We start from the raw sequence: 57,054 nt of genomic DNA, 5'->3' as shown, positions 1-57,054 counted from the left end.
ATGTCGTAATAGTCGAACGACAGGCTCAGCCCCGGCAACCACGACGGCTGCGCGAGCACCGCACCAAGCTCGGTGCTGCGCGCGATTTCGGGACGCAGCGCGGTGTTGCCGATCGTGTTCTGGATAATCAGCACCTGCGTGTTGTTGAACGGATCGGTGAAGTTCGGGACGGTGGTGGTCGTCGGCGCGGCGAACAGCTCCGACAGGTTCGGCGCACGCACATCGCGCGAGGTCACGGCGCGCAGGCGGAACCCGCTGAGCGGCGTCTCCCACGTACCGCCGACCTTCCATGCATAGACGACGCCCGAGGTCGAATAGCGTGTCGCGCGCCCCGCACCGTTCAGGTTGGCGCGACCGACGGCAGGCGAGTCGATCAGCGGCAGGTTGAGTTCGAGGAAGCTCTCGACGACGTTATACTTGCCCGAGCCGTTCTTGTAATTGCCCGCATACCAGTTGTTGCCGGTGGCGAGCAGCGACGGATCGGCGGGGTAGGCGGCATTGTTGGGGCTCAGCGCGGACACCCCTGCGCCATAGGCGTCGGCGTTGACGCGATACGCTTCCTCGCGCCACTCGATGCCCGCCGCGACCGCGAGCGGACCCGCCCACAGGTCGATCGGCGTGCCCGAGATGCTTGCCGCCGCCGCGTCCTGCGTCTGGCGCGTGTGCTGGAACGGCCCGTTCTCGGGGACGATATACGCCAGCGCCGCCGCTGAAGGCTGGTTGTTGCCGAAAATGTTGATCGGCTGGCACCCGCTGGCGCGCGCCGCGGCATCGGCGCAGACGATCTCGCCGTTCAGCCGCACCGCATTGGCCGCCTGCGTGTAGCGGCCGTTCAGGCTGATATTGTCGACGTTGATGTCGGTGACGTTGATGCCGTGCTCGTAATAGAGATCGTAGGTCCAGCTGTCGCCGAAGATCTCCGCCTTGCCCTTCAACCCGCCGACGAAGCGATATTGCCGGCGGTCGGTATTGACCTTGATGTTGGGCAGGATCGCGTTGCTCAGGCCGTAGCGGAATTGCGTGATTCCGGCGGTTGCGCACTGCGCCTGGATCGAGGCGGGCAGATACGGGTTGGCGCACTGGACGATGACGTTGTCCTTGGCCGCGCCGGGGTTCGGCTGGTTGCTGGTCTTCACCTGCGCGATGTTCGCGGTCAGATAGAGTTCGGTGTCCGGCGCGACGTCATAGCCGATCCGCGTATAGCCGTTGATCCGCTCCAGCGCCGATTGCAGCGACGTGCCCGAGCCGACATGCCCCGACTGGTCGCCGCCGACGCAGAAGCCGATGTAGCAACCGGTCACGTCGCCATTGGCGTTCTTGGCGGGCACCCCGTTCGAGCCGTAATTGAACGCGAACGGCCGACCCTGCCCGTCGAACGCGATCCCCTGCAGCGGGCCGTTATTGATGAGCCCCCACTTGGTATATTTGAACGCCTGCCCGTGATCGCGGACCAGGAATTGCGGATTGGTGCTTTTGCGGATGTTGGTGTCGACGAAGGTCGTCGCGCGATACCAGTCGCGTCCGCTCGCCAGATCCTCGCCGAAATTGCCCGGCCCGACGCCCTGATCCTTGGCATATTCGCCGCTGAGCACGACGTGCAGCCGGTCGCCCGCGAAGCTCTTGCCCAGCGCCGCCTGCACCAGCGACTGCCCGCCGTCGCCATAGGTGCTGACGCCGGTCTGCGCGTTGAATTTCGCACCCTGGAAACGCGTGTCGGTGATGAAGTTGATGACGCCGCCGACCGCGTCCGAGCCGTACGACGCCGAAGCACCGCCGGTCACGACGTCGACGCGCTTGATCAGCAATTGTGGGAACTGGCTGATGTCGGGGACGCCGGTCACGTTCGCGCCGACCACGCGCTGCCCGTCGAGCAGCGTCAGCGTGCGGATCGTCCCCAGCCCGCGCAGCGAGAAGGAGCTGAGCCCCTGCTGCCCGCTCGACGTGCTGAACGTGCCCGTCGCCGCGCCGGTCGACCCTTGCAGTGACGGCAATTGCGCGATGGTGTTGAAGATGTTGGGTTGCGCATTCGCCTGGATCTGCGCCTCGCCGATCACCGTCGTCGGGGTGGGAGCATTGAACCCGCTCGCGGTAATGCGCGTACCGGTGACGACGATATCGGAGGCGGCGGCGGGCGCTTCGCCTTGCGCCGCCGGTGCTGGCGTCTGATCGGGGGTGGCGGGGGCGGCGCTCCGGGTCGAGTCCGGCAGATCGTCGGTCTGCTGCTGCGCCACCGCCGGGCTCGCCAGCAACATCAACGCCAGCACGGCAACGCTGGTAGCGGTATCATACTTAAACGAACGCCGACGTGCCTCGACCATGCTCCATCCCCTAAATGGTGGCGTGCCACCGCTGCTGCGGGCACGCGTTTATGTGATGCAGGTCATACAAGAGGCGGTGCGGACCGGCATCTAAGACCAAAGTCGCGCGGTGCGCCGACAAAGGTCGTAATGGTCAGAATGCGCCCGCGCGGCCGATAGCGCAGACGGTGTGGCGGGAGGAACGATGGTGGCAGGCGGAATGAACGGCGAGCCGCTGGCAATGGTGGTGATGGGCGTCAGTGGCACGGGCAAGTCGACGCTCGGCCGTTTGCTCGCCGATCACTGGCACGCGCCGTTCCTCGAAGGCGACACGTTCCATTCGGCGGCGAACGTCGCGAAGATGGAGGCAGGCGCGCCGCTTACCGACGCGGATCGCTGGCCGTGGCTCGATCGGCTCGGCGCGGCCCTGGGCGAGGCGGCGCGGGCAGGGGGCGTCGCGGTGGCGGCCTGCTCCGCGCTCCGCCACGCCTATCGCGCGCGGCTGGAGGCGGCGGCGGGGCTGCCGCTGCATTTCGCCTTTCTCGACACCGATCGCGGCGAGATCGCCCGCCGCATGGGCGCGCGCACCGGTCATTACATGCCGCCCAGCCTGCTCGACAGCCAGCTCGCGACGCTCGAGCCGCCCGAGGCCGACGAACGCGCGCTCCGCCTCGACGCCGGCCACGCGCCGGAGGCGCTGTGCCGCGCGGTGCAGGCGTGGGTTGAAAAGCGGTTGACGTAACCCCTCGCCGTCGTCCCGGGCTCGGCCTTGAACCCCGCTTCTTCTTCTGGCCTTGATCCTTCTTCGTCATCCCCGCGAAGGCGGGGATCCAGACGCGCGGGTTTCTCGATGGAGCCGCAGCGTCAGAGTTTCTGGATTCCCGCCTGCGCGGGAATGACGGAACTGGACGACTGCAACCTCACGGCATCAACCGCTTGCGCCCCTGTGACAGATGCCAGCGCATCGCCAGTGCCGCGCCATCGGCGTCGCGGGTGCGGATCGCATCGACGATCGCGTCATGCTCCTCCATCATCGCCCCGATCACCTGCGGCGGGCGCGAGCGCGAGATATCGACCCCCGCGCGCAGGATATGCATCACGCTGTCGCGCAGATGGTCGAACACCGGCGCGAACGCCGCATTGCCGGTCGCCGCGACGATCGCCAGGTGCAGCGCCCAGTCTTCGTCATGTGCCGGGGCGTTCGAGAACAACGCCGCGCGCAACGCCTCTAGCGCCACCTCGATTGCGTCGAGCTGCGCCTGCGACCGCCGCAACGCCGCCAGCCGCGCCGCCTCCGCCTCCAGCACGAATCGCACCTCATAGGTGCCAAGCGTCGCCGCCAGCGCGTCCATCGGCAGATGCGTCCCCAGCCGCTCCGACGGTCGCCGCTTGACGTAGCTCCCGGCGCCGCGCCGCGCCTCGGTGATCCCGTCCGAGGCGAGCCGCGCCAACGCCTCGCGAACGATGGTGCGCGACATGCCGAACGTCGCGGCCAGCCGCGCCTCGGCGGGCAGGCGGTCGCCGGTCGTCAGCCCCTGGTCGTTGATGATCCGCACGATCGCGGCATAGGCGCGGTCGGCCAGTCGTCCCTCGCTCACCGGCGGTCCCCTCCCGTGCGATGTTTCCCGAGCCTAGCGGACGGCCGCCAACGTGGCGAGAGGTTGGACTGCCTGTCCGACAACTTTGCCGCGCAAGCTATCGCATGTTACTTGAAAAGCGCTAACATCGTGGCGCATAACGCACAAAGCTGTCCAACCGAATCCGCTCGAAAGCGTGACGGGACGGCGGTTTTACGGGAGGAAGGAATGGAAGCGACCGTTCAGGAGATGCCCGCGCCGATCAGCGGCGCGATGCTGGCGCAACTGACCCCGACGCAGCTCAAGGTGATGCGCGGCGTCCATTCCGGGCTGCTCAACAAGCAGATCGCCTACGACCTCGGCATCGCCGAGGCGACCGTGAAGGCGCACATGACCGCGCTGATGCGCAAGCTGAACGTCCGCAATCGCACGCAGGTCGCGATCGCCGCGCAGGCGCTCAGCGGCGACACCCGCCACGCCTGACCCCGGCAAAGCCCCTCCTTATTGGGGAGGGGCAGAGATGCCCACCTACGACCATCGTCGCGCATGAAGCATCCCTCTGGTACCGCTAGCAAAAGCGCGAAAACAGACGGGAGACGGGCGATGCGGGCAGGATGGCGGATCGGAGCGGCTTTGGCGGTGGTGCTCGCCACCCCGGCATTGGCGGCCACGGCGATCAAGCCCGGCGCGTCGGTCTATCAGACCATGCCCGACGACCCCCGTGCGATCGTCCTCAAGGCAGTCGGCGACGGCCGCGCCGACGACAGCGCGGCGCTGCAACAGGCGATCGACGCCGCCGCGGCGGGCGGGCACGGCGGCGTGGTCTTCGTCCCCTCTGGCACCTATCGGATCACGCGCACGATCTTCGTCCGCTCGGCGGTGCGCTTGTTCGGCATCGGCAAGACCCGCCCGCAGATATGGCTCGGCGACAATACCGCCGGCTTCGGCAGCGGCGTCGCGGCGATGCTCGCCTTCACCGGCGAGGACCAATATCGCGTCGGCAAGGCGCCGGTCCCGCCGCGCACCAGCGTGCCGTTCGATCCGTCGATCTTCGACGCGACCTCCAGCACCTTCTATTCCGCGCTGTCGAACATCGACTTCCGGATCGGCGACGGCAATGCCGGCGCGGTCGCGGTGCGCTTCCGCGTCGCGCAGCACGGCTATCTGCGCCATGTCGATTTCCATATCGGCGCGGGGCTGGCCGGGGTCTATCAGGCCGGCAACGAGTTCGAGGACTTGCGCTTCTTCGGCGGTCGTTACGGCATCATGTCCGAGAAGACCTCGCCCGCGTGGCAGTTCACGCTGATCGACAGCGAATTTTCCGGGCAGCGGGACGCCGCGATCCGCGAGCATGAGGTCGACCTGACGCTGGTCAACGTCGCGATCCGCGATACGCCGGTCGGTATCGAGATCGACCGCGGCTATTCGGACTCGTTGTGGGGCAAGCAGGTCCGCTTCGAGCGCGTGTCGCAGGCCGCGGTGGTGATCTCCGAGGAGAACAGCGTCTTCACGCAGATCGGCTTCGACGATGTGATCGCAATCGACACCCCGACCTTCGCGCGCTTTCGCGACTCCGGCAGGACGATCGCGGGGAAGGGCGCGCGCTACCGTGTCGCCGATTTCTCGCACGGGCTGAAGCTCGCCGGGCTCGGCACGATCGGCGAAACCGCCACCGACGTGACAATGACCCCTCTGTCACGCGCGCCGAAACGACCCGCCAACGCGATCCGTGCGCTTCCGCCGGTCCGCGACTGGGCGAACGCGCACGATCTCGGCGTCAAGGGCGACGACGCCACCGACGACACCGCCGCCCTGCAACGTGCGATCGACACGCACCGCGTCGTCTACCTTCCCCTTGGCCGCTACCGCGTCACCGACACGATCAAACTGCGTCCCGACAGCATCCTGATCTCGCTCCACCCCAGCCTGACGCACGTCTATCTGCCCGACGAGACTCCTGCCTTCACCGGTGTCGGCGGCGCCAAGGCGATGATCGAGAGCGCAAGGGGCGGCAATGCGATCGTCCACGGCCTTGGCTTATGGACCGGCGCAATCAACCGCCGCGCCACCGCCTTGCTGTGGAAGGCCGGCGCGGCGTCCGAGGTCAATGACGTCAAGATCCAGGGCGGCGGCGGCACCGTGCTGACCAAAGGCAGCCCGATCAACCAGAATGACCCGCGCGCGCGCCCGGATGGTCAATATCCCAGCATCATGGTCACCGACGGCGGCGGGGGGACGTTCTCGGCGATCTGGTCGCCGAACACGCTCGCGTCGGCGGGTTTCCACGTTTCCGACACCAATACGCCCGGACACGTTTATCAGCTGTCGGCAGAGCATCATTATCGCGCCGAAATCGTAATGGACCGGGTTAAAAACTGGGAGTTTCTGGCACCGCAGACCGAACAGGAGGTCCGCGACGGCGTCAACGCGGTCTCGACCGAGTTCCACAATTCCAGCGACATCCTGTTCGCCAATTACCATGGCTATCGCGTAACGCGGACGATCAAGCCGATGGATGCGGCGGTTAAATTGTTCAATTCGGGCGGTATTCGCTTCCGCAACGTCCATGTGAACGCCGAAAGCGGCTTCGCGAGCTGCGATGCCAAAGGCTGCGGCACGTATCTGCGTGCCAGCAAATTCCCCTTTGAAAACAGCATCAAGGACATGACCCGCCGCCAGGAGGTTCGCGAGCGCGAGTTCGCCAGCCTCGACATCCCCCCAGCCACCGCCACTGCCACCCCCGACCTAGCGATTCCAGTGACTTCCGGCGTGACCAGGCTCGCGGACGGCTTCTATTCTATCTCCGGCGGCACGGTCGATGCCAGGGGGAAGCTGTATTTCGTCGATCGCTTCTTTCAGCGAATTCATGGCTTTACGCCCGCCGAAGGTCTGACGACCGTCTCAGACGCGCCGCTCGACCCGGTCAACCTCGCGGTCGACCGTTCCGGACGCCTGCTCGTGCAATCCTCCGCCGGCCGTGATGGCAGCGTCTATAGCATCGACCCCGCTAACCCCTTGGATGTTCGTCCGATTGAACCGACCCCGGCGCGCGCGGGTGGCGAGGCGGTGACGCTTCTTCCGGTCAACGTATGGGCAAATGGCGAGTTCGCAGACCGGATCGATCCCGCGACCTACCAGTATCCGCCGATCGCATCCTTCTTCATCACCAAGCTCGGCGAGGCCAAGGCGCAGGAATATCGCTCGCCCGACGGATCGCTGGCGCTGCCGGCGTTCCGCGTCTGGAACCAGGGACCCGACGATCATCTCGGCTGGCGATGGTCCGACACGCTTGATTCCTATGGGTTTGTCGGCGCGGTGCCGGGCAGCCGCGTGACGCTGACCAATTCCTCCGAGAACCTCACCTACAGCGGCCTGGTCGGCGCGGGCGGACAAGTGACCGACCTCAAGGTCGTCGCGCCACGCGGCGGCGAGAGCGTCGCGCGCGACGAGGCCGGCAACCTGTACGTCGCGAACGGCCAGGTGTTCGTCTACGCCCCTGACGGCGCGCTCGCCCGCCGCATCGACGTGCCCGAGCGGCCATTGCAATTGCTGCTCGGCGGCCCGGATCGCCGTACCCTCTACATCCTCGCGCACCACGCGCTGTACGCCATAGGCCTTTGAAATCCCGTCATCCCGTCCGGGCGCCGGGATGACGAGCCGCTCAGCTCGGGTGCGCCTCTACTTCGGCTTCCGCCTTCACGTCACGGCGCGTGTCGGCAAAGCGCTCGCCCGCGTCGATCGCCCAGCCGGCGACGCGCTCGGCGAGCCAGCCGATCACCGCCCCCGCCACCACGTCGCTGCCATAATGCGCCCCGCGCGCGACCTGCGCGACACCTGCGGTGCCCGCCGCCAGCTTCGCGACTCCTCCGATCGCAGGCACTTCATGCGCGACTGATTGGGCTACCGCTACCGCCCCGGCAGTGTGGCCCGAGGGGAAAGCGTTGAGATTGGTGTCGTCGGTACCATGCCCCTTGCGCGGCACCGCGTCGGTGCCCGGGACATTCGGCCGGGCGCGGTCGACCCCGGCCTTCAGCACGGTTTTCAGGCCTGTCGCCAGCAGGTGGCTCGCCACCATCCGCGCACCGCTGCGCGCCAATGTCGGCCGACGCAGCACCGCGCCGATCGCCAGCGTCCCCAGCCCGAGCGCCAGCAATGGCGGCTCGTCCGTAGCTTTGGCGATCGGCGTGAGCGCACGCATCGCCCCTGCCGCTGCCAACGCGCGTAGCGGCGCGGTGGCGTCATGCTCACGTTCGGCGGCTGCCCGCAGCGCCTTCTTCTTCTTCTTGCCCATATCGGCTCCGCTTGGGTGTCCGGCTGCCAACGAGCCGCGCGCGCTTTCGGTCCCGCTCAGGAAGCGGCGGTGTAGGCGGCGAACGGTTCGGCGAGCAGCAACCGCCCGTCGCGCCATACCTGCACCCCGCCGCCGCCCTTTGCCGGATCGACCGAGGCGAGTACGCGATAAACATAGCCGCCGTTCGTGAACTGGTAGATGCGCCGCCCGCCGCGTTCTTCGGTCAATCGCCCGCCGGTGATCGTCAGCGACGCGCGGGTATCGCGTCCGCCCCATGGCTGGTCGATCGCGGGCAGGTCGGTGTCGTAATTGTAGCTGTGATAGACGAATCCGTCGCGCTCGCTGCGCGTCACTTGGATGGAGCGCTTCTCCGTCACCCCCAGCACGCGCGTTTGCGGTGCAAAGCGACAACTGGTGGTATCGCGGCCGTAGGTGATCGCAGTAACGGTCGGCGTCGTCGCGCCGGGCTCGACCATGCCGGGATTGACCGCATGAATGTTGCCGAGAACCCGTCCGGCAGCATTGGTCAGCGGATAATAGATTTGCCCCATGCCCGGATCGCCCGCGCCGACTCGCACCTGCACCTGGTAGCGTGCCAGCCCCGGCTTCGACAGGCTGGTCAGCGTCGCGCCGCGCCGGGCATCGGGCGCAGACAGGATCAGCACGCGGTCGCGATCGGTCGAATCGCAGACGAGGACCGCCTGCGTCCAGCCGCTGTCGCCGTTCAGCATCGAGATCGATTTTTGACTTGCCAGTTGCGACCACGCCGGCACCGCCGCCGCCATGGCGACCATTGCCACTCCGCTCCACCACGCACGCATCGCTTCCTCCGTTCCGTTTCGCGCGCCCGTGCGGTAGGCGCGCCTGCATGAACGATCCCACAACGATCCGCCGCCTGTATGGTCGGCGTCAGGGCCATGCGTTGCGCGCCGGACAGGCGGCACTGGTCGAGGAACTGCTGCCGCGCATCGCGGTGCCCGAGCAAGGCCCACTCGACGCCGCGCGGCTGTTCGGCGACGATCGCCCGTTGCAGGTCGAGATCGGCTTCGGCGCGGGCGAGCATCTCGCGGGGCAGGCGACCGCGGCACCCGGCACCGGCTTCATCGGCTGCGAGCCGTTTCTGAATGGCGTGGTCGGCGCGCTCGGCCATGTGCGTGATGGCGGTCTCGAGAACGTCCGTGTTCACATGGGCGACGCGCTGGAGGTGATCGAGCGCCTGCCCGACGCCTCGCTGGAGCGCGTCTACCTGCTTCATCCGGATCCATGGCCGAAGGCGCGTCACGCGAAGCGACGGATGATGAACCACGGTCCGCTTGACCTGATCGCCGCCAAGCTGAAGCCGGGTGCGGAATTCCGACTCGGTACCGACGACCCGACCTATTGTCGCTGGTCGATGATGGTCATGAACCAGCGCCGTGACTTTGGCTGGCAGGCGCGGGGGCCACGCGACTTCCTCGAACGTCCAGAAGACTGGCCGGAAACCCGATACGAACGCAAGGCACGGCGGCAGGGGCATGAGGTCTGGTATTTTCGATACACGCGCATATGATCCCCACGGCGCTTCGTTAACGATCCGTTAACCAATTGCTGCAAGACGCCAGTAATGGTCGGCTCCTGCCGGCCGAACAGGGGAGTGACATGAAGAAGCACCTTTTGGCTGGTATGGCGCTCATGGGCGCCGTCTTTTCCGCTCCTGCCTCGGCGACGGTATCGCTGGGCGACACGGTAACGTGCGGTGGGGTAAACCTCGAATGTTCGATCAGCAGCGCGGCCGTGGGGGCGGGAAGCGAGTTCGCGATCGACTTCGAGGATGTCGGCACGCTGTTGCTCGCTGACTTCTCGGCCGGACTGCTGACCCTCAACTGGACCAACAACCCCGATGCGGGCGACCCGGGCACGTTCGGTGAACCGTTCGCGGTGTATTTTTCCAACGAAAGCGACCCGTTCACCTTCGCCGAGCTAGGCGATGTCACGGGCGTCACCGGGTTCGATGCCAGCACCGTCAGCATCGACGGCGGTTCGGTAACGGTCAATCTCTCGAACCTGTCGTTTGCGCGTGACAGCTCGCTGCAGGTGAAGTTTGACCGCGGCACCACGCCGCCGACGACTGGCGCGGTGCCCGAGCCGGCGACGTGGGCGATGATGATCCTCGGCTTCGGCCTGGTCGGCTTCGCGATGCGTCGCCGTCCGTCGGCCAAGGTGCAGCCGCTGCTCGCCTGATATCCAAGGCGGCATGGGCTGCTGGCAGCCTATGCCGCCTTGTCGTTGCCTGTCCGGCACCTGTCCGCGTTGTAACGGGACAAAGCATGGCGCGCGCCTATCTTTCCTTCACTGACCAAGGAGAGAAAAGATGCGTTCCGTTCTCGTTGCCGCCATTGCCGCCACGGTTCTCGCCGCCTCGCCGGCCTCGGCAAAGGGGTGCCTGCGCGGCGCCGCCGCGGGTGGCCTCGCCGGCCATATGGTCGGGAAAGGCCATGGCATGATGGGCGCCGCTGCCGGGTGCGCGGTCGCGCACCATCATTACGCAAAGAAGGCCGCCGCCGCGCACAAGCATTGAGGCAGACGGGCGGGGATCAGCCCCGCCCGCAGACCAGTGCGAGCAGCAGCGTCAGCGCACCGAGCCCGCCCGACAGCGTCAGGCGCAACTGCCGCCACGCCGGCACGCCGCGCAACAGCGGCCCGATCTCGCGATCACCAAGTGGACTGGCGAGCAGCGCGAGCGCCAGCGCCACCAAGGCCGCTGCCGGTGGCGCGATGCCACCCAGTACCACGAGCAGCGCCCCCCAGCCGATCAGGCTGGGCGCGACAGCCAGCAGATACGGCCACCAGCGCCCGTCACTGCGTAGCAGCGCCTGCATCCACCACATTCCGCCCAGGAACGACAGGATCAACGCGGCATAGCCTCCGCCGACGATTGCCGCGGTCACGCGTGCTTCCGGCTCGAAGATCGCCAGGGTGACGCAGGCGATCTGCGGCATCAGCCCCGCTGCCCCCACCGCCGCTGGCGGCGTGCGGACCTGTGGCAGCGGGGTCATCGCTCAGGCGACCTGCTGAGTGGCCGTAGCAGGGCCGACAGGCGCTTCCTCCCCGCGCGAATAGGTGCCCACCAGCATCCCCGCGGCGATCACATGCCCGCGGATCGCCTCTAGCAGCTCGCTTCGCCCCGGATTGATGTCGAGCGCTGCCGCACTGTCGAGCGCGTACAGCTGGAAGACATAATCGTGGCTGCCATGCCCGGTCGGCGGATCGGGTGGCAACCAGCCTTCCTGACTGTAGCTGTTGCGCCCGACGTCCGAACCGTCATCTGTGCCACGCCCGTCGGGCGCGATCGCGCCCTCGGGAAGCGAGCCGTCCTGGGGTGGCAGGTTCCAGACCACCGCGTGGACGAGTGGATTGGGGGCAGGGGCGTCGGGATCCTCGACCAGCAACGCGAGCGCGGCGGTGCCCGCCGGCACGCCGCGCCATGTCAGCGGCGGCGATACCCCCTCGCCGTCGGCGGTGAAGCGTTCCGGCAGGCGCGCACCATCGGCGAACGCGAGGCTGGACAATTCCAGCCGCGCGTCGCCGGTGACGATGCCGTCCTGCACGATCGCCAGCTTGGCATGGCCGGCGCGGACGTTGTGCATCAGGCTGCCCAGCCAGTGCGGTACGTGTTCGAGCATGACCCGCGCTCCTCAGGCCAAGGTGCGGACGTTGGGCTCGCGGTCCCAGTAACGCTGCTTGGCGGCATCGACGAACGCCTCAAGGTCGGTCACGCCGGCATCGGGCTCGACCCCGGCCTTGTCGAGCAACGGCTTGGCTGCGTCGTTATGGCCGATTGCCTTGAGGTGCCCGAACGCGTCCATCACCCATTGCACCGCCGCGCCTTCCTTCACGAGCTTCGCGCACGCCTCCGCGGACAGGATCACCGCGCACGCGTCGACCGTCACCGAAGGCTGGCCGAACAATTGCGCGTCCGCCGCGACGCTGGTGCCATCAGACAGCGGCACTGCGCCGACCTTCGGTGCGATCGTCAGCGGGTTGCCACCCGCCGCCTTGATCGCGGCGATCGTCGACTCGAACTCCTCGCGGTCGGTGCCGTCGGCGAACAGGATACCGACCGTGCGCCCCTCCAGCGTGTGCTTCTCCAGCGGGCCGCGCACGATCCGCAGCGCCGGGGAAGGCTCCATGTCAAGCACCGGCGCGCTGGTCGGCGATGCCTCGGGCAGGTCGACCGCGAGACCGTCCGCAACACGCTGCGCCAGTTCCTGGTCGACGTTGCGCAGATTGGCGAGCTGCGCGACGCGTATGTGCGAGATCGACACCTTGCTCAGCTCGAACACGAACGCCGAGGCGATATGCGCCTGCTCGGCCTTGTCCATCGAGCGCCAGAACAGCCGCGCCTGCGAATAATGGTCGGCGAAGCTCTCGGCACGGATGCGCAGCTTCTGTCCGCTTTCCTCGGCGGGGAAGCTCTTGAAGCCGTTCGGATCCTCACGCGGCCCGCCAGCCTCGCCGGCCAGATGCAGGCTGTTCGGCTCGTAATTGGCGCGGCCCTTGGGCACCTGCATCTGCATATGACCGTCGCGCTGCATGTTCATGAACGGGCAGCCTGCCGCATCGGCGCGGCCCTTCGCCTGGTTGATCGGCAGCTGGTGCCAGTTGGTCGAGCCCAGCCGCTTGATCTGTGTATCCTGATAGCTGAACAGCCGCCCCTGCAGCAGCGGATCGTTCGAATGGTCGATCCCCGGCACCATGTGGCTGGGGCAAAAAGCGACCTGCTCGGTTTCGGCGAAGAAATTGTCGGGATAGCGGTCGAGCACCATCTTGCCGACGATGCGCACCGGCAGCACTTCCTCGGGGATGATCTTGGTCGCGTCGAGCACGTCATAAGGCTGGCTGTTCGCGAACTCCTCGTCGAACAACTGCACGCCCAGATCCCATTCGGGGAAGTCGCCGCGGTTGATCCGCTCGAACAGGTCGCGGCGCTGGAAATCGGGATCGGCGCCGGCGATCTTGACCGTCTCGTCCCAGATCGTCGAGGCGAGCCCGGCGCGCGGCTTCCAGTGGAACTTGACGAAGGTGCTCTTGCCCTCGGCATTGACGAAGCGGAAGGTATGGATGCCGAACCCCTCCATCGTCGCAAAGCTGCGCGGCAAGGTGCGGTCCGACATCGCCCACATGATCATGTGGGTGGCTTCCGGCATCAGCGAGATGAAGTCCCAGAAAGTGTCGTGCGCGGTCGCCGCCTGCGGATAGCCGCGGTCCGCTTCCATCTTGGCGGCGTGGATCAGGTCGGGGAACTTCATCGCATCCTGGATGAAGAACACCGGGATGTTGTTGCCGACCAGATCCCAATTGCCCTCGCGGGTGTAGAATTTGACCGCGAAGCCGCGCACGTCCCGCGGCGTGTCTACCGAGCCGGCGCCGCCCGCGACGGTCGAGAAGCGCGCGAACACCTCCGTGCGCTGCCCCTTCTTCTGGAACAGGTCGGCGCGGGTGATGTCGGCCAGCGAGTCGGTACATTCGAAATAGCCGTGCGCGGCCGAACCGCGCGCATGGACGATCCGCTCCGGGATGCGCTCATGGTCGAAATGGTTCATCTTCTCGCGATAAACTTCGTCTTCGAGGAGCACCGGACCGCGCGGCCCGACCTTCAGCTGGTTCTGATTGTCGGAGACGGGCGTCCCGTGGTTGGTGGTCAGCACCGGATGATCGGCGTCGGTCAACTGATGCGTCTCGCCACCGTTGCCGGCCGGGCGGGTTTTGATGTCGGTCATGGACGATCCTCGTTCCTACCGCTCGCAAGGGCGCGCGGGTGTCGTGGATCAAAGGGACGGCGCGCGCTGCGGTTCCGTGCGACGACGCGTTTCGTCGCAGCGGTCAGGCTTCGGAAAGCAATGTCCGAACCTTCGCGGCCAACCCTTCCATCGTGAACGGCTTGGTGAGCAGCGCGACGTGCGGATCGAGCTGCCCGCTGCCGATCACCGCATTCTCGGCATAGCCGGTGATGAACAGCACGCGCAGCGTCGGGAAGCGCGTCAGCGCGGCGTCGGCGACCTGCCGCCCGTTCATCTGTCCGGGCAGCCCGACGTCGGTGACGAGCAGGTCGGGGCGGATGCCGCTGTCGAGCATTCGCAGCGCTCCTGCACCGTCGCCCGCCTCCAAGACCGTATAGCCCAGCCCGTCGAGCACTTCGATCACCAGCATCCGCACTGTCGGCTCGTCATCGACGACCAGCACGGTCGGCATTCCCTCCACCTGCTGCGCCTGATCAAGCGGCAGCGTGGCCTCGCCTTCCTCGTCGACGCTGCCATGGTGGCGCGGCAGATAGATGCACACCGTCGTGCCCTGTCCCGGTTCACTGTAGATCCGCACCTGCCCGCCCGACTGACGCGCGAAGCCGTAGATCATCGACAGACCCAGCCCGGTGCCCTCGCCCATCGGCTTGGTGGTGTAGAACGGGTCGAAGGCGCGCGCCTGCACCTCCGGGGTCATGCCGGTGCCGGTGTCGCTGACGCACAGCGACAGATACTGGCCGGGCGGCAGGTCGCGCGGGCGCGCGGCGCGCTCGTCGAGCCATTTGTTCGCGGTCTCGATCGTGACGCGCCCGCCGTCCGGCATCGCGTCGCGTGCGTTGATGCACAGATTGAGCAGCGCGTTCTCGAGCTGGTTGGGATCAACCAGCGTGTTCCACAGTCCGGCCGCACCGACCACCTCCAAGGTGATCGACGGGCCGAGCGTACGGTGGATCAGCTCCTGCATCCCCGCGACCAGCCGGTTGACGTTCGTCGGGCGCGGATCGAGCGTCTGGCGGCGCGAGAAGGCGAGCAGCCGGTGCGTCAGCGCCGCCGCGCGCCGCGCCGCGCCCTGTGCCGCCGAGACATAGCGGTCCAGCTCGCCGATCCGCCCCTGCGCGACGCGGACTTGCATCATCTCCAGCGCGCCCGAGATGCCGGTCAGCAGGTTGTTGAAATCGTGCGCCAGCCCGCCGGTCAACTGCCCAACCGCTTCCATCTTGTGCGCCTGGCGAAGCTGCGCTTCGGCCGCCATCAACGCGGCGGTGCGCGTCTCGACCTCCTGCTCCAGCCGTTCGTTGAGGGTCGCCAGCTCAAGTTCGGCGCGGCGGCGCTCTACCGCGTCGCGGGTCCGCTCCGCCACTTCGCGTACCAACGCCAGTTCGTCCTCCAGCCATTCGCGCGGCTCGGCGTGGTTCAGGTAAAGGAGCGCGACGAACCCGCCCTGTTCGGTGACGGGCAGGTTGATGAACGACATCGCCGCGAGGCCGCGCAGCGCCTCGGCAGTGTCGCGGGTTCGGTCGTCCTCGCGCACGTCGGCGATCGCAACGGTAACGCCGTTTTTCAGATCCTCGATATAGCTGCCGTAATCGCGAAAGTGCAGCACTGCCGGCAGCGCGTCGATCCCCTCGGCGCAGAAGGCGCGCTCGGTAGTGATCGTCTCGGCGACCGGATCGACGGTGCCGTAGCCGGCGCGGCTGACCTCCAGCGCATTGCCGAGCACCCGCGCCGCCGCCAGCGCCAGATCGCCGGCATCGCCCGGATCGCGCAACCGGTCGCCCAGCTCGACCAGCGCCGCCAGCCGCAGTTCGGCACGTTTGCGGGCGTCGATGTCGAAGCTGATCCCGGGCAAGTGCGTGACGCGTCCGTCCGCATCGCGGTCGACCCGCCCCTGTGCAGCGACCCATCGCCAGCGCCCACCGGGGCCGGCGATACGATATTCCTCCTCGAACGGCACGCCATCGTCGATGCTGCGCGCGATCGCGGCTCGAACACGCGGCAAGTCTTGCGGCGCGATGCCGTGAGAAAATTCGGCGATCGGGGCGCCCGTCGCCGCGGTATCGGGTTCGACGCCGTAGAGGCGGGCAAATCCGGCATCGGAGGTGACACGGTCGGCGATAACGTCCCAATCCCAACGGCCTAGCGGAGGTGCATCGGGCGCATGACGCAGGGTGGCGGGCAGTTGTTTGGTCATGGCGGGGTGCGAACGCGATACGTTCGCAACGGTTGCGCGATCAACCCGTGAAAGGCCCACCTTGACTTCTGTCAGGAAATTCGCCAAGTGGCCTGCCATCGAGGCGTTGGCAGCGTGATCGGACCTTGTGGTCCCGGCTCCGCCTCGGTCGTTTTTCACGGGCTTCCCAAGTCACGCGGGGTGTCAATTTTCCCCGCCACCCGTGCGCCTGTCTGGTGCGCGGAGGGCCCTGTACTCAGGACTATATTTCCATGTCTTTTGCTCATCTCGGGCTCGCCGAGCCGCTCGTCCGCGCGCTCGAAGCCAAGGGTTATGTCGAACCCACCCCGATCCAGCGCGACTCGATTCCGCAGCTTCTGGAAGGTCGCGATCTGCTCGGCATCGCGCAGACCGGCACCGGCAAGACCGCTGCCTTCGTGCTGCCGTCGATCCAGCGGTTGAACGAGGCCGGCAAGCGCGTCCTTCCGACGCATTGCCGGATGCTGGTGCTCGCGCCGACGCGTGAGCTGGCCAGCCAGATCGCCGATTCGGCGCGCGCCTATGGCCAGTTCTCGAAAATGTCGGTTGCGACCGTGTTCGGCGGCACCAGCATCAACAAGAACCGCGCCGATGTGTCGCGCGGCGTCGACATCCTGGTCGCCACGCCCGGCCGCCTCATCGACTGTGTCGAGCAGGGTTATATCAATCTGTCGATGATCGAGATCCTCGTGCTCGACGAGGCCGACCAGATGCTTGACCTCGGCTTCATCCACGCGCTCAAGAAGATCGTGCGGATGGTTCCGCGCAAGCGGCAGACGCTGTTCTTCTCCGCGACGATGCCGGCCGCGATCCGAGATCTGGCGTCGCAGTTCCTCAACGATCCCGCGACCGTCTCGATCAAGCCGGCGGCGACCACCGCCGAGCGCGTCGACCAGTCGGTGATCTTCTGCAACCAGTCGGAAAAGCAGGCGCTGCTGACCATCCTGCTGCGCGATATGCCGGTAGATCGTGCGCTGGTGTTCACCCGCACCAAGCATGGCGCCGATCGTGTCGTGAAACTGCTGGCCGGCAACGGCGTCGCGGCGAACGCGATCCACGGCAACAAGAGCCAGCCGCAGCGTGAGCGCGCGCTGGCGGCGTTCAAGTCCGGCGAGGTGCCGATCCTGGTCGCGACGGACATCGCCGCCCGCGGGATCGACGTTTCGGGGGTCAGCCACGTCTTCAACTTCGAGCTCCCGAACGTGCCGGAGCAATATGTCCACCGTATCGGCCGCACGGCGCGCGCGGGGCGTAGCGGTGAGGCGGTCGCATTCTGCGCCGACGATGAGAAGCCGTACCTGAAGGACATCGAGAAGGTTACGCGCCAGAAGATCCCGGTCAGCGAGCTGCCCGAAGATTTCCTCAAGCAGGCCGAGCAGTTGAAGGCACAGCGCGTCAAGACGATCGGTGCCGATCCCGCCCCCCGCGAGGATCGCCCACGCAATCAGCGCGGCCCGGCCCGTCCGAAGGCGAGCCACGCTCCGCGCGCGACGCCGGGTTCGGCGCAGGGCGGCCGCAACTATGCGAACGCCAGCGCCGGCGGCGGTGGGGCCCGCCGCAGCCGGGGCGGACGTGGCCGCGGCCGCGGTGGCAGCGGCGCGTCGGCTGGCGCGTGACATTGTGGTCCCGGGCTTGACCCGGGACCTAAAGTCAAAAAGCAAGCGCGGGTACGTTGAAGGCTCTATTCGCTCTGAGCTTGTCGAAGCCTGTCCTGAGCGCCTGCTTCGGCAGGCTGTCGAAGGGGGCGTGTTGCGAGGCACGTGCTTCGGCAAGCTCAGCACGAACGGCGCGGCGCTTGCCGGTTCAAGCCTGACCAGACGTCAGAGTCACCGTTTTTCACGCGAAGGCGGGAATTTAGAACCTCTGACGTTTCGTCTCTTATGAAGACCTGCGCGTTTGTATCCCCGCCGACGCGGGGATGACGATTCCAGAAAAGCCGCTACTTCGCCGCCTTGCGCAACGCCAGTCGCACCAGCGCATCCAGCGACGCGCCGTCACCCAATTCCTCTTCCGCCGCCGCGACCGCGCTCGCCGCCTCCGCCGGGCGGAAGCCCAGGTTGAGCAGCGCCGACACCGCGTCGGAGCCGGCGCCGACCGGCACCACCTGTGCCGCGGCGGATGGCCCCAGCGCCACGCCGCCGACCTTGTCCTTCAGCTCGCGGACGATCCGTTCGGCCAGCTTCGGGCCGACGCCATTGGCGCGCGCGACGGTCGCCTTGTCCTGCGCCATCACCGCACGGCTGATGTCGGCGGGCTCCAGCGCCGACAGGATCGCCAGCGCCACGCGCGCGCCGACGCCCTGCACCCCGGTCAGCAGCCGGAACCAGTCGCGCTCCGCCGCGCTTGCGAAGCCGACCAGCCGGATGAAATCCTCGGCGACCAGCATTTCGGTGAAGAGGGTGGCTGCCTCGCCGACGGGTCCGATCGCGGACAGCGTCCGCGCCGACGCGCCGACCAGATAGCCGACCCCGTGGACGTCGATCACCGCATGGTCGGTGCCGGTCGAGGTCAGGATGCCCTTGAGATGCGCGATCATGGCCAAGGGCGGTAGAACAAAGCGGGGGCTACGTCATCAGCCTCGTCACCGCTCCGCTCGGTGACGGGGGAGGCTTCAGATAGCCTCCCCCGGCAATCAGGTCAGGCGACGGCCTGCTTCAGCGCATCGACCAAATCGGTCTTTTCCCAGGTGAACAGGTCACCCTCGGCATCACGGCCGAAATGCCCGTAGGCCGCCGTCTTCGAATAGATCGGCTTGTTGAGCGCCAGATGCTCGCGGATGCCCTTCGGCGTCAGGCGCACCAGCTGCGGCAATGCCGCCTCCAGCTTGGCTTCCGCGACCGTCCCGGTGCCGTGCAGGTCGACATAGACCGACAGCGGCTCGGCGATGCCGATCGCGTAGGACAGCTGGATCGTGCAACGCTTGGCGAGGCCCGCCGCGACAACGTTCTTCGCCAGATAGCGCGCGACATAAGCCGCCGAGCGGTCGACCTTGGTCGGGTCCTTGCCGCTGAACGCACCGCCGCCGTGCGGAGCTGCGCCGCCGTAGGTGTCGACGATGATCTTGCGGCCGGTCAGGCCCGCGTCGCCGTCCGGCCCGCCGATCTCGAACTGGCCGGTCGGATTGATGTAGATCTTGGTGGTGTCGTCGATGAAGCCGTCAGGCAGCACGTCCTTGAACACGCCCATGACGTAATCACGCAGGATCGCGTACTTGGACGCGTCAGCATTGTCGCCCTTTTCGCAATAGCCCGGCGCGTGCTGCGTCGAGACGACCAGCGCGGTCGCCTTGACCGGTACCTCGTTCTCATACTGCAAGGTCACCTGGCTCTTGGCGTCGGGCTCAAGGAACGGCGCGGCGCCCGAGTGACGATCGGCGGCGAGCCGCTCGAGGATCTTGTGGCTGTAATACAGCGTCGCCGGCATCAGGCCCGGGGTCTCGTCGGTCGCGTACCCGAACATGATGCCCTGGTCGCCCGCGCCCTCGTCCTTGTTGCCGCTCTCGTCGACGCCCATCGCGATATGCGCCGACTGGCCGTGCAGCTCGTTGAGGAAGCGGAATTCGTTCCAGTGGAAGCCCGACTGCTCATAGCCGATCCGCTTCACGGTCGCGCGAACGGTAGCCTCGATCTCTTCCTGGATGCCCGGCGCCCACTGATCGTTCTCGTACACGCCCTTGCCACGGATCTCACCCGCCAGCACGACGAGCTGCGTGGTGGTCAGCGTCTCGCACGCGACGCGCGCCTCGGGATCCTTGGACAGGAACAGGTCGACGATCGAATCCGAAATCTGGTCGGCGACCTTGTCGGGATGACCTTCGGACACCGACTCGGACGTGAAGATGAACGACTGACGCATGGAGGCTCCGGCAGATAACGATATAAAGATAGCTTTATGTCGTTACCGCGATCGACGCCGCAACGCAAATGCGACGAGCGTCAGGACCGTCCCGACCAGCAACGCCGCCCAATTGCCCAGCCGCGAGAAGAGCGTGGGTACGTGCGCCGGTGGCACCGGCACCACCGCCGCACCGGCGACCCGATGCGCCACCGTCGCCAGCAGCGCGCCGTTTGCGCCGATCACCGCCGAAATGCCGTTCGGTGTCGCGCGAACCACCGGCAACCCTTCCTCGATCGCGCGCAGCCGTGCCTGCGCCAGATGCTGCGGCGGCCCCCATGTACCGAACCACGCATCGTTCGATGGGTTGAAGATCAGCCGCGGACGGTGCGCCGGGTCGACCACCTGCCCCGAGAAGATGATCTCGTAGCATAGCTGCATCCCGATTGCGCCAAATCCGGGCACCGTCATCGTGCGCGGCCCCGGCCCCGGCGCGAAGTCCATGTCGCCCGGCACCAGTCGCGAGAGCCCCAGCGGCTTAAGCAGCCACGGCATCGGGAGATACTCGCCATAGGGCACCAGATGCGCCTTGTCGTAGCGGCCGCGAATGCGCCCGCGCGCGTCGAGCGCGAAAACCGAGTTGCTCGCGGTGGTCACGTCGCCCTTGCTGTCGAATTGCAGCGCGGTGCCGCCGGTCAGCAGCATGTCGCGCGGCCCCAGCACCGACGCCATCCGTGTCCGCGTCAGCCACGGGCTGGTGTTGCCATAAACCCAATAGGGATAATCATCCTCGATGAAGTCCCGGATCACGCCCTCGGGCCACATCACCAGCCGCGGCGCCGCGCCGGGCGTGCCCGACAGCCGCAGCAGCCGCGCGAGCATCATCGCCTGGTCGCTCTCGCCGCGCTGGTCCTGCGGGACGTTGGGCTGAACGACGACCAGTTTTGGTGCGTCTGCGGCGGCAGGTGCCGGTTCCGACCGGTAACTCAGCAGCGCGGCCACGGTCAGCAGCGCGAATGCGACCACGCCGATGCCGATCTGTCTGCGCCCCCCCGGCAGCAGCAACAGCCCCCCTGCCGCCGTCACGGTGAGCCCGGACAGCGCATAGGTGCCCACCAGCGTCGCCAGCCACGCCACCGGCTGCACCGGCACCCACATCACCGCCAGCGGGTCCCACGCGTAACCGGTGAACAGCCAGCTCCGCATCCACTCGGTCAGGATCCAGCACGCCCCGAACAGCAGCACGAACCCGGCGTCAATCCGTGGCGCACGTCCGCGCCACGCCAACCCCGCGCACAGTGCCGGAAACACCGCCAGATACAGCGCCAGCGCGAATGGCGCGGCATAGCCCAGCCAGTGCGGCATCTGGTCCTGAAAGGTGAAGGCGTGCTGGAACCAGTTGTCGTTGATCGTGAAATGCCCGACGCCGAACGCCCAGCCACGCCACAGCGCCTGCCCGCGCGTCGGCGCGGCATGGATCAGCGCGATCCACCCCGCGAAGGCGGCGATCGCCAGCCACCAATATTCCAGCGGCGCGAACCCGCATGCGGCGGCGACGCCCAGCAACAGCGCGCTCAGCGCCGGATAACGCCGTGGAAACGCTTCGATCGAGGAACGATAGGACAGGGCAGGGCTTCCTTCGCGCAGGTGTCGACGCCTCCTGCGACGCCCCGCGCGTCATCGCAAGCCATCCGCGGGAGGTAGGGCGTGACGATGACGGTTGCGAGGCGTATCAGTACCGCATGACACGTGATGGATGGAGCGCATGAGCAAGCCGATCGAAGTGGACCTGCCGCATCAGCTGGGCGTCGCCGGTGCGCGGACGCGAATCGAGGGCGGGTTCGACAAGCTTGCCGGCTATATTCCCGGCGGGCACGTCAGCGAGCATCGCTGGGACGGCGATACGCTGCATTTCGTGATCGAGGGCATGGGCCAGCGGGTCGCGGTCCAGCTCGACGTCACCGAGCGAAACGTCCACGCCTTGTTCGAGCTGCCGGGGCTGCTCGGCATGTTCGGCGAGCAGTTGCGTGCCAAGCTGCAGAAGGACGGGCCGAAACTGCTGGCGTAACCGCCGCCACAGCCACCGTCGCCCCTGCGCAGGCAGGGGCTCATGTCTGTGTCGAGACGCGGAAGATCTGACACGTAGCGGTCGCTCTATGTGTCAGCCCGATCGACACACGCGACAGCCATAGGCCCCTGTGTGCGCAGGGGCGACGGCTCAGAAGGCCGCCGCCACCCTCACTTCGCTACCGCGGCCCCCTTCGGCACCACCGCCATCGTCCAGTCCTTCTCCGGCTTCAGATATTTCGCCGCGGTCGCCTGCAACAGCGCGGGGGTGATCGTCGTGAAGTCGCTCACCAGGCTCTGGCTCGCCTCGATCCGCTTCGGGTCGAAGGTCCCGCCGCTGGTCTGAAGCAGCCAGAACTGGTTCCCCGACGAGGCGCGCGCCATATATTGCAGCATCGGCACGATCGTGCGCCGCAGCTCGTCCTCGCTGACCGGTGTCGATGCCAGCTCGCTGGCGATCTGGCGAGAGAGCTGGAAGAACAGGGGCACCTTGTCGGGCGCGACCTTGCCGATCGCGACCAGCCGCCCGCCGCCGGGCTGGCCGACCGGCCACTGGCTCTGCGCGCTCGGCGAATAGCTCGCCCCTGCTACCGAACGCAGCCGATCGAACAGCCGGTCGTTGAACACCGCCGCCAGCACGTCCAGCCGCCGCTGCTCGGCATGATCCGCCGAGCCGCCGCCGGTCGGCCAGGCGATCACCGCCGCGGCTTGGTTGTCGTCGCCGTCGTGGGTGCGCATCACCGGCTGCGCGACATGCGCGGGGAAGCGTACCGTCGGCGAGCGCGGGTCGTCCGCGCGCCGTGCCTTGAGCGCGCCGAAGCTCTTGGCCACCGCTGCGATCGCCTCGTCGCCCTTCACGTCGCCGAACACATCGACCTCGATCGGCCCGGTCGCGAGCAGCGGCTGCCACAGCTTCTTGAACGACGCGGCATCGAGCTTGTCGATCTGCTCGAGCGTGGGCACGCCCCAGCGCGGATCGCCGTCACGCAGCAAGCCTTCCAGATCGCGCGCCAGCACGCCATCGGGCGAGGAAGACAGCCCCGCATAGCCCGCCAGCATCGCGGCGCGTGCGCGCGCCACCGGCGCCTTGTCCCAGCGCGGCGCGGCCAGCTTCGCCGCCATCAGCGTCAGATTGTCGGCATAATCGCCGGGCGTCGTTTGCGCGCCGAACAGGAACGCATCGTCACCGATGTCGAAGTCCAGCCCCATCCGCCGCCCGGTGGTCAGCTGGTCGAGATCGCTCTGGTTCAGCGAGCCGATCCCGCTGGCGATCAGCGCGGTGTCGCCCGCCCATGCCGGCGTCGGACGGTCGGCGGGCAGCGCCTGATAGCCGCGCCCGAAGCGCACCCGCAGATAGACACGGCCGGTCTCCGACGCGTTCGGATAGATCAACGCCCGCACGCCATTGGCGAACGTCACCTGCTCCATGGGGGGATCGCCGACCCGCGCCTGCGCCACCGTCTTGCCGGGCTGGCCGAGCTTTGGGACGCGCGAGAAATCGACCGCGGCCTGCTGCGTGCGCTTGCCCGCCAGCTTCGACACGTCGGCCTTCATCGCCGCCGCCAGCTTCGCCGCCGCGCCCTCGTCGGGGGTGCGGGTGTTGACCAACGCGCGGTTGGCGTCGCCCTTGAACAGCCGGTTGGTCGATTCGACCATCGCGGCCGGGGTGAACATGCCCTTCGTGCGCGCCTGCTTGAGGATGTCGTAGCTGGTCTGCGGCCCCGCCACCGTCTCGCGGATGTCGAGCGCGCTGACCATGTCGTCGGCCTGCTTCGCGCCCGCCTCGACGCGCGCGGTATCGACGTCGTTTTTCATCGCGGCGTCGAACTCGGCCAGCTCGCGATCGATCTCGCCCTGCGTCGGCGGCGTGGCCATCGCATCGGCGATCACCGCACGCACGTCCTTCAGCGCCGCCTCCCAGTCGTCGCCGATCGGGATGACGTTGGTGAAGGTGCCGTTGGCGGAGCGCGACACGTCGTCGAGGTTGACCGACGCCTGCAGGAAGCTGCCCCCGGCACGGGCGCGCGTCTCCAGCCGACGATTGATAAGCCGCATCGCGAGCTGATCGACCATCCGCTTCTGGTTGAAGATGATCGTGTCGCTTTGATATTTCCACGGGCGCAGCACCGCGGTGGCGACGATCGGCGGCAGTGACGGCTCGGCGATCGTCTTGGCGATCGGATCCCCGGTCTGCGGCGTGCCGAAATCGGGATCGGCGGGATTGGCGCCCTTGCCCTGCCAGCCGCCGAAATTCTTGACGACCAGCTTCGCGGCGACATCGGGGTCGATGTCGCCCGAGATGATGACCACGGCACGCGACGGGCGATACCATTTGTCATGGAACGCCTGCACGCTGGCCGGGCTGGCTGCCTCGAGCGTCTTGATCGTCCCGATCGGCGAGCGGCTGGCGAGCGGTTGGCCCGCGAAGAACGTCTGGCGCAGCGCGTCGCCGTAGCGGACCTGCGGCCCCGGTGCCTCGCGCTGTTCGGCAAGCACCGCCGGGCGCTCGGCGGCGAGGCCGGCGTCGCTGATCGCGGGCGCGGCCATCATGCCCGAGAAGATCTTGAGGCTCTCGTCCAGCTTGACGTCGGTCGCGCCGGGCAGGTCGAGCTTGTAGACGGTCTGCGTCGGGGTGGTCGAGGCGTTGGAATCGCTGCCGAACGTCGCGCCAAACCGCTGCCACACGCGCTTGGCTTCTCCATCGGGGACGTATTTCGAGCCGCGGAACGACAGATGCTCGATCAGATGCGCGAAGCCCTGTTCGGCATCGGTCTCGTACAGCGATCCCGCGTCAATGCGGACGCGCACCGCGACCTGCCCCGGCGGCACCGAGTTGCGCCGCACTGCATAGCGTAAGCCGCTGGGCAGCGCGCCAAAATGCCAGTTGGTGTCGGGCGGGATGTCCGAATCGGCGAACAGCCACGGCCGGGTGTCGACCGTGATCGGCGCGGCCGCCTGCGTAGGCACGGAGGAGGTTGCGACCGGCGCGCGCCGCGCCCGCTGCTGCGCGGGAAGCGGCAGCGCGACGGAGACGAGCAGGAGGGCGACGAGCGGCTTCGCGAGCACGCGCGAATAAGGATGCATGATGCGATTGTAGGGACGGGCGCGGCGCGCGGCAACGCCCGCCCGCCTTTCCTTCGCCGTTCTGCGCCACGTTCTGGCCGCGATGCGGGTGTATTCGCCGCCGCTTTCCCGTCGTCCGGCGGCGGGCAACCAGTTGATCGACAAGCAGATGATGAGGTCCGATCTGAGAATAGCCGCACCGGGATCGTTGGCCGCGCGCGTGTTGTCCTCGTCCGTCGCCGGGTCCGGTCGCGGATGGCCGGTGCGTATGGGCAAGCGGCTGCGCGGCACCTTCGACCGGCTGATCGCAGGGTCGTCGCTGGTCGCCAACGCGCCGGTGCTCGATGTACGCGATTTCGCCTGGACCGCGCTGCTCCGCAATCACTGGCAGGCGATACTGGCCGAGGCGCGCGCGGTCGCGCTGGTCGGCGACGCCGCGCCCAGCCTCGCGACCATCTCCCCCGATCATCGCGCGATTGCCCGGTCCGGCAAGTGGCGATCCTATTTCCTGTGGGGCTATGGCTATCGGATCGACGATAATCTGACCCGCTGCCCGCGCACCCGCGACGTGCTGGCGCGCGTGCCGGGGTTGACCACCGCTTTTTTCTCGATCCTCGCGCCCGGCGCTCACATTCCGGCGCACCGTGGCGTGTCGAAGGGCCTCATCACCTGTCATCTCGCGCTGATCGTCCCGCGCGACGGCGACGTGCGGATGCGCGTCGGCGACCGGATCGTTCGCTGGTCGGAGGGCGAGACGCTGGTGTTCGACGACACCTACGACCATGAAGTGTGGAACGAAACCGACGGCACGCGGGTGGTGTTGCTGATCCAGTTCGAGCGCCCGCTGCGCCGCCCAGGCAAATGGGCTGCGGACCTGTTCCTTGGCGCGATCCGGCGCTCCGCCTTCGTGCAGGAGGCGCGCGCAAATGTTGCGAAATGGAATGCGGCGGTGGAGCAGATGGACGGCTGACCGTCTTCACCGGTCGACATCTGCGCCTTCGCGGGAATGTCGACCGGGTGAGGGCTCACCCTCCACCTATCCCGCCCGAAACGATCGCTTTCACCCTGCGCGCTTGATCCGGCGTGCTGCACGCGCCACATCGCCGCCATGCTGATCGAAACCGAAGCCACGCCCAATCCGGCGACGCTCAAATTCCTGCCCGGCCGCACCGTCATGGATGCCGGCACGCGCGACTTTGCCACGCCTGAAGAAGCGGAGGCGAGCCCGCTGGCCGACACGCTGTTCGGGCTCGGCGATGTGACGGGCGTGTTCTTTGGCCGCGACTTCGTCTCGGTGACGGCGGCGCCCGGTGTCGACTGGCGCACGCTCAAGCCCGACGTGCTCGCGATCCTGATGGATCATTTCACCGCGCAAATGCCGCTGTTCCGCACCGGCGGCGCGGGCTTCAGTGTTCCCGCAGAGGAAGAAACCTTTGCGGACAACCCCGAGGATGCGGACATCGTCGCGCAGATCAAGGAACTGATCGATACGCGCGTCCGCCCGGCGGTCGCCAATGACGGCGGCGACATCGTCTATCGCGGTTTTGACAAGGGCAAGGTGTTCCTGCGGATGCAGGGTGCGTGCGCCGGCTGCCCATCGTCGAGCGCGACGCTCAAGAACGGTATCGAGCAGTTGCTGCGCCATTACGTTCCCGAGGTGACCGAGGTCCGCGCGGTCTGACCGCACGCCGTTCTTACCCGCAACTGGAGTTCCCGATGGCCGCCCCGCTCGACGACCATGCGCTTGATCAGCTGTTTCGCACCGCGCGCACCTTCAATCATTATCGCGACGAACCGGTCGGCGAGGACCAGCTCCACGCGATCTGGGATCTGATGAAGATGGGGCCGACCTCCGCCAACCAGTTGCCCGCGCGGCTGGTATGGTGCGTCTCGGACGAGGCGAAGGCGAAGCTCGCCGCAGCCTGTTCGGACAGTAACAGTGAAAAGGTGCTCAAGGCACCGGTCAGCGTCGTGATCGGCATGGATATCGAATTCCATGAGCAGCTTCCGACGCTTTACCCGAACGCCGATGCACGGAGCTGGTTCGCGGACAATCGCGCGCTGCGGGAGCGGTCGGCGTTCCAGAACTCGTCGTTGCAGGGCGCTTATTTGATTATTGCCGCGCGCGCGCTTGGGCTGGATGTCGGACCGATGGCTGGCTTCGATGCCGGCGCGGTGGACAAGGCGTTCTTCACCGACACACCCGACGTCCACGCGAACTTTATCGCGACGCTTGGCTATGGCGACCGCGATACGCTTCACCCGCGCAACCCGCGCCCGGCGTTCGAGACCTTAAACCGCCTCGCGTGATGCGTACCCTGGTGATCGACACCGCGACCGCCGCCTGTTCGGTCGCGCTGTTCGAGGACGGGCAACTGGTCGCGCACACGCATGACGTGGTCGGGCGTGGCCATGCCGAGCGGCTGGTGCCGATGATCGCGGCGCTGCCGCAGGGCGGGCGTGCCGACCGGGTGCTGGTCGATGTCGGGCCGGGCAGCTTCACCGGCATCCGCGTCGGGATCGCCGCGGCGCGCGCGCTCGCGTTCGGCTGGGGCGCGGAGGTCGCGGGCTATGGCGCGCCGTCGCTGGTCGCGATCGCTGCGCTCGCCGCCGATCCGCGCCCGCTTGCGGTGGTGATGGAAGGCGGGCACGGTGAGGTCTTCATGCAGGGCTTCACCGCTCCCTTTGCCGCGCTCGACGCACCCCGCTCGCTGACCCCGGCTGCGGCGCTGGCTGCGCTAGACGGGCGCCGCGCGATCGGCAGCGGCACCCGCTGGCTCGCCGCGCTCGACGCCGACGTGCCGCTCGACGAGAGCTTGCCGGACGCGCGCTACGCGCTGCTGCTCCCACCCGCGGCGCGCGCGCTACCGCCAGTGCCGTTCTACGGCCGCGCGCCCGATGCCAAGCTGCCCACGGCGGCGACGCCGTCCTTGCGATGAGCACGCGGGTACGGCTGATCGAGCTGGCACCGGGCGGCGCGGTCGACGCCGAGGCGGTCGACCGCATCATGCTCGCCGCCTTCGATCCGCGCTATGGCGAGGCGTGGACGCGCAGCCAGTGCATCGGCATCCTCGCCATGCCCGGCGTCTGGCTGACGCTGGCGCGCGTGGATGACGTGGTGGTCGGCTTTGCGCTGGTTCGCGCGATCATGGACGAGGCCGAGCTGCTGCTGATCGCGGTCGACCCGCCCGCGCGGCGCAGCGGCGTCGGCGCGGCATTGCTGCGCGGGGTGATCGCCGAATGCGAAGGGCGCGGCGTGGCGAAGCTGCATCTGGAAGTGCGCGCCAACAACCCGGCGGTTACGCTTTATAGCGCGCACGGTTTCCTCCCCGCCGGGGTGCGTCGGAATTACTATCGCGGGCCGGGCGGACAGGCATTCGACGCGCATACCTATGCGCGCGATCTCGAAATCCATCGATAATCGGTTCTTGCGAGTCGGTAGCACTTTTCGCAACAAGCACGATCCATTACATGGCGGACATGGCTCGCAAGATCGATCTCGAAGCGCTGTGTCACGAAAAGGGCCTGCGTATCACCGAACAGCGCCGCGTCATCGCGCGCGTCCTGTCGGAGGCGGAAGACCATCCGGACGTGGAAAAGGTCTATGCGCGCGCCTCTGCGATCGATCCCGGCATCTCGATCGCCACCGTCTATCGAACCGTCCGCTTGTTCGAGGAGGCGGGCATCCTCGATCGGCATGATTTCGGCGACGGCCGCGCGCGCTACGAACCCTCGCCCGAGGCGCATCACGACCATCTGATCGATGTCGAGACCGGCAAGGTGATCGAGTTCGTCGATCCCGAACTGGAGCTGCTGCAAAAGGCGATCGCCGAGCGGCTCGGCTTCCGGCTGGTAGATCACCGGATGGAATTGTACGGCGTCGCGCTCCGCAAGGATTGAAATGCGATTGAATGCGCGCGGCTGGGGACGGCTCGTCGCGCTTGCGGCGGCGCTGGTCGTTGCGCTCCTCCTGCACGGCACGTGGCGGCTGTTCCGCCTGCGCTCACCATGGCCGCGCAGATTTCTCGGCTGGGTGGCGCGGATCGTCGGGGCACGGGTGCGCGTGATCGGCGCGCCGCTGCGCCGCGACGCGGTGCTGCTCGCCAATCACGTCACCTGGATCGACATCCTCGCGCTGGCCGGGGCGAGCGGGGCGGCGTTCGTCGCCAAGGCCGAGTTGCGCGACGTGCCGCTGGTCGGCTGGCTGTGCACGCTCAACAACACGCTGTTCGTGCGCCGCGGCGACCGGATGGGGATCGACACGCAGGTCGCGGCGCTCCGCGACCAGCTCGCCCGCCCGCAGCCGGTGGCGATCTTCCCCGAGGGCACGACCGGCGACGGCGTGACGCTCGGGCCATTCAAGGCCGGGCTGCTCGCCGCGCTCGCGCCGCCGCCGCCCGGCGTGCGCGTCCAGCCGGTGCGGATCGATTACGGCGCGGCGACTCCTGACGTGGCATGGGTCGGCGCCGAGGACGGCGCGCACCATGCGAAGCGCGTCCTCAACCGGCGCGGCACGTTCGTCGCGACGCTGCACTTCCTCGCACCCTTCGTCCCCGAGGGCGACCGCAAGGCGATCGCTGCCGCGGCGCGTGCGCAGATCGCGGCGGCGGCATGAACCGTCGCATCGTCCTCGCGGCAATTGTCGCGCTCGCCGCCTGCTCGCGAGACGACAGCGCCGAGCGGCGCGCGCGGCTCGGCCCGAATCCGACCTTCGCGCAATATATGCAAGTCGCCGATGCGCAGGCCGGCGCGCGCCGCTTCGGGCAATGCGCCGCCTGCCATTCGATCGCGGCGGGCGGCGCGGATCGCAACGGCCCGAACCTGCACGGCGTCTATGGTGCGCCGATCGCGCAGAACCGCCCGCGATTCGGCTATACTGACGCCTTGCAGGCGCAGCGCGGCGTCTGGGACGACCAGCGGCTCGACGCCTGGCTGACCGACCCGCGCGCCAACGTGCCGGGGACGACGATGACATTCGCCGGGGTCCGCGATCCGCTCGCGCGCGCCGACCTGATCGCCTATCTCAAGACGCAGCGATGACCTGCACCCGCGTCCGTGGCTATGTTGCCGCCGACCGCGCCGCCTGTCTCGCGCTGTTCGACGGCAACACGCCGACCTTCTTCGCCGCGGGTGAGCGCGCGGACTTCGCCGTCTTCCTCGACGCGCATGCCGCCAGCTCGGCCTTTCAGGTCGTCGAGCGTGGCTGGGTGATCGTGGCGTGCGGCGGACACCGTGTCACCGCCGATGGCGAGACCGCCGGCTTCTGCTGGGGGATGGTCGACCGCGCGCAGCATCGCACCGGCCTCGGTCGCATCCTGACGCACGCGCGGCTCGCCGCCGCCCGCGCCACGCCGGGCGTGCGGCAGGTGCGGCTCGACACCAGCCAGCACACGCAGGGCTTCTACGCGCGCTTCGGCTTCGTCGTGGAACGGGTGGTGCCGGACGGCTATGCTCCGGGGCTGGACCGCGTCGACATGCTGCTGCGCTGGCCAGCCTGACGCGTTTCCGCTAAGGCGCGCGCCATGTCCGTGCCTTCAAAGACTCCGCCGAAGACCTTCCACGTCAAGTCGTTCGGCTGCCAGATGAACGTCTATGACGGGGAGCGGATGGCCGAGTTGATGGCGGCGGAGGGGATGGTCGCCACCGACGACGCCCATGCCGCCGATCTCGTCGTGCTCAACACCTGCCACATCCGCGAGAAGGCGACCGAAAAAGTCTATTCGGACATTGGCCGCGTTCGCAAGGTCGCGGGTGCCGAGGGTCGCGCGCCGATGATCGCGGTCGCCGGCTGCGTCGCACAGGCCGAGGGCGAGGAGATCGTCCGCCGCGCCAAGGTCGATGTCGTGGTCGGCCCGCAGGCCTATCACAATCTTCCCAAGCTGGTCGCCGCCGCGACGAAGGGCGAGGCCGCGCTCGACACCGACATGCCGCTCGCCTCGAAGTTCGGCGCGCTGCCCGCCCGCCGCAAGGTCGCACCCGGCGCGTTCCTGACCGTTCAGGAAGGCTGCGACAAATTCTGCACCTATTGCGTCGTGCCCTATACGCGCGGCGCGGAGATCAGCCGCCCGTTCGCGGCGATCGTCGACGAGGCGAAGGCGCTGGTCGATGCCGGCGCGCGCGAGATCACGTTGCTCGGGCAGAACGTCAACGCCTGGACCGACGGCGAGGGGCGGGGGCTCCACGACCTGATCCGCGCGCTCGACCGCATCCACGGGCTGGCGCGGATTCGTTACACGACCAGCCATCCCAACGACATGGCGCAGGGGCTGATCGACGCGCATCGCGACGTCGAGAGCCTGATGCCCTTCCTCCATCTGCCGGTGCAGGCGGGTAGCGACCGGGTGCTGCGCGCGATGAACCGCCAGCACACGCGCGACGGCTACCTGCGGCTGCTCGACCGCATCCGCGCGGCGCGCCCCGATATCGCGCTATCGGGCGACTTCATCGTCGGCTTCCCCGGCGAGACCGAGGCGGAGTTTGCCGAAACGCTCAGCCTCGTCGATGCGGTCGGCTATGCGCAGGCGTACAGCTTCAAATATTCGCCGCGCCCCGGTACGCCCGCGGCGACGCTCGGCGAGCAGGTCGCAGCCGAGGTCATGGACGAACGTCTCCAGCGCTTGCAGGCCGCGCTCAACCGCGATCAGATGGCGTTCAACGCCGCCTCGGTCGGCCGCGACTGTCGCATACTGATCGAGCGCCGCGGCAAGCGCGAGGGGCAATGGCTCGGCAAGTCGCCATGGCTGCAATCGGTGCACGTCGTCGGTCCGCACGCGATCGGCGACGTGCTCGACGTGACGCTGACGCAGGCCGGGCCGTTGTCGCTGACCGGCGAGATGCGGACGCTGGCAGCGGCGTAGGTCTTCAGTCGTCATTGCGTCGCCAGGCTCGCAATGACGACGGGGGCCATGACGATTCCACCTTCCCGCGACGCACAACCCCTGTCACATTCTCCGGCGATGCCATTGTGCCGTCACGCGCTGCAACTATCTCGCCTTTTGCGGCGATCTGCCGCGTGTCGCCCATCGTCACAGGAGCCGCATGAGCCGTAAACCCGTCCCCGCCCAGGCGGGCGAGCGTTCGCGCGTCGAGGTCATCTTCGACCGCCCACAACTGCTGAGCCGGCTGTTCGGCCAGTATGATCAGCATCTGGTGGCGCTGGAGAACCGGCTGGGGGTGTATATCACCGCGCGGGGCAACCGCGTCGGGCTGGAGGGGACCGCCGAGCAGGTGGCGCTCGCGCGCGACGTGCTTCACGATCTCTACGCACGTCTTCAGCGCGGCGAGGAGGTCGACACCGGCCTCGTCGACGCGTCGATCGCGATGGCGGCGGAGCCGGTGCTCGACGGCATCATCTCCGCCGAGCGCAGCCCAACACCCTCGGTGATGATCCGCACGCGCAAGAAGACGATTGTCCCGCGTACGCCCGCGCAGGCGCATTACATGCGCGAGTTGACCACCCACGACATGATCTTCGCGCTCGGGCCAGCGGGCACCGGCAAGACCTATATCGCGGTCGCGCAGGCGGTGGCGCAGCTGATTTCGGGCAGCGTCCAGCGGCTGATCCTGTCGCGACCGGCGGTCGAGGCGGGCGAGCGGCTCGGCTTCCTGCCCGGCGACATGAAGGAGAAGGTCGATCCGTATTTGCGCCCGCTCTATGACGCGCTGTACGATTGCCTGCCCGCCGAGCAGGTCGAGCGGCGCATCGCGAGCGGCGAGATCGAGATCGCGCCGATCGCCTTCATGCGCGGACGGACGCTGGGCGATGCGTTCGTGATCCTCGACGAGGCGCAGAACACCACGCCCGCGCAGATGAAGATGTTCCTGACGCGCTTTGGCCAGAACAGCCGGATGGTGATCTGCGGCGATCCCAACCAGACCGATCTTCCCGGCGGTGTCGGCGCGAGCGGGCTGGCCGACGCGACGACGCGGCTGGAGGGCGTGGAGGGTATCTCGCTATGCCGCTTCACCGCCGCCGACGTGGTCCGCCATCCGATCGTCGGGCGGATCGTCGAGGCGTATGAGGGGGTGGCCGGTTGACGCGCTGGGATATCCTTTATAGCTTATCGGGATATACCGGAGGCTCCCATGGCGTCGCTGTTCATCAAGGATGAAGAGACTAACTTGCTGGCGGAACGGCTCGCTTCTGCGCGCGGACTGACCAAGACTGCGGCAGTGAAGCTGGCCCTGACCCACGAACTCGAGCGCGAGGCTCCCCGCGGTCGACGTTCGGCTGTCGACGTGCTGGAAGAGTTCTGGCGGACGCACAAGCTCGGCGAACCGACCGGGCTCGAGGCGGACAAGGCGTTCTACGACAGCCTCAACGATGAAGACGACTATTGACCATTCTGATCGACGCATCCGCGCTCGTCGCCATGGCGGTCAAGGAAGAGGACGCCCGCGCGCTGGCCGCACGACTGGATGAGCATGACGACCGCCTTTATTGCCCGACGGGCGAATGGGAGGCTGTCCTTGCGATTGCGCGCAAGCGGACATTGTCGCTTGGTGACGCGCGTGGCGAGCTCGGCATCCTGATCGACAGGCTTGAATTGCGCCCCGTTGCGATCGGGGCGCGCGAAGCGCTCATCGCGATCGATGCCGCCGCGCGCTACGGCAAGGGCACCGGACACCCCGCACAGCTCAACATGGGCGATTGCTTCGCCTATGCCTGCGCCAAGGCGCATGGCGCGCGCCTGCTCTACAAGCGCAACGACTTCTCCCAGACGGACCTCGGCTGACATGATCCACATCGAACTCACCCGCGAGGACCCGTGGTCCGACACCGACTGGGACGCCCGCGCGCTTGCCGCCGCGCGCGCCGCGATCGCGCGCACCCCGTACGGCGACCTCATCACCACCCCCGCGCATGTGGAGATCAGCGTCCGCCTCGCCACCGACGACGAGGTGCAGGGGCTCAACCGCCAGTATCGGCAGAAGGACAATCCCACCAACGTCCTGTCCTTCCCGATGGTGCAGGCCGACCTGATCGACACCGTCACGCAGAACAGCGACGATGGCGAGGTGCTGCTCGGCGACATCGTCCTCGCGCACGGTGTCTGCGAACGCGAGGCGGCGGAGCGGAACATCGGCACGGCCGATCATTTCACGCATCTGGTGGTGCATGGCTGCCTGCATCTGCTAGGCTATGACCATATGACCGACGACGAGGGCGACGCGATGGAGCAGATCGAGCGCGACGCCCTGGCCGATCTGGGCATCGCCGATCCCTATCTGATACGCGAGGATTGAACACCACGGCCATGGCCGACGACCGAAGTAGCGCCGCGAACGGCGGCGAGCACCATGAAGGCGGCCTGTGGACCGGGCTGCGCAACATGATCTTCGGCGAGCCGCGCGAGGCGACCTTGCGCGAATTGCTGGAGAAGGCGATCGACCGTTACGAGGAAGATCCCGCGCCCGAGATCAAGGGCGACCTGACCGCGCTGGAGCGGCAGATGGTCCGCAACCTGCTGCATTTCAGCGAGCGCGACGCCGGCGACGTCGGCGTGCCGCGCGCCGACGTGATCGCGGTTGAGGAAGCGACCACCTTCGACCATCTTGTCCACGTTTTCCACGAAGCCGGCGTCAGCCGCCTGCCGGTCTATCGCGGCAATCTCGACCATGTCGTCGGGATGGTCCACCTAAAGGACGTGTTCGCGATCCTCGCGGCGGGCGGCGAGCGCCCGACCGACATTCAGGCGCTGATCCGTCAGCCGCTCTACGTCCCGATGAGCCGCGGCACGCTCGACCTGCTCGCCGACATGCGGCAGTCGCGCATCCATCTCGCGATCGTGCTCGACGAATATTCGGGAACCGAGGGGCTCGTGACGATCGAGGATCTGATCGAGGAGATCGTCGGCGAGATCGAGGACGAGCATGACGACGCGCCAGAGGTGCTGCTCGTCCCGCTCGACGGCGGCGCATGGGACGTGGATGCGCGGGTCGAGCTGGAGGATGTCGGCACCACCGTCGACGCGCGGCTTGCCGAGGCCGAGAGCGACGTCGACACGATCGGCGGGCTCACCGCGGTTCTCGCCGGGCATGTGCCCGAGGCCGGCACGTGCATCGACCATCCCAGCGGCTGGCGGATCGAGGTGACCGATGCCGACGAACGCCGCATCAACCGCCTGCGCCTTCACCCACCGGTGCCGGTGCCCGAGGGGGTCGACGAATAATCCGCCGTCGTCCCGGGCTTGATCCGGGACCCGCTTCTTCTCCACCGAGCGGCAGAAGCGGGATGCCGGATCAGGTCCGGCATGACGAAGGTCGGGGCACGAACCCGGTGGCGTCTCCCCGCCCACGCGCCTACATTCGCGTCATGCGCAAACACGTCCTCGCCGTCATCGGCCTGCTGATCGCCCTAGGGGTCGCGATCTTCCTCTATTTGTCATGGCCCGACGCCGCCCGCCGCGACGTGGCGGCAGTGACGGGCGCGCGCCCGGACATCACGCCGCCGCGCGAACAGGTGCTGCCGACCGTCAAGACCGCTGACCCGATCGGCTGGAAGGCCGGCGAGGCGCCTACCGCTGCCGCCGGGCTGAAGACCGCGGCATTCGCGACCGGGCTCGACCACCCGCGCTGGCTCTATCGCCTGCCCAACGGCGACGTGCTGGTCGCCGAGACCAACTCGCCGCCGCGCTCGGGCGGCGGGATCAAGGGCTGGGTGATGCGCCAGCTGCTCGGCAAGGTCGGCGCGGGTGTGCCCTCCGCCAATCGTATCACATTGCTCCGCGACGCGAACGGCGACGGCGTGGCGGAAGTGAAGACCCCGTTTCTCACTGGGCTCAACTCGCCCTCCGGTATGGCGCTGCTGAATGGGCAGCTCTACATCGCCAATACCGATGCGCTGGTCCGCGTGCCGTACCGCGACGGCGCAACGAAGATCACGGCGCGTCCGGAGATGGTCGTTACCTATCCCGGCGGCGGCAATCATTGGTCGCGCAACGTGATCGTCGCGGAGGACGGCAAGACGCTCTACGTCTCGGTCGGCTCGGCCACCAACATCGCCGAGGACGGTCTTGACGCCGAGCACGACCGCGCCGCGATCCTGCAGGTCTATCCGGACAGCAAGAAGTATCGCGTCTTCACCGCCGGTATCCGCAACGCCAACGGGATGGCGCTGGTCCCGGGCACCAACCGGCTGTGGACGGTCGTCAACGAGCGCGACATGCTCGGCTCCGACCTCGTCCCCGATTATCTGACCGCGGTCGAGCTTGGCGACCACTTCGGCTGGCCATGGTATTACTGGGGCGGCTATATCGACACGCGCGTCGAGCCCAGGAATCCGCAATTGCGGCAGTACGTGAAGCGTCCCGATTATGCGTTGGGGCCGCACGTCGCCGCTCTGGGCCTGACCTTCGCGGCGGATGCGAAGCTCGGCGACCGCTTCGCGCGCGGCGCGTTCATCGGCGAGCACGGTTCGTGGAACCGTAAGCCGCTGTCGGGCTACAAGGTCGTGTTCGTTCCCTTCGACGCAAACGGCTGGCCGGTGAAGGGCGCCAAGCCCGTCGACGTGCTGACCGGCTTCCTCAACAAGGACGACGAAGCGCACGGTCGTCCGGTCGGCGTCATCACCGACAAGGCGGGCGCGCTGCTGGTCGCGGACGATGTCGGCAACACGATCTGGCGGGTCAGCGCGGGTATTTGACTGTCGCCCCTGCGCAGGCAGGGGCCCATGGCTCTCTCCAAGAGCGAGGCCGCCCGTTGCCGTGGGTGTACATCATGACCGATGAACCCAGCGGCACGCTTTACATCGGCGTGACCGGCCACCTCGCGGCGCGTGTCCAGCAGCATCGCGAGGGCTGAGGCTCCGACTTCTGCCGCGAGCACGGCCTGACGCGGCTGGTGTATGTCGAACGGCACGACACGATGCTCGAGGCGATCGCCCGCGAAAAGGCGCTGAAGAAATGGAAGCGCGCGTGGAAGCTCAACCTGATCGGGCGGATGAACCCCGCTTGGGAAGACCTGTGGGAAAAGATCAACATGTAGCCCACCGTCGCCCCTGCGGAGGCAGGGGCCCATGTCTGTCGCGTCTCGTATGACAGCGAGGACACACGACCGGCCCCCGTGTCCGGGCTCGCTCATACCGACTAAACAGCCATAGGTCCCTGCCTTCGCAGGGGCGACGGCGCCATCTTACGAGCGGCTCGCTCAAAGCCCGCCCCTCACCCCGCCCCATAAAGCGCATCAAGTCGCGCGCCATACACCTGCCGCAACACATGCCGACGGATCTTCAAACTCGGCGTCAGCTGCTCGTTCTCGATCGAGAACGGCGCGTCCGCCAAAATCCAGCGCCGCACCCGCTCGGTCACCGACAGCATCGCGTTGGTGCGATCCACCGCCGCCTGCACCGCAGATCGAAATGCCGGGTCCTCCGCCAGTACCGCCTCTGTCTTGCCGTGAGCCGCCGCCCATTCCGCACTCCATTCGGCATCCGGTACAAGCACCGCCACCATATGCGGCTTGCGGTCGCCCGCGATCATCGCCTGCCCGATCTCGGGCTGGAGCGTCAGCAGCCCCTCGACCTTCTGGGGCGCGACATTCTCGCCCTTGTCGTTGATGATGAGGTCTTTCTTGCGATCGGTGATGCGGATGCGCCCGGCGGGATCAATCTCGCCGATATCGCCGGTGTGCAGCCAGCCGTCCTTCAGCACTCGCGCGGTCTCGGCTTCGTTGCGCCAATAGCCATGCATCACCAGCTCGCCGCGCACCAATATCTCGCCATCCTCCGCGATCCGCACCTCGGTCGCGTGAAGCGGCGGTCCAACCGAGTCCATCGTCACCCCGGCGCTGGGGCGGTTGCACGAGATCACCGGCGCCGCCTCGGTCTGGCCATAGCCCTGCAGGAAGGTGACACCGAGCGACTGGAAGAACACGCCCACCTCCGGGGTGAGCGGCGCGCCGCCCGAGATCATCGCCTTCATCCGCCCGCCGAACTTGCGCGCGATCTTGGGCTTGAAGAGCGTATCGACCAGCAACGCCTTGGGCCGGTCCGTCAACCGCAGCCGCCCGGCATCGCGCTTCGCCCCGATATCGAGCGCGGCGGCGAGCAGCTTGGCAGGCAGGCCGCCCTGCCGCTCGATCGCCTTGCTGATCCGCGTGCGCAGCACCTCGAACAAGCGCGGCACGACGAACATGATCGTCGGGCGAACTTCCTCGATATTGGCGGCGAGCTTGTCGATCCCCTCGGCATAATAGATCTGGCCACCCATCCCGATCGGAAAGAACTGCCCGCCGGTATGCTCATAAGCGTGGCTGAGCGGCAGGAACGACAGGAACACCTCGTCGCCCCAGCCGAAATCCTCCGCGACCACCGCCGAGCAGCCCGCGACATTGTGCAGGATCGCGCCGTGATGTTGCATCACTCCGCGCGGCGCGCCGCCGGTGCCGCTGGTGTAGATGATGCAGGCCAGATCGCTGCGCGCGAAATCGGCCCGCGCCGCGACGGTGGCGACGTCCGCGGGATGCCGCTCGATCAGCGTCCGCCAGTCGTGGACGTCGATCGCGGTCTGCCCCAGCCGCATCGGCTCGATCCCGATCAGCATCTGCGGCCGGATCGAGCGCAGGATCGCGGGCATCAGCCCTTTGGCGAGCTTCGCGGTCGAGACGATCACCGCCTTCGCGCCCGAATTCTCGATAATGTGCGCGTGGTCGCGCTCGGTGTTGGTGGTGTAGGTCGGCACGGTGACGCAGCCCGCGGCCATGATCGCCAGATCGGACAGGCACCATTCGGGGCGATTCACGCTGACCAGCATCACCCGGTCGCCGCGCTCCAGCCCGACCGCCCGCAGCCCCGTCGCCAGCCGCGCAACCGTCTCGGCGGCCTGACGCCAACTGATTGACGCCCATTGGCCGTCACGCTTCTGCCACAGGAACGGCGCATCGCCCTTCTCCGCGGCGCGGGTGAAGAACATCGTCACCAGATTGGGGAATGGTTCCAGCCGACGGGTAATGATGCCGCTCCTCTCCTTGCGGGCGTGTCGCCCTTTCCCTTGCGTCATGCCAAGGATTTCAACGCCGCGCCAGCATGGACGCTGTCCCGTGCCGACGCTATCGGAGAGCGCGATGATCGGTACGAGACACGGCGCGCTGCGCCTTCGCTCCCTCCTGTTCGGCGCGACCTTGCTGCTGGGGGCGTGCGCTGCCCCGCAGGCTTCTGTCGCTCCGCCCGCGCCAATCCCGTCCGCGACGATCCCGAAGGCACAGATCTTCGTCGTCTCGGCCAACCCGCTCGCCACCGATGCCGGGATGGCGGTGCTGCGCCGCGGCGGGTCGGCGGCGGATGCGGCGGTGGCGGTGCAGGCGATGCTGTCGCTGGTCGAGCCGCAAAGCTCCGGGGTCGGCGGCGGCGCGTTCCTGACCTATTATGATGCGGCGGCGCGAGAGGTGCGCGTCTACGACGGGCGCGAGACCGCCCCGGCGGGGGCGACGCCCGACATGTTCCTCGACGACAATGGCCGGCCGCTGCCGTTCGCGCAGGCGGTGCTCAGCGGCCGCGCGACCGGCGTGCCCGGCGCGGTACGGATGCTGGCGATGGTGCAGGCCGAACACGGCCGGCTGCCGTGGAACACGTTGTTCGGCGACGCGCGCCGCACCGCGAAGGACGGGTTTATCGTCTCGCCGCGCCTCGCGCGCTTCCTCGGCGGAAATTATGCCGAGTTAGGTGCCCCCGACGTGCGCGCCTATTTCGCACGCCCCGGCGGCGGGCTGCTCCGGGCGGGCGACCGGCTCCGCAACCCGGCCTTTGCCGCCTTCCTGACCCGGTTGGCCGACCAAGGCCCCGACGCGCTCTATACCGGCGAGACCGCGCGGCGGATTGTCGCCCGCACCACGCAAGGCCCGCTCGCCGGCACGATGACGCTCGCCGATCTTGCCGCCTATCGCCCGGTGGTGCGCGAGCCGGTCTGTGCGCCATACCGTGTGCTGCTGGTCTGCGCGCCGCCACCGCCCGCCAGCGGGGTCGGGCTGCTCGAACTGCTCGGGCTGCTGGAGCGCACCGACATCGCGACGCGTGGGCCGAACGATCCGCAGGCATGGTTCCTGTTCGCCGAGGCGAGCCGGCTGATGTACGCCGATCGGGACCGCTATGTCGGCGATCCGGCGTTCGTCGACGTGCCGGTCGCCGGGCTGCTCGCGCCCGAGTATCTGGCGAAGCGCGCGCAGTTGATCGGCACCCGCGCTGGCCCCGCGCCCGCGCCTGGCATTCCCGCTGGCGCACCGGCCGCGGCCGTCGACCGCACGCTCGAGCCGACCGGCACCTCGCATTTCGTCGTCGGCGATGCGCGCGGCAATGTCGTGTCGATCACCACTACCGTCGAATCGATCTTCGGCTCGGGACGGATGGTCGACGGCTTCTTCCTCAACAACCAGATGACCGATTTCTCGTTCAGCCCGCGCGACACCGCCGGCCGCCCCGCCGCCAATGCGGTCGCGGCGGGCAAGCGCCCGCGCTCGTCGATGACGCCGCTGGTGCTGCTCGACGGCGGGCGCCGCTTCGTCGGCGCGCTCGGCTCGGCGGGAGGCAATGCGATCCTCGCCTATGTCGGCAAGGCGGCGGTTGCGGCGATCGACTGGAAATTGCCGATGCAGGACGCACTCGCGCTGCCGAACCTGATCGCCAAGGGCAACAATTTCCAGGGCGAGGCGGATCGCTTCTCCCCCGCGGTCCGCGACGGACTGGCGGCGCGCGGCATCGTCGTCCGGCCGGGGCAGGGCGAGGATTCCGGGCTGCACGGCATCATCCTGCGCGACGGCGGCCTCGACGGCGGCTTCGACCCGCGCCGCGAGGGCAAGGTCGCGATCGAGCCGGCACCGGCGCGATGACGAGGCGGCGGTCGGCTGCGCCGCCTTACCGCTGATCCGTTCGCACTGAGCTTGTCGAAGTGCGTGTTTCGGACGGTTCGCTCGGGTCATGTGCTTCGACAAGCTCAGCACGAACGGTGTGGCTGTGACAGGGGGCTCTCTACGCCCCCACCGCCTCCGCCACGCTCCCGAACCCGTCCCGCGCCAGACACGCCGCCAACTCGTTCACCACCCGCCGCGGCAACCCCGCACCCTCGTACACCAGCGCCGAATAGAGCTGCACCAGGCTCGCCCCGGCCCTGATGCGCGCATACGCCTCCGCCCCGCTGTCGATCCCGCCCGCCGCGACCAGCGCGATGTGCCCGCCCGTCGCCGCGCGCACTTCCGCCAGCTTCGCCGCCGCCAGCGAGCGGAGCGGCGCACCCGACAGCCCGCCCGTCTCGCCAGCATGGCCACTCCGCAGCGGCGGACGCGAGATCGTCGTGTTGCCGATCACCAAGGCATCGACCCCGCGCGCGATCGCCGCTGTCGCCACCCCGTCGATCCCGCCGGCATCCAGGTCGGGCGCGATCTTCAGGAACAACGGCGTCGTCCCGCGCTCCGCGACGCACGCCGCCAGCAACTCGTCGAGTGCCGCCCCTTGTTGCAGGTCGCGCAAGCCCGGCGTGTTGGGCGAACTGATGTTGATCGTGACATAATCCGCCACCGCCGCCGCCGCGCGCACGCCCGCGACATAATCGGCGACACGGTCGGTCGCGTCCTTGTTCGCGCCGACGTTGATCCCCAGCACTCCGCCGCGCCGGTTCGCGGCCCCGGCGCGCGCGACGCCGTCGACCAGCCCGCCGTTGTTGAACCCCATCCGGTTGATGACCGCGCGATCCTCGACCAGCCGGAACAGCCGCGGCTTGGGATTGCCCGGCTGCGCGCGCGGGGTGAGCGTCCCGACCTCGACCGATCCGAACCCCAGCGCCATCAACCCCGTGATCGCGCGCGCATCCTTGTCGAGCCCCGCCGCCAGCCCGACGGGATTGGGGAAGCGCACCCCCGCTACCACCGTCTCCAGCCGCGGCATCGCCCCCGCCAGCGGCGCACCGCTTCGCCCCCACCGGCCAAGCGCGCGAATCGCCCAGACGTGTGCTGTTTCGGGGTCGAGCGTATGCGCGAGGCGGGAGAGCAGATCGGCCATATTACGCCGTTTCGCCTCCTCCGGCGGGGAGATCAAGCGCGGGTCAATTGTAAGTTTTGCCGGATGCTGCGTCGCATCCATCCAATCTTTGTGGGCGAATCAGCGGCATAAGGTGTTTGCGACCCGAAGGGCTTCCTCAGGGAAGTCTCTTTCCTGAAGGGCTCGGCAGCGATGCCGGGCCCTTTTTTTGTGCCCAACGCAGCGGTTGATTTCGGTGCTACAAACGACCATCTGCCAATCGGAACAATTCGATCCGATTTGAGAGTGGTTCGCAACTGATGCGTCTTTCCAGCCTGACCGATTATGCCGTGGTGCTGCTCGGCGCCGCCGCGCGGCATTGCGGCGGGATGGCGCGGCAGAATGCGACCTCGCTTGCCGAGGAAACCGGCGTGCCGCTGCCGACCGCGCAGAAGCTGGTCAGCAAGCTGGCGGCGGCGGGGCTGATCGACAGCGCGCGTGGCACCGGCGGCGGGTTTCGCCTGTCGCGCCCGCCGGCGTCGATCACGCTGGCCGACATCGTCGAGGCGGTCGAGGGCCCGATCGCGATGGCGTCGTGCGTCGACTCCGCGAATCACGATTGCGCGATCGAGGGAAATTGCCGGGTGAAGCCGCACTGGGGTGCGGTCAACCGGGCGGTGCGCGGGGCGCTGGCGGGGATCACGCTCGCACAACTCGCCGCAGACGTGCCGGTGACGGCGCAGCAGCAGATGAAGGTTGAGGCATAATCATGGCCACCAAGAACGCCGAGGCACACGCCGCCGTCGCCAAGAAGTACGAATGGGGCTTTGCGACCGACATCGAGCAGGACTTCGCGCCCAAGGGACTGAATGAGGATACCGTTCGCTATATTTCGGCGAAGAAGAACGAGCCGGAATGGATGCTCGACTGGCGGCTGAAGGCGTTCCGCGTCTGGCAGACGCTGGAGGCGCCCGACTGGGCGAAGCTCAACGTCCCGCCGATCGACTATCAGGACGCGTATTATTACGCCGAGCCGAAGGTGAAGAAGACCATCGCCTCGCTCGACGAGCTCGATCCCGAAATCCGCCGCACCTATGAGAAGCTCGGCATCCCGATCGCCGAGCAGGAAGTGCTGGCCGGCGTCGAGGGCGCACGCAAGGTCGCGGTCGACGCGGTGTTCGACAGCGTATCGGTCGCCACCACCTTCCGCGCCGAGCTGAAGGCGGCGGGGGTGATCTTCCTGTCGATCAGCGAGGCGATCCGCGAATATCCCGAGTTGGTGAAGAAGTGGCTCGGCAAGGTCGTGCCGCAGCGCGACAATTATTTCGCGACGCTCAACTCGGCGGTCTTCTCCGACGGCACGTTCGTCTACGTGCCGAAGGGCGTGCGTTGCCCGATGGAATTGTCGACCTATTTCCGCATCAATGCCGAGAACACCGGCCAGTTCGAGCGGACGCTAATCGTCGCCGACGAAGGGGCGTATGTCTCGTATCTCGAAGGCTGCACCGCGCCGATGCGCGACGAGAATCAGCTCCACGCCGCGGTGGTCGAACTGGTCGCGATGGACGATGCCGAGATCAAATATTCGACCGTCCAGAACTGGTATCCGGGCGACGAGAACGGTGTCGGTGGCATCTACAATTTCGTCACCAAGCGCGCGCTCTGCCAAGGCCGCAACAGCAAGGTGTCGTGGACGCAGGTCGAGACCGGCAGCGCGATCACCTGGAAGTACCCGTCGTGCGTGCTGGCCGGCGACGGCTCGGTCGGCGAATTCTATTCGGTGGCGGTGACCAACAACCGCCAGCAGGCCGATACCGGCACCAAGATGATCCACCTCGGCAAGAACACCAAGTCGACGATCGTGTCCAAGGGGATTAGCGCCGGGCGCTCGGACAACACCTATCGCGGGCTGGTGCGCGTCGCGGCGAGCGCCGAGAACGTCCGCAACTTCACGCAATGCGACTCGCTGCTGCTGAGCGATCAGTGCGGCGCGCACACCGTGCCGTATATCGAGGTCAAGAACCCCAGCGCGCAGATCGAGCATGAAGCGACCACCTCGAAGATCAGCGAGGACCAGCTCTTCTACGCGATGTCGCGCGGGCTCGATGCCGAGGCGGCGGTCGCGCTGATCGTCAACGGCTTCGCGCGCGAGGTCTTGCAGCAACTCCCGATGGAGTTCGCGGTCGAGGCGCAGAAGCTGCTGGGGATCTCGCTTGAGGGGAGCGTGGGGTGATCGTTCTCGCCCTCTACATTTTGTTCTTTGCTGTGGCAGCGGGCTTTATGTGGTGGCGTTTCTACGTGTCCATTCAAGATCAGATCGCTACTGTTAAGTGGGCCAAATATCGTCGATCGGGTGAACCAATCGCCTATTGGCTCTCGACGTCGATGATGATGATTGGTGCTTTGCTGACTTCGTCTATCGCATTAATTTTTGGATACGGCCTGCTTGCGGGCTTCATCGGATAACAAGATGCTGAAAATCGAAAATCTCCATGCCGAAATCGACGGCAAGGAAATCCTCAAGGGGCTCTCGCTTGAGGTGAACGCGGGCGAGATCCACGCGATCATGGGGCCGAACGGCGCGGGCAAGTCGACGCTCGGCTACGTCCTCGGCGGCCGCCCCGGCTATGAGGTGACCGAAGGGTCGATCACCTTCAACGGCGAGGACCTGCTAGAGAAGGAACCGCACGAGCGCGCCGCGGCCGGCGTGTTCCTCGGCTTCCAGTATCCGGTCGAAATCCCCGGCGTCTCGAACGTCCAGTTCCTCCGCGAATCGCTCAACGCCCAGCGCACCAGCCGCGGCGAAAAGCCGTTGTCGGGCGCCGAATTCCTCAAGCTCGCCCGCGCGCAGGCCGATGCGCTCGGGCTCCAGCAGGACATGCTCAAGCGCCCGGTCAACGTCGGCTTCTCGGGCGGCGAGAAGAAGCGCAACGAGATGGTGCAGATGGGCATCATCGACCCGGCGTTCGCGATCCTCGACGAAACCGACAGCGGGCTCGACATCGACGCGCTGCGGATCGTCGGCGACGGCATCAACCGCATCATGCGGAAGCCAACGAAGGCGGTGCTGCTCATCACCCATTACCAGCGCCTGCTCGATTACGTGCAGCCCGATCGCGTCCACGTCCTCGCCGACGGCCGCATCACGCGCTCGGGCGGGCCGGAACTGGCGCATGAGCTGGAGCGGCAGGGCTATGCCGAGATCGCCGCATGACGCTCGACCTTCCCTCCAGCCGCGAGGAAGCGTGGCGCTGGGCGGATCTCGGCGGAATTGCCGCCGCCGCCGCGCTGGCGCCGATCACGCGCCCCGACGCGCAATTCCTCGACTTGCCCGGCGCGAAACTGCTGTTCGTCGACGGCGTCCTCGATGACGCCGCCAGTGACCTCCACCGCGTCCGCGTCGGTGACCTCGCCCCCGGCGCGCACGCGCTCGGCAAGCGCGCCACGCGCGGCTGGTCCCTCCACCTCGACGCGCAGGCGGTCGCCCACCCGGTGCAAGTCGTCCATGTCGCGACCGGGGCCGAAAACCATCTCGCCGCTGAGATCGTCCTCGACACCGACACGTCGGCACAGGTCGTCGAGACGTTCGTCGGTGCAGGCTGGTCGAATCGCAACATCCGCATCCGGCTCGGCAAGGCCGCGCGGCTGATGCGCGCGGTCCGCATGACGCAAGCCGCGGGCTTCGTCACGCTCCGCGACGAGATTGAGCTCGGCGAAGGCGCGAGTTTGATCGGCACGATGCTCGCCGCCGGCGATCAGGGCGTCCGCATTGACGCCGCGATCACGCTGGCGGGCGAGGGCGGCTATGCCGAATATGGCGGCGCGCTGCTGACCCGCGACCGGCTCAAACAGGAATGCGCGGTCCGCGTCCGCCATGCGCAGCCCAACGGCCAGTCGCACCAATTGTGGCGCGCGGTGGCCGCCGATCAGTCGCAGGCGAGCCTCGCCGCCGCGGTCGAGGTCGCGCGCCACGCGCAGAAGACCGACGGCGAACAATCGCTGCGCGGCCTGCTTCTGCACCGCACCGCGACCGTCAACCTCAAGCCCGAGCTGGAGATCTTCGCCGACGACGTGAAATGCGCTCACGGCGCGACGGTCGGCGAACTCGATGCGCGCGCCTTGTTCTACATGGAGAGCCGCGGCATCCCGGCAGCGCGCGCCAAGGCGCTGCTGACCCGCGCGTTCGTCGCCGATGCGATCGACCGGATCGGCGACGAAACCGTCCGCGACGCCTTCGCCGCCGACGCCGATGCATGGCTGGAGAGCGCGTTGTGATACCCCGCCAGCGTCTCAACATTCGCAACATTCGGGCGCGGTCATGAACGTGACCGCCGCCGATCGCCCACTTGATCTGGTCACGGATTTCCCAGCGATTCCGGAGGGTTGGGCGTATCTCGACACCGCCGCGACCGCGCAGAAGCCGCGTCCGGTGATCGACGCGATCACGCGCGGCTACGACACCGCCTACGCCACCGTCCACCGGGGTGTGTATCAACGCTCGGCGGACATGACGCTGGCCTATGAGGCCGCCCGCGCCAACATCGCGAACCTTATCGGTGCCGCCGCGAACGAGATCGTCTTCGTGCGCGGCGCGACCGAGGCGATCAATCTCGTCGCGCAGTCATGGGCGGCGCAGAACCTCAAGGCCGGCGACCGCATCCTGCTGTCGATGCTGGAGCATCACAGCAACATCGTGCCGTGGCAGATGGTCGCCGAGCGCATCGGCGCCGCGATCGACGTAATCCCGCTCACCGCCGATCACCGCATCGACCTCGACGCGATGGCGGCGATGATCCGCCCCGAACACAAGCTCGTCGCGCTGGCGCATGTTTCGAACGTGCTCGGCTCAATCCTCGACGTAGCGAAGGCCAGCGAGATTGCGCATGCGGTCGGCGCGAAGATCCTGATCGACGGCTGTCAGGCGGTGCCCCGCGTGGCGTTGGATGTCGCCGCGCTCGGCTGCGATTTCTACGTCTTTTCCGGGCACAAGCTCTACGGGCCGACCGGGATCGGCGTCTTGTGGGCGCGTGCCGAGCTGCTCGACGCGATGCCGCCCTATCAGGGCGGCGGGTCGATGATCGACCGCGTCTCGTTCGAGCGCACCACCTATGCCCCCGCGCCGACGCGGTTCGAGGCGGGAACGCCGCATATCGTCGGCGCGCTCGGTCTGTCGGCGGCGGTCGATTATGTCCGCGCGATCGGGCTCGACCGCATCCACGCGCACGAAACCGCCTTGGTGCGCGAGGCGCGCGCCGCGCTGTCGCACATCAATTCGGTCCGCGTGCTGGGGCCGGACGACAGCGCCGGAATCGTCTCCTTCGTGATGGAGGGGGTGCATCCGCACGACATCGGCACCATCTTGGACGAAAGCCGGGTCGCGATCCGCGCCGGGCATCATTGCGCCCAGCCGCTGATGGCGGCGCTGGGCGTCGAGGCGACCGCGCGCGCCAGCTTCGCGGTCTATAACGGCCCTGAGGACGTGGCGGCGCTGGCGGCCGGGATCGAGCGAGTGAAGAGGATTTTCGGATGAGCGACTCGGTGCGGAGCGAAACGGTCGAGGCGGTCGACAAGCCGCCGCGCGCGCAGGTGTCCGACGCGGTCGACACGGGCGGAGCGGAGCGCCAGCGCGACTATCTGTCGGGCTTCCTTGCACAGAAGCCGGCCGGCGAGGCCGCGCACGAACCCGGCGGCGCGCTGTACGAGGCGGTGATCGACGCGCTCAAGGACATTTTCGACCCTGAGATTCCGGTCAACATTTACGACTTGGGGCTGATCTATGGCGTCGACGTCACCGAGGACGGCCATGCCGCAGTGACGATGACGCTGACCACGCCGCACTGCCCGGTCGCCGAGTCGATGCCGGGCGAGGTCGAGATGCGCGTCGCGGCGGTGCCCGGCATCGCCTTCGCCGACGTCAATCTCGTCTGGGATCCGCCCTGGGATCCGCAGAAGATGTCCGACGACGCGCGGCTCGAACTGGGGATGTTGTGATGGCCACGACCCTGCGCGCGCGGCCCGCGCCGCTGCTGCTCACCCCGACTGCCGAGGCGAGAATCGCCGAACTTATGGGGAAGGCTCCGGCGGACGCGATCGGCGTAAAGCTGTCCACGCCGCGTCGCGGATGTTCGGGGCTGGCCTATTCGGTCGATTACGTCACCGAGGCCACACCGATGGACGAGCGGATCGAGACGCCGGGCGGCACCCTGTTCGTCGACGGCGGGTCGATCCTGTATCTGATCGGCTCGACGATGAACTGGGTCGAGGACGATTTCACCGCCGGTTTCGTCTTCAACAATCCCAACGCCAAGGGCGCGTGCGGCTGCGGCGAAAGCTTCACGGTCTGATCGTCGCCCCTGCGCAGGCAGGGGCCTATGGCTGTACCGTTTGCCGGTCGGCATGACATACGATCGCCGTGCTATGTGTCAGATGTCACCCGACATTCTTGAGACATAGCCCTCTGGCTGCGCAGCAGCGACGGAGGGTGGGCTGAGGTCACGCCCATCACTGCCGGTACGTCCGACAGCAGCCAGACTAACCCAAACTAATCCTTCCGACGGGAGCCTACGCCGCCGCGCGGCGTTCGCCCCCGTAATGAACATCGATCTCTCCTCGACCGATCTCTGGCGATCCTTCCGGCGTGACTGGTGGGGCCAGATGAAGGCCGCCTACACCGCCTCGAACGATGACAATCTCGGGCTGATCGCGGCCGGCGCGGCCTTCTACATCATCTCGTCGATCGCCCCGATCCTCGCGGTGACGGTCTTCACCTACGGCCTGTTCGCCGACCCGCTCACCGTGCAGGAGGATATCCGCGCGCTGTTCGTCTCGCTGCCCGGGGATGTCGCGACGCTGATCGGGCAGCAGCTCGACATCGTCACCTCCGGGTCGCAGGGGCGCAAGGGGCTGGGGCTGATTGTCGCGACGCTGATCGCGCTCTACGGCGGCAGCAAGGCGGCGACCGCGATGATGACCGCGCTCAACGTCGCCTACGAGGTCAAGGACAAGCGCAGCTTCGTCATTTGGACGCTGACGTCATTTGCGATCGTGCTCGGCGGCATCCTGCTGATCTTCCTCGCCATCGCCGCCAGTGCGACCGTGGCGTTCATCGGGGCGCTGATCCCGTGGTTTCCCGGCATCGTCCTCGCGCTGATCCGCATCGCCACCTATGCGCTGCTGGCGACCATCGTCATCACCGGCGCCTCACTCCTGTTCCGCTTCGGCCCGTACCGCCACGGCGCGCGGCTCCGCTGGGCGACGCCGGGAACCGTGACGGCGACGTTGGTCTGGTTGCTCGCGACCACCGGCTTCAGCGTCTATGTCGCCAATTTTGGCAATTACGGCGCGACCTACGGTTCGCTCGGCGCGATCATCGTCGCGCTGACATGGCTTTGGCTCAGCGTTTACGCCTTCCTGCTCGGCGCCGCGCTCGACGTGCAGGCGTATCGCGGGCGATCGGTGGAATCCGTTGCTGCAAGCCCGGTCACCGCCTAGGCATTGCACGTACGAACAAGGGGGTAGGCGTGATCGAGTCCGAAACCGGGCGGCAGCGGGGTCCGCTGGCGCTCAACATTCTCGACACGCTGGTGCATCGCATCGGCAAGGACGAGCAGGCCGCCCGCCCGCACGACTGGCTGGCGGCGACGATCTTCACCGTCCGCAACGAGATCATCGAACGCTGGATGGTATCCACCAAGGCCGCGCACGCGGCGGGTGCGAAGCGCGTCTATTATCTCAGCCTCGAATTCCTGATCGGTCGGCTGCTGCGCGATACGCTCGCCAATCTGTCGGCCAGCGACGAGGTGGCGGCGGCGCTGGGCGAACTCGGCGTCGACCTCGCCACGCTCGAGGAGATTGAACCCGATGCCGCGCTCGGCAACGGCGGGCTCGGGCGCCTGGCGGCGTGCTTCATGGAGAGCCTCGCGACGCTCGACCTTCCCGCCTACGGTTATGGCATCCGCTATGTGAACGGCATGTTCCGGCAGCGGATCGACGACGGCTGGCAGGTCGAGTTGCCCGAGACGTGGCTGCAATACGGCAATCCGTGGGAGTTCCGCCGTCGCGAAAGCGCGTACGTCATCGGCTTCGGCGGTGAGGTGCACGGCGACGAAAGCGGCGCGGTGACATGGAAGCCGGGCGAGATCGTCGAGGCGATGGCGGTCGACACGCCGGTGGTCGGCTGGCGCGGGCGACGCGTCAACACGTTGCGGCTGTGGACCGCGCGCAGCCTCGATCCGTTCAAGCTCGACGCGTTCAACCAGGGCGATTTTGCGGGCGCGATGGCCGACCAGTTGCGCGCCGAGACATTGGTGCGCGTCCTCTATCCCAACGACACGACCGCGGCGGGGCAGGAACTGCGGCTGCGGCAGGAGTATTTTTTCTCCTCCGCCTCGATCCAGGACATTGTCCGCCGCCACGTCCAGTATTTCGGCGACATCCGCACGCTGCCGAACCGCGCCGCAATTCAGCTCAACGACACGCATCCGGCGGTTTCGGTCGCCGAGTTGATGCGGCTGCTGCTAGACGAGCATGGTCTCGGCTTCGACGAAGCGTGGGAGATCACGCAGGCGACGTTCGGCTATACCAACCACACGCTTTTGCCCGAGGCGCTGGAGAGCTGGCCGCTGCCGCTGTTCGAACGGCTGCTGCCGCGTCACATGCAATTGATCTACGCGATCAATGCCAAGTTGCTGCGCACCGCGCGCAAGGCGGAGGGGCTGGACGACCGCGCGATCGCCGCGATCAGCCTGATCGACGAGGGCGGCGAGCGGCGTGTCCGCATGGCCAATCTCGCTTTTGCCGGCTCGCACAGCGTCAACGGCGTCGCGGCGCTGCATACAGGGTTGATGAAGACGACCGTCTTCGCCGACCTTCATCACCTGTACCCCGAGCGGATCAACAACAAGACCAACGGCATCACGCCGCGCCGCTGGTTGCAGGAGTGCAATCCCGGGCTCACGTCGCTGATCCGGGAGGCGATCGGTGACGGCTTCATGGACGACGCACAGGCGCTGACCGCGCTCGCGCCATTCGCCGAGGATGCGTCGTTCCGCGAGCGGTTCGCCGCGGTGAAGCGCGCGAACAAGGCCGCGCTGTCGGATTATCTGCGCAGCGAGATGGGCGTGCGGCTCGATCCGTCCGCGATTTTCGACGTGCAGATCAAGCGCATCCACGAATACAAGCGCCAGCTGCTCAACATCATCGAGACGGTCGCGCTTTACGACCAGATTCGCAGCCACCCGGAGCGCGACTGGACGCCGCGTGTCAAGCTGTTCGCGGGCAAGGCGGCGTCGAGCTATTACCAGGCCAAGCTGATCATCAAGCTGGCCGGCGACGTCGCGAAACGCATTAATGCGGACCCGTCGATCAGTGGGCTGCTCAAGGTCGCGTTCGTCCCCAATTACAACGTCAGCCTTGCCGAGCGGATGGTGCCGGCCGCCGATCTGTCCGAACAAATCTCGACCGCCGGGATGGAGGCGTCGGGAACCGGCAACATGAAGTTCGCGCTCAACGGCGCGCTGACGATCGGTACGCTCGACGGCGCGAATGTCGAGATTCGCGATCACGTCGGCGCGGAGAATATCGTGATCTTCGGCCTGACCGCCGATGAGGTCGCGGCGAAGCGTGCGGGCGGCTATAATCCGCGCGAGGTCATCGAAAATTCGGCGGAACTGGCGCAGGCGGTGAACGCGATCGCGTCCGGTGTGTTCTCCCCTGATGACCACAACCGCTATCGCGATCTCATGAACGGCCTGTACGACCATGACTGGTTCATGGTGGCAGCCGATTTCGACGCTTACGCTGCCGCGCAGCGCGACGTCGACGCGCGTTGGGCGGACCGCGATGGCTGGAGCCGCAGCGCGATCCGCAATGTCGCGAACATGGGCTGGTTCTCGTCGGATCGGACGATCGGTGAATATGCACGCGAGATCTGGGGCGTGAAGTGAAGCCGCCCGCCGCCGCGATCGACGCGCTGCTGGATGGCACCAACGAGGATCCCTTTGCGCTGCTCGGCCCGCATCAGGGGCCTGAGGGGACATTTGCGCGGGTGTGGATACCGGGTGCGGACAGCGCGGTCGCGCATACGCTGGCGGGAAAGGCGCTCGGAACGCTCAAGCGGGTCGATGATCGCGGGCTGTTCGAGGGGATCATCGCCGGCGAGCCGCAGCCGCTTCGCTACGTCGCGCAGGGCGGGGGTGCGGAATGGTGGGTGACCGACCCCTATAGCTTCGGCCCGGTGCTCGGCCCGACCGACGATTTCCTCATGAACGAAGGCACGCATTTTCGCCTCCACGACAAGATGGGTGCACATCTGATCGTGCACGAGGGCGCGGAGGGCGTGCATTTCGCGGTCTGGGCGCCCAATGCGCGGCGCGTGGCGGTGGTCGGTGACTTCAACGACTGGGATATACGCCGTCACGGCATGCGTCGGCGCAACGATACCGGCGTGTGGGAGCTGTTCCTGCCCGATATCGGCGCAGGGCGTGCCTATAAATTTGCGATCACCGGCCCGGACGGCGTGCTCCAGCCGCTCAAGGCCGATCCCTATGCCTTCGCCGCCGAACTGCGCCCGAAGACCGCCTCGCTCACGACGGCGCCGATGCACCATGAATGGGGCGACGCCGCGCATCGCGAGGCATGGGCGTCGGTCGATCCGCGCCGCGCGCCGATCAGCATCTACGAGGTCCATGCCGGCAGCTGGCAGCGCGACGAGAATGGCTGGTTCCTGACGTGGGACCAGCTTGCCGAACGGCTGATCCCCTATGCCGTTTCGATGGGCTTCACGCACATCGAGTTCATGCCAATCTCGGAGCATCCCTATGATCCGAGCTGGGGCTATCAGACCACCGGCCTCTATGCGCCCAGCGCGCGGTTCGGCGATCACGAGGGCTTCGCGCGCTTCGTCGACGGCGCGCATCGCGCCGGGCTGGGCGTGCTGCTCGACTGGGTGCCCGCGCATTTCCCGACCGACGCGCATGGCCTGTCGCGCTTCGATGGCACCGCGCTCTACGAGCATGAAGACCCGCGGCTCGGCTATCATCCCGACTGGAACACCGCGATCTACAATTTCGGGCGGCGCGAGGTGTCGGCGTTCCTCGTCAACAACGCGCTGTTCTGGGCCGAGCGCTATCATGTCGACGGGCTGCGCGTCGATGCGGTCGCCTCGATGCTGTACCGAGACTATTCGCGCAAGGACGGCGAGTGGATTGCCAATCCGGAAGGCGGGCGCGAGAACTGGGAGGCGGTCGACTTCATGCGCGCCACCAACCGCGCGCTCTACGCCCGTCACCCGGGCACGTTCACCGTCGCCGAGGAGTCCACGAGCTGGCCCGGCGTTTCCGCCCCCGCCTATGACGAGGCCCCGCGCACCGCGCTCGGCTTCGGGTTCAAGTGGAACATGGGCTGGATGCACGACACGCTGAAATACATGGCGCGCGAGCCGGTCCACCGGAAGCATCATCACGACGCGATCACCTTCGGGCTGGTCTATGCCTTCGACGAGAATTTCGTGCTGCCGATCAGTCATGACGAGGTCGTGCACGGCAAGGGCTCGATGCTGACCAAAATGCCAGGCGACGATTGGCAGAAGTTCGCCAATCTCCGCACCTATTATGCGATGATGTGGGGCTATCCCGGCAAGAAGCTGCTGTTCATGGGGCAGGAGTTCGCGCAGCGCGCCGAGTGGAGCGAGGAGCGCTCGCTCGATTGGGACCTGCTCCACTCGCACGCGCACGACGGCATCCGGAAGCTGGTCCGCGATCTCAACCGCCTCTATCGCGAGAAACGCGCGCTCCATGCCCGCGATTGCGAGCGCGACGGTTTCCGCTGGCTGGTACGGGACGATGCCGCCAATTCGGTGTTCGTCTGGCTACGCAGTGCGCCGGGCGCTGCACCGATCGCGGTGATCGTCAACATGACCCCGGTGGCGCGGATGCCGTATCGTGTGCCGTTGCCGCATGACGGTCGCTGGCGCGAGGTGCTCAATTCCGACGCGCACGATTATTGGGGCTCGGGGCTGGGCAATCTCGGCGGGGTGGTCGCGAGCGGCGGTCACGCGGAAGTGACGCTGCCGCCGCTGGCGACGGTGATGCTCGAATGGGAACCCGAGGCGTGAGCCCTGTTCAGACGATCCGGCCGACGAGCGCGAAGATCGCGCCCCAGGCGAGCAGTGACGGGATGAGCGCACAGGCGACGCCACGGATCAAACCGTCGGCGGAACGGGGCTGGCAAGCGGGGTGCATCGGCGATCCTCTCGATAGTCGTTTTGTTCTGACTACGCACGCACTCACGATACCCGCGCCTTTTAGCGTCAAGACCGTGACAACATGGTTAACGCCTGATGAACGACAAGTAAAGATGCAGGGAAGGAGAGCCTGACGTGGACGAACGCAAAGGTCAGCCGCTGGCGCGCGACGCAATGGCCTATGTCCTCGCCGGCGGCAGGGGCAGCCGGTTAAAGGAACTAACCGATACGCGTGCGAAACCAGCTGTTTACTTCGGAGGTAAGAGCCGGATCATCGACTTCGCCTTGTCGAACGCAATCAACTCCGGCATCCGCCGGATCGGCGTTGCGACGCAGTACAAGGCGCACTCACTGATCCGCCACCTGCAACGCGGCTGGAACTTCTTGCGACCGGAGCGCAATGAGAGCTTCGACATCCTGCCCGCGTCGCAGCGGATCAGCGAATTCCAATGGTATGAGGGCACCGCGGACGCGGTCTACCAGAACATCGACATCATCGCCGAGAGCGCGCCGGAGTTCATGGTCATCCTCGCCGGGGACCATATCTACAAGATGGACTATGAGATCATGCTGCGGCAGCACTGCGAGAGCGGTGCCGACGTGACGGTCGCGTGCATGGAAGTCCCGCGGATGGAGGCGGTGGCGTTCGGCGTCATGCACGTCGACGGCGACGACCGGATCGTCGACTTCGTCGAAAAGCCTGCCGACCCGCCGTCGATCCCCGGCCAGCCGGACATCGCGCTTGCCAGCCTCGGCATCTATGTCTTCAACACCAAGCTCTTGCTTGAGGAATTGCGCCGCGACGCCGCGACAGAAGGGTCGTCGCGCGACTTCGGCAAGGACATCATCCCCTATCTGGTCAAGCATGGTCACGCGCACGCGCACCGCTTCTCTGCTAGCTGCGTCCGTTCGCCCGAAGAGCCGGCGGCCTATTGGCGCGATGTCGGGACGGTCGACGCTTATTGGGAGGCGAGCATCGACCTGACCGATGTCGTCCCGCAGCTCGATCTCTACGATCGCGAGTGGCCGCTGTGGACCTATTCGGAGCTCACCCCGCCCGCCAAGTTCGTCCACGACATCGAGGGGCGGCGCGGGCAGGCGGTGTCGAGCCTCGTCGCGGGCGACACGATCATCTCCGGCTCGAACGTCCATCGCAGCCTGATCTCGACCGGGGTGCGCACCCACAGCTATTCGTCACTCGATGAGGCGGTGGTGCTGCCCTATTGCAAGATCGGTCGCAACGCGCGGCTGAGCAAGGTGGTGCTCGATCGCGGGGTCATCATCCCCGACGGGTTGGTCGTGGGTGAGGACCCGGTGCTCGACCGCCACCGCTTCCGCCGTACCGACAAGGGTGTGTGCCTCATCACCCAGCCGATGATCGACCGGCTGGAGCTGTAAGCGCATGACGATCTCGGTCCTGTCGGTCGCCTCCGAAGCCTATCCGCTCGTCAAGACCGGTGGGCTCGGCGATGTGGTCGGCGCGCTGCCCGCGGCGCTGATGCCGCACGACGTGAATGTCGTGACGCTCGTCCCCGGTTATCCGCGCGTGATGGCGGCAGTACAGGGGTCGGCGGCGCTTCACGACTGGCCGGACCTGATCGGCGCGCCGGCGCGCTTGCTGTCGGGCGCGATCGGCGGCCACAAATTGCTGGTGCTCGACGCGCCCGGCTATTTCGCGCGCGAGGGTGGGCCGTATGGCGATCCGTCGGGGCGCGACTGGGACGACAATTGGCGGCGCTTCGCGGCGTTCGGGCGCGCGGCGGCCGATCTCGCCTCGGGCGCGGTCAAGGGCTTCCGCTTCGACGTGCTCCATGCGCACGACTGGCAGTCGGGGCTCGCGCCGGCCTATCTGCGCTTCGCCCCGGCGGGCGGGCGCTGCGCACGCTCGGTGATGACGATCCACAACATCGCCTTTCAGGGGCGCTACGACGGCGGCATCTTCGGCTCGCTGGCGCTGCCCGATCGCGCATTTGCTGTCGACGGCGTCGAATATTATGGCGGGGTCGGTTATCTGAAGGCCGGGCTGCAGGCCAGCGACGCGATCACCACCGTCAGCCCGACCTATGCCGCCGAGATCCTGCGCCCCGAATTCGGTATGGGGCTGGAGGGCCTGATCCGCGCGCGACGCGAGCGGGTGTCGGGGATCGTCAACGGCATCGACCCGGCGGTGTGGAACCCGGCTTCCGACGAAGCGCTGCCCGAACGCTACGACGCCGGCGATCTGGCGCTGCGCGCGACCAACAAGCGCGCGCTGGAGAAAGCCTTCGCGCTCGAACCCGGTGACGGGCCGCTCTTCTGCGTCGTGTCGCGGTTGACGTGGCAGAAGGGGATGGACGTGCTCGCCGACTCGCTTGACGCGCTGGTCGCGGGCGGCGGACGGCTGGCGTTGCTCGGGTCGGGCGATGCATGGCTCGAACATGCCTTTCAGGAGGCGGCGGCGCGCCACCCCGGCCGGATCGGGGTGCGGATCGGTTACGACGAGGCGCTGTCGCATCTGATGCAGGGCGGGGCGGACGCGATCCTGATCCCGTCGCGGTTCGAGCCGTGCGGGCTGACCCAGCTCTATGGCCTTGCCTATGGCTGCGTGCCGGTCGTCGCGCGCACCGGCGGGCTGGCGGACACCGTGATCCACGCCAATGCCGCCGCACTCGACGCCGGGGTGGCGACCGGCATCCAGTTCGATGCCGTCACGCACGAGTCACTGGCGCAGGCCATTGCGCTTGCGTTACGGCTATTTGCCACGCCCGAACGCT

General features: G+C 67.3%; 51 protein-coding genes and 2 pseudogenes (2 of these 53 cut by a window edge). 39 read left to right on the top strand and 14 right to left on the bottom strand.

Features of this window, described 5'->3' with window-relative positions; genetic code table 11:
• Positions 1-2,318, bottom strand: partial view of a TonB-dependent receptor plug domain-containing protein gene (locus ACI2JO_RS06840; protein ID WP_404719946.1) — the 5' portion only. The gene continues 700 nt to the left of window position 1, outside the view; only the first 2,318 of its 3,018 coding nucleotides appear in the window; it begins with the start codon at positions 2,316-2,318; its stop codon lies off the left edge, out of view.
• Positions 2,319-2,502: 184 nt separating this feature from the next.
• On the opposite strand from ACI2JO_RS06840, the gene ACI2JO_RS06835 reads away from it, so the two are divergent.
• Positions 2,503-3,039 (top strand): gluconokinase, encoded by a 537-nt coding sequence (locus ACI2JO_RS06835; protein WP_404719945.1) that lies wholly within the window; start codon positions 2,503-2,505, stop codon positions 3,037-3,039.
• 178 nt (positions 3,040-3,217) lie between these two features.
• Here ACI2JO_RS06835 and ACI2JO_RS06830 read toward each other — a convergent pair whose 3' ends face one another.
• Entirely contained in the window at positions 3,218-3,895 is a 678-nt protein-coding gene (locus ACI2JO_RS06830) for a FadR/GntR family transcriptional regulator (RefSeq protein WP_404719944.1), read from the bottom strand.
• Between the two features lie 207 nt (positions 3,896-4,102).
• On the opposite strand from ACI2JO_RS06830, the gene ACI2JO_RS06825 reads away from it, so the two are divergent.
• Complete coding sequence (locus ACI2JO_RS06825; protein WP_404719943.1) at positions 4,103-4,357, top strand: helix-turn-helix transcriptional regulator; 255 nt, start codon at positions 4,103-4,105, stop codon at positions 4,355-4,357.
• Between the two features lie 120 nt (positions 4,358-4,477).
• Positions 4,478-7,495: a glycosyl hydrolase family 28-related protein gene (locus ACI2JO_RS06820; RefSeq protein ID WP_404719942.1), complete on the top strand. Its 3,018-nt coding sequence runs from the start codon at positions 4,478-4,480 to the stop codon at positions 7,493-7,495.
• Positions 7,496-7,535: 40 nt separating this feature from the next.
• Here ACI2JO_RS06820 and ACI2JO_RS06815 read toward each other — a convergent pair whose 3' ends face one another.
• Positions 7,536-8,165, bottom strand: coding sequence for a phosphatase PAP2 family protein (locus tag ACI2JO_RS06815; RefSeq protein WP_404719941.1), 630 nt, complete (start codon positions 8,163-8,165; stop codon positions 7,536-7,538).
• Between the two features lie 56 nt (positions 8,166-8,221).
• On the bottom strand, positions 8,222-8,986 hold the full coding sequence (locus tag ACI2JO_RS06810) for a hypothetical protein (protein WP_404719940.1): 765 nt from the start codon (positions 8,984-8,986) through the stop codon (positions 8,222-8,224).
• Positions 8,987-9,033: 47 nt separating this feature from the next.
• On the opposite strand from ACI2JO_RS06810, the gene ACI2JO_RS06805 reads away from it, so the two are divergent.
• From ACI2JO_RS06805 to ACI2JO_RS06795, 3 genes and pseudogenes are all read left to right on the top strand, one after another.
• Positions 9,034-9,714, top strand: a complete 681-nt coding sequence (locus ACI2JO_RS06805; RefSeq protein ID WP_404719939.1) for a tRNA (guanine(46)-N(7))-methyltransferase TrmB — start codon at positions 9,034-9,036, stop codon at positions 9,712-9,714.
• A 554-nt stretch (positions 9,715-10,268) separates the two neighbouring features.
• Positions 10,269-10,385: pseudogene (locus ACI2JO_RS06800) on the top strand (PEPxxWA-CTERM sorting domain-containing protein); the annotation flags it as partial.
• Positions 10,386-10,515: 130 nt separating this feature from the next.
• Positions 10,516-10,722, top strand: coding sequence for a hypothetical protein (locus tag ACI2JO_RS06795; RefSeq protein WP_404719938.1), 207 nt, complete (start codon positions 10,516-10,518; stop codon positions 10,720-10,722).
• A 16-nt stretch (positions 10,723-10,738) separates the two neighbouring features.
• On the opposite strand, the gene ACI2JO_RS06790 is transcribed toward ACI2JO_RS06795, so the two are convergent.
• From ACI2JO_RS06790 to ACI2JO_RS06775, 4 genes are all read right to left on the bottom strand, one after another.
• On the bottom strand, positions 10,739-11,200 hold the full coding sequence (locus ACI2JO_RS06790; protein ID WP_404719937.1) for a DUF3429 domain-containing protein: 462 nt from the start codon (positions 11,198-11,200) through the stop codon (positions 10,739-10,741).
• A 3-nt stretch (positions 11,201-11,203) separates the two neighbouring features.
• Complete coding sequence (locus tag ACI2JO_RS06785) at positions 11,204-11,827, bottom strand: YbhB/YbcL family Raf kinase inhibitor-like protein (RefSeq protein ID WP_404719936.1); 624 nt, start codon at positions 11,825-11,827, stop codon at positions 11,204-11,206.
• 12 nt (positions 11,828-11,839) lie between these two features.
• Positions 11,840-13,924 (bottom strand): catalase, encoded by a 2,085-nt coding sequence (locus ACI2JO_RS06780; RefSeq protein ID WP_404719935.1) that lies wholly within the window; start codon positions 13,922-13,924, stop codon positions 11,840-11,842.
• 103 nt (positions 13,925-14,027) lie between these two features.
• Positions 14,028-16,136: an ATP-binding protein gene (locus ACI2JO_RS06775; RefSeq protein ID WP_404719934.1), complete on the bottom strand. Its 2,109-nt coding sequence runs from the start codon at positions 16,134-16,136 to the stop codon at positions 14,028-14,030.
• Between the two features lie 251 nt (positions 16,137-16,387).
• On the opposite strand from ACI2JO_RS06775, the gene ACI2JO_RS06770 reads away from it, so the two are divergent.
• Entirely contained in the window at positions 16,388-17,770 is a 1,383-nt protein-coding gene (locus tag ACI2JO_RS06770) for a DEAD/DEAH box helicase (protein WP_404719933.1), read from the top strand.
• Between the two features lie 323 nt (positions 17,771-18,093).
• Here the strand turns inward: ACI2JO_RS06770 and ruvA are convergent, their stop codons facing one another.
• From ruvA to lnt, 3 genes are all read right to left on the bottom strand, one after another.
• A complete protein-coding gene (gene ruvA, locus ACI2JO_RS06765) occupies positions 18,094-18,690 on the bottom strand; it encodes a Holliday junction branch migration protein RuvA (protein WP_404719932.1) in 597 nt (198 codons plus the stop codon).
• A gap of 101 nt (positions 18,691-18,791) precedes the next feature.
• Positions 18,792-20,009, bottom strand: a complete 1,218-nt coding sequence (metK, locus tag ACI2JO_RS06760) for a methionine adenosyltransferase (RefSeq protein ID WP_404719931.1) — start codon at positions 20,007-20,009, stop codon at positions 18,792-18,794.
• A 42-nt stretch (positions 20,010-20,051) separates the two neighbouring features.
• Positions 20,052-21,554, bottom strand: coding sequence for an apolipoprotein N-acyltransferase (gene lnt / locus ACI2JO_RS06755; RefSeq protein ID WP_404719930.1), 1,503 nt, complete (start codon positions 21,552-21,554; stop codon positions 20,052-20,054).
• Positions 21,555-21,753: 199 nt separating this feature from the next.
• Here lnt and ACI2JO_RS06750 point away from each other — a divergent pair, with 199 nt between their 5' ends.
• Positions 21,754-22,056, top strand: coding sequence for a polyhydroxyalkanoic acid system family protein (locus ACI2JO_RS06750; protein WP_404719929.1), 303 nt, complete (start codon positions 21,754-21,756; stop codon positions 22,054-22,056).
• Positions 22,057-22,226: 170 nt separating this feature from the next.
• On the opposite strand, the gene ACI2JO_RS06745 is transcribed toward ACI2JO_RS06750, so the two are convergent.
• A complete protein-coding gene (locus ACI2JO_RS06745; protein ID WP_404719928.1) occupies positions 22,227-25,139 on the bottom strand; it encodes a M16 family metallopeptidase in 2,913 nt (970 codons plus the stop codon).
• 247 nt (positions 25,140-25,386) lie between these two features.
• Between ACI2JO_RS06745 and ACI2JO_RS06740 the strand changes: the two genes are divergently transcribed.
• The 17 genes and pseudogenes from ACI2JO_RS06740 to ACI2JO_RS06660 all read left to right on the top strand — a co-directional run bounded on the left by ACI2JO_RS06740 (position 25,387) and on the right by ACI2JO_RS06660 (position 37,103).
• Entirely contained in the window at positions 25,387-26,088 is a 702-nt protein-coding gene (locus ACI2JO_RS06740; protein WP_404720340.1) for an aspartyl/asparaginyl beta-hydroxylase domain-containing protein, read from the top strand.
• 138 nt (positions 26,089-26,226) lie between these two features.
• Positions 26,227-26,799, top strand: a complete 573-nt coding sequence (locus ACI2JO_RS06735; protein WP_404719927.1) for a NifU family protein — start codon at positions 26,227-26,229, stop codon at positions 26,797-26,799.
• Between the two features lie 35 nt (positions 26,800-26,834).
• Positions 26,835-27,428 carry a malonic semialdehyde reductase gene (locus ACI2JO_RS06730; RefSeq protein ID WP_404719926.1) on the top strand — a complete coding sequence of 198 codons (594 nt, stop codon included), beginning with the start codon at positions 26,835-26,837 and terminating at the stop codon, positions 27,426-27,428.
• Positions 27,428-28,057, top strand: a complete 630-nt coding sequence (tsaB, locus tag ACI2JO_RS06725) for a tRNA (adenosine(37)-N6)-threonylcarbamoyltransferase complex dimerization subunit type 1 TsaB (RefSeq protein WP_404720339.1) — start codon at positions 27,428-27,430, stop codon at positions 28,055-28,057. The genes ACI2JO_RS06730 and tsaB overlap by 1 nt, the downstream gene beginning before the upstream one ends.
• The gene (rimI, locus tag ACI2JO_RS06720) at positions 28,054-28,539 is read left to right on the top strand and encodes a ribosomal protein S18-alanine N-acetyltransferase (protein WP_404719925.1); all 486 of its coding nucleotides are present in this window, start codon (positions 28,054-28,056) and stop codon (positions 28,537-28,539) included. The genes tsaB and rimI overlap by 4 nt, the downstream gene beginning before the upstream one ends.
• Positions 28,540-28,598: 59 nt before the next feature.
• Positions 28,599-29,018, top strand: a complete 420-nt coding sequence (locus tag ACI2JO_RS06715; protein WP_028967193.1) for a Fur family transcriptional regulator — start codon at positions 28,599-28,601, stop codon at positions 29,016-29,018.
• Between the two features lies 1 nt (position 29,019).
• Positions 29,020-29,733: a lysophospholipid acyltransferase family protein gene (locus tag ACI2JO_RS06710; protein WP_404719924.1), complete on the top strand. Its 714-nt coding sequence runs from the start codon at positions 29,020-29,022 to the stop codon at positions 29,731-29,733.
• Positions 29,730-30,158: a c-type cytochrome gene (locus ACI2JO_RS06705; RefSeq protein WP_404719923.1), complete on the top strand. Its 429-nt coding sequence runs from the start codon at positions 29,730-29,732 to the stop codon at positions 30,156-30,158. Before ACI2JO_RS06710 ends, ACI2JO_RS06705 begins: the two co-directional genes overlap by 4 nt.
• Positions 30,155-30,616 (top strand): GNAT family N-acetyltransferase, encoded by a 462-nt coding sequence (locus ACI2JO_RS06700; protein WP_404719922.1) that lies wholly within the window; start codon positions 30,155-30,157, stop codon positions 30,614-30,616. The genes ACI2JO_RS06705 and ACI2JO_RS06700 overlap by 4 nt, the downstream gene beginning before the upstream one ends.
• 24 nt (positions 30,617-30,640) lie before the next feature.
• Positions 30,641-31,975, top strand: a complete 1,335-nt coding sequence (miaB, locus tag ACI2JO_RS06695; protein ID WP_404719921.1) for a tRNA (N6-isopentenyl adenosine(37)-C2)-methylthiotransferase MiaB — start codon at positions 30,641-30,643, stop codon at positions 31,973-31,975.
• Between the two features lie 181 nt (positions 31,976-32,156).
• Positions 32,157-33,155 carry a PhoH family protein gene (locus tag ACI2JO_RS06690; RefSeq protein WP_404719920.1) on the top strand — a complete coding sequence of 333 codons (999 nt, stop codon included), beginning with the start codon at positions 32,157-32,159 and terminating at the stop codon, positions 33,153-33,155.
• Between the two features lie 48 nt (positions 33,156-33,203).
• Complete coding sequence (locus ACI2JO_RS06685; RefSeq protein ID WP_404719919.1) at positions 33,204-33,458, top strand: type II toxin-antitoxin system VapB family antitoxin; 255 nt, start codon at positions 33,204-33,206, stop codon at positions 33,456-33,458.
• Positions 33,455-33,853 carry a type II toxin-antitoxin system VapC family toxin gene (locus tag ACI2JO_RS06680; protein ID WP_404719918.1) on the top strand — a complete coding sequence of 133 codons (399 nt, stop codon included), beginning with the start codon at positions 33,455-33,457 and terminating at the stop codon, positions 33,851-33,853. The genes ACI2JO_RS06685 and ACI2JO_RS06680 overlap by 4 nt, the downstream gene beginning before the upstream one ends.
• 1 nt (position 33,854) lies before the next feature.
• Positions 33,855-34,364 carry an rRNA maturation RNase YbeY gene (gene ybeY / locus ACI2JO_RS06675; RefSeq protein ID WP_404719917.1) on the top strand — a complete coding sequence of 170 codons (510 nt, stop codon included), beginning with the start codon at positions 33,855-33,857 and terminating at the stop codon, positions 34,362-34,364.
• Between the two features lie 11 nt (positions 34,365-34,375).
• The gene (locus tag ACI2JO_RS06670) at positions 34,376-35,290 is read left to right on the top strand and encodes a hemolysin family protein (protein WP_404719916.1); all 915 of its coding nucleotides are present in this window, start codon (positions 34,376-34,378) and stop codon (positions 35,288-35,290) included.
• Positions 35,291-35,433: 143 nt separating this feature from the next.
• Positions 35,434-36,762, top strand: a complete 1,329-nt coding sequence (locus ACI2JO_RS06665; RefSeq protein WP_404719915.1) for a PQQ-dependent sugar dehydrogenase — start codon at positions 35,434-35,436, stop codon at positions 36,760-36,762.
• A 56-nt stretch (positions 36,763-36,818) separates the two neighbouring features.
• Positions 36,819-37,103 (top strand): annotated as a pseudogene (locus ACI2JO_RS06660) (GIY-YIG nuclease family protein).
• Between the two features lie 176 nt (positions 37,104-37,279).
• Here ACI2JO_RS06660 and ACI2JO_RS06655 read toward each other — a convergent pair.
• Positions 37,280-39,115, bottom strand: a complete 1,836-nt coding sequence (locus tag ACI2JO_RS06655) for an AMP-dependent synthetase/ligase (protein ID WP_404719914.1) — start codon at positions 39,113-39,115, stop codon at positions 37,280-37,282.
• A 64-nt stretch (positions 39,116-39,179) separates the two neighbouring features.
• Between ACI2JO_RS06655 and ggt the strand changes: the two genes are divergently transcribed.
• Entirely contained in the window at positions 39,180-40,937 is a 1,758-nt protein-coding gene (gene ggt / locus ACI2JO_RS06650) for a gamma-glutamyltransferase (protein WP_404719913.1), read from the top strand.
• Between the two features lie 139 nt (positions 40,938-41,076).
• Here the strand turns inward: ggt and ACI2JO_RS06645 are convergent, their stop codons facing one another.
• A complete protein-coding gene (locus ACI2JO_RS06645; RefSeq protein ID WP_404719912.1) occupies positions 41,077-42,102 on the bottom strand; it encodes a quinone-dependent dihydroorotate dehydrogenase in 1,026 nt (341 codons plus the stop codon).
• Positions 42,103-42,380: 278 nt separating this feature from the next.
• On the opposite strand from ACI2JO_RS06645, the gene ACI2JO_RS06640 reads away from it, so the two are divergent.
• From ACI2JO_RS06640 to glgA, 13 genes are all read left to right on the top strand, one after another.
• Entirely contained in the window at positions 42,381-42,827 is a 447-nt protein-coding gene (locus ACI2JO_RS06640; RefSeq protein ID WP_404719911.1) for an SUF system Fe-S cluster assembly regulator, read from the top strand.
• Positions 42,828-42,829: 2 nt separating this feature from the next.
• Positions 42,830-44,293 carry a Fe-S cluster assembly protein SufB gene (gene sufB, locus ACI2JO_RS06635; RefSeq protein WP_028967178.1) on the top strand — a complete coding sequence of 488 codons (1,464 nt, stop codon included), beginning with the start codon at positions 42,830-42,832 and terminating at the stop codon, positions 44,291-44,293.
• Positions 44,290-44,526, top strand: a complete 237-nt coding sequence (locus ACI2JO_RS06630) for a hypothetical protein (RefSeq protein ID WP_404719910.1) — start codon at positions 44,290-44,292, stop codon at positions 44,524-44,526. Before sufB ends, ACI2JO_RS06630 begins: the two co-directional genes overlap by 4 nt.
• Positions 44,527-44,530: 4 nt before the next feature.
• Entirely contained in the window at positions 44,531-45,274 is a 744-nt protein-coding gene (gene sufC / locus ACI2JO_RS06625; RefSeq protein ID WP_404719909.1) for a Fe-S cluster assembly ATPase SufC, read from the top strand.
• Positions 45,271-46,335, top strand: coding sequence for a SufD family Fe-S cluster assembly protein (locus ACI2JO_RS06620; protein WP_404719908.1), 1,065 nt, complete (start codon positions 45,271-45,273; stop codon positions 46,333-46,335). The genes sufC and ACI2JO_RS06620 overlap by 4 nt, the downstream gene beginning before the upstream one ends.
• A gap of 43 nt (positions 46,336-46,378) precedes the next feature.
• Positions 46,379-47,590 carry an aminotransferase class V-fold PLP-dependent enzyme gene (locus ACI2JO_RS06615; RefSeq protein WP_404719907.1) on the top strand — a complete coding sequence of 404 codons (1,212 nt, stop codon included), beginning with the start codon at positions 46,379-46,381 and terminating at the stop codon, positions 47,588-47,590.
• Positions 47,587-48,051, top strand: coding sequence for an SUF system Fe-S cluster assembly protein (locus ACI2JO_RS06610; RefSeq protein WP_404719906.1), 465 nt, complete (start codon positions 47,587-47,589; stop codon positions 48,049-48,051). Before ACI2JO_RS06615 ends, ACI2JO_RS06610 begins: the two co-directional genes overlap by 4 nt.
• Positions 48,051-48,404 carry a HesB/IscA family protein gene (locus ACI2JO_RS06605; RefSeq protein ID WP_404719905.1) on the top strand — a complete coding sequence of 118 codons (354 nt, stop codon included), beginning with the start codon at positions 48,051-48,053 and terminating at the stop codon, positions 48,402-48,404. The genes ACI2JO_RS06610 and ACI2JO_RS06605 overlap by 1 nt, the downstream gene beginning before the upstream one ends.
• Positions 48,405-48,651: 247 nt before the next feature.
• A complete protein-coding gene (locus ACI2JO_RS06600) occupies positions 48,652-49,551 on the top strand; it encodes a YihY/virulence factor BrkB family protein (RefSeq protein ID WP_404719904.1) in 900 nt (299 codons plus the stop codon).
• A gap of 29 nt (positions 49,552-49,580) precedes the next feature.
• The gene (locus tag ACI2JO_RS06595) at positions 49,581-52,004 is read left to right on the top strand and encodes a glycogen/starch/alpha-glucan phosphorylase (RefSeq protein ID WP_404719903.1); all 2,424 of its coding nucleotides are present in this window, start codon (positions 49,581-49,583) and stop codon (positions 52,002-52,004) included.
• Entirely contained in the window at positions 52,001-54,172 is a 2,172-nt protein-coding gene (gene glgB / locus ACI2JO_RS06590; protein WP_404719902.1) for a 1,4-alpha-glucan branching protein GlgB, read from the top strand. The genes ACI2JO_RS06595 and glgB overlap by 4 nt, the downstream gene beginning before the upstream one ends.
• Positions 54,173-54,436: 264 nt before the next feature.
• Positions 54,437-55,699 carry a glucose-1-phosphate adenylyltransferase gene (gene glgC, locus ACI2JO_RS06585; RefSeq protein ID WP_184507998.1) on the top strand — a complete coding sequence of 421 codons (1,263 nt, stop codon included), beginning with the start codon at positions 54,437-54,439 and terminating at the stop codon, positions 55,697-55,699.
• A 4-nt stretch (positions 55,700-55,703) separates the two neighbouring features.
• Positions 55,704-57,054, top strand: partial view of a glycogen synthase GlgA gene (gene glgA / locus ACI2JO_RS06580; protein WP_404719901.1) — the 5' portion only. 98 nt of this gene lie beyond the right edge of the window; the window shows 1,351 of its 1,449 coding nt (coding positions 1-1,351); its start codon is at positions 55,704-55,706; the stop codon falls past the right edge of the window.

Source organism: Sphingomonas sp. NPDC079357, assembly GCF_044901155.1.
Lineage (GTDB): Bacteria > Pseudomonadota > Alphaproteobacteria > Sphingomonadales > Sphingomonadaceae > Sphingomonas.
This window is presented reverse-complemented; position numbering and strand designations above follow the sequence as displayed.

Coding starts and splice junctions, on each gene's coding strand:
- ACI2JO_RS06835 (WP_404719945.1), top strand. CDS start 2,503: ATGGTGGCAGGCGGAATGAACGGCGAGCCGCTGGCAATGGTGGTGATG.
- ACI2JO_RS06825 (WP_404719943.1), top strand. CDS start 4,103: ATGGAAGCGACCGTTCAGGAGATGCCCGCGCCGATCAGCGGCGCGATG.
- ACI2JO_RS06820 (WP_404719942.1), top strand. CDS start 4,478: ATGCGGGCAGGATGGCGGATCGGAGCGGCTTTGGCGGTGGTGCTCGCC.
- ACI2JO_RS06815 (WP_404719941.1), bottom strand. CDS start 8,165: ATGGGCAAGAAGAAGAAGAAGGCGCTGCGGGCAGCCGCCGAACGTGAG.
- ACI2JO_RS06810 (WP_404719940.1), bottom strand. CDS start 8,986: ATGCGTGCGTGGTGGAGCGGAGTGGCAATGGTCGCCATGGCGGCGGCG.
- ACI2JO_RS06805 (WP_404719939.1), top strand. CDS start 9,034: ATGAACGATCCCACAACGATCCGCCGCCTGTATGGTCGGCGTCAGGGC.
- ACI2JO_RS06795 (WP_404719938.1), top strand. CDS start 10,516: ATGCGTTCCGTTCTCGTTGCCGCCATTGCCGCCACGGTTCTCGCCGCC.
- ACI2JO_RS06790 (WP_404719937.1), bottom strand. CDS start 11,200: ATGACCCCGCTGCCACAGGTCCGCACGCCGCCAGCGGCGGTGGGGGCA.
- ACI2JO_RS06785 (WP_404719936.1), bottom strand. CDS start 11,827: ATGCTCGAACACGTACCGCACTGGCTGGGCAGCCTGATGCACAACGTC.
- ACI2JO_RS06780 (WP_404719935.1), bottom strand. CDS start 13,924: ATGACCGACATCAAAACCCGCCCGGCCGGCAACGGTGGCGAGACGCAT.
- ACI2JO_RS06775 (WP_404719934.1), bottom strand. CDS start 16,136: ATGACCAAACAACTGCCCGCCACCCTGCGTCATGCGCCCGATGCACCT.
- ACI2JO_RS06770 (WP_404719933.1), top strand. CDS start 16,388: ATGTCTTTTGCTCATCTCGGGCTCGCCGAGCCGCTCGTCCGCGCGCTC.
- ruvA (WP_404719932.1), bottom strand. CDS start 18,690: ATGATCGCGCATCTCAAGGGCATCCTGACCTCGACCGGCACCGACCAT.
- metK (WP_404719931.1), bottom strand. CDS start 20,009: ATGCGTCAGTCGTTCATCTTCACGTCCGAGTCGGTGTCCGAAGGTCAT.
- ACI2JO_RS06750 (WP_404719929.1), top strand. CDS start 21,754: ATGAGCAAGCCGATCGAAGTGGACCTGCCGCATCAGCTGGGCGTCGCC.
- ACI2JO_RS06745 (WP_404719928.1), bottom strand. CDS start 25,139: ATGCATCCTTATTCGCGCGTGCTCGCGAAGCCGCTCGTCGCCCTCCTG.
- ACI2JO_RS06740 (WP_404720340.1), top strand. CDS start 25,387: ATGGGCAAGCGGCTGCGCGGCACCTTCGACCGGCTGATCGCAGGGTCG.
- ACI2JO_RS06735 (WP_404719927.1), top strand. CDS start 26,227: ATGCTGATCGAAACCGAAGCCACGCCCAATCCGGCGACGCTCAAATTC.
- ACI2JO_RS06730 (WP_404719926.1), top strand. CDS start 26,835: ATGGCCGCCCCGCTCGACGACCATGCGCTTGATCAGCTGTTTCGCACC.
- tsaB (WP_404720339.1), top strand. CDS start 27,428: ATGCGTACCCTGGTGATCGACACCGCGACCGCCGCCTGTTCGGTCGCG.
- rimI (WP_404719925.1), top strand. CDS start 28,054: ATGAGCACGCGGGTACGGCTGATCGAGCTGGCACCGGGCGGCGCGGTC.
- ACI2JO_RS06715 (WP_028967193.1), top strand. CDS start 28,599: ATGGCTCGCAAGATCGATCTCGAAGCGCTGTGTCACGAAAAGGGCCTG.
- ACI2JO_RS06710 (WP_404719924.1), top strand. CDS start 29,020: ATGCGATTGAATGCGCGCGGCTGGGGACGGCTCGTCGCGCTTGCGGCG.
- ACI2JO_RS06705 (WP_404719923.1), top strand. CDS start 29,730: ATGAACCGTCGCATCGTCCTCGCGGCAATTGTCGCGCTCGCCGCCTGC.
- ACI2JO_RS06700 (WP_404719922.1), top strand. CDS start 30,155: ATGACCTGCACCCGCGTCCGTGGCTATGTTGCCGCCGACCGCGCCGCC.
- miaB (WP_404719921.1), top strand. CDS start 30,641: ATGTCCGTGCCTTCAAAGACTCCGCCGAAGACCTTCCACGTCAAGTCG.
- ACI2JO_RS06690 (WP_404719920.1), top strand. CDS start 32,157: ATGAGCCGTAAACCCGTCCCCGCCCAGGCGGGCGAGCGTTCGCGCGTC.
- ACI2JO_RS06685 (WP_404719919.1), top strand. CDS start 33,204: ATGGCGTCGCTGTTCATCAAGGATGAAGAGACTAACTTGCTGGCGGAA.
- ybeY (WP_404719917.1), top strand. CDS start 33,855: ATGATCCACATCGAACTCACCCGCGAGGACCCGTGGTCCGACACCGAC.
- ACI2JO_RS06670 (WP_404719916.1), top strand. CDS start 34,376: ATGGCCGACGACCGAAGTAGCGCCGCGAACGGCGGCGAGCACCATGAA.
- ACI2JO_RS06665 (WP_404719915.1), top strand. CDS start 35,434: ATGCGCAAACACGTCCTCGCCGTCATCGGCCTGCTGATCGCCCTAGGG.
- ACI2JO_RS06655 (WP_404719914.1), bottom strand. CDS start 39,115: ATGACGCAAGGGAAAGGGCGACACGCCCGCAAGGAGAGGAGCGGCATC.
- ggt (WP_404719913.1), top strand. CDS start 39,180: ATGATCGGTACGAGACACGGCGCGCTGCGCCTTCGCTCCCTCCTGTTC.
- ACI2JO_RS06645 (WP_404719912.1), bottom strand. CDS start 42,102: ATGGCCGATCTGCTCTCCCGCCTCGCGCATACGCTCGACCCCGAAACA.
- ACI2JO_RS06640 (WP_404719911.1), top strand. CDS start 42,381: ATGCGTCTTTCCAGCCTGACCGATTATGCCGTGGTGCTGCTCGGCGCC.
- sufB (WP_028967178.1), top strand. CDS start 42,830: ATGGCCACCAAGAACGCCGAGGCACACGCCGCCGTCGCCAAGAAGTAC.
- sufC (WP_404719909.1), top strand. CDS start 44,531: ATGCTGAAAATCGAAAATCTCCATGCCGAAATCGACGGCAAGGAAATC.
- ACI2JO_RS06620 (WP_404719908.1), top strand. CDS start 45,271: ATGACGCTCGACCTTCCCTCCAGCCGCGAGGAAGCGTGGCGCTGGGCG.
- ACI2JO_RS06615 (WP_404719907.1), top strand. CDS start 46,379: ATGAACGTGACCGCCGCCGATCGCCCACTTGATCTGGTCACGGATTTC.
- ACI2JO_RS06610 (WP_404719906.1), top strand. CDS start 47,587: ATGAGCGACTCGGTGCGGAGCGAAACGGTCGAGGCGGTCGACAAGCCG.
- ACI2JO_RS06605 (WP_404719905.1), top strand. CDS start 48,051: ATGGCCACGACCCTGCGCGCGCGGCCCGCGCCGCTGCTGCTCACCCCG.
- ACI2JO_RS06600 (WP_404719904.1), top strand. CDS start 48,652: ATGAACATCGATCTCTCCTCGACCGATCTCTGGCGATCCTTCCGGCGT.